This is a genomic window from Euzebya tangerina (assembly GCF_003074135.1).
GTDB classification, from domain to species: Bacteria; Actinomycetota; Nitriliruptoria; order Euzebyales; family Euzebyaceae; genus Euzebya; species Euzebya tangerina.
Window position 1 is genome coordinate 2349572 of sequence record NZ_PPDK01000001.1, and the last position, 57671, is coordinate 2407242.

Sequence of the window (57671 nt, forward strand, 5' to 3'; positions counted from 1 at the left end):
ACGGGAACCTGGCCGGTCACTGGCCGGTGGCCAACGCCGACCGGTCGATGACGTGGTTCAGGATGGACCCGAAGGATCAGCTGCGGGCGATGCGGGCCATGGACGATGCGGAACTCGAGTGGTCCGGCATCTGGCACTGCCACACCCACACCGAGCCCTTTCCCTCGCCGACCGACATCGACCAGTCGGTGCACTGGCCCGGCATCGTCGCGGTGATCGTGTCGCTGCAGGACCCCGATCCGGTCATCCGGGCCTTCGACATCGCTGACGGCGAGGTGACCGAACGAGTTCTCACTGTTGATGGGAAGGAACAGGACCGCGGCGCTGTTTAGCCTCATCAGCACCACGTCCGTCCACCGACGGCGCTGTTGATCTCGAAAGGTATTCAGTTCCATGGCCGTCTCGGTCCGCGTCCCCACCGTTCTCCGCAAGCACACCGACGGCAACGCCACGGTGGAGGGAGATGGCGCAACCATCACCGCTCTGCTGGCCGACCTCGCTGACCGCCACGCCGGTCTGACCCAGGCCATCACCGCCGAGGACGGCGGGCTGGCCGGCTTCATCAACGTCTACCTGAACGACGAGGACATCCGCTTCATGGACGGTGTGGACACTGAACTGCGTGACGGCGACGAGTTGAGCCTGCTGCCGGCCGTCGCGGGTGGCAGCTGAGGTCGGCAACGGGAGCCACGATCGTGCAGCTTGCAGCCGTGGCGTGGGTTGGCCCCCGATCGTGACCGATCATGCTTGCCAGCAGCCTCGCTGATGCGGTCGGGCGGACCCCGCTGGTCCACCTGCCGAACCTCTCTCCGCCCGGCTACGAGATCTATCTGAAGCTGGAGGGACTGAATCCCACCGGCTCGATCAAGGACCGCGTTGCGGCCTATCTGCTGGCCGCGGCCGAGAAGGCCGGACGGTTGCAGCCCGGCGCTCGGATCCTCGAGCCGACCAGCGGCAACACCGGCATCGCCCTGGCCGCGCTGTGTGCCCCGAGGGGGTACAAGCTGACCTGTGTACTGCCCGAGAACACCTCGGCCGAGCGCACGCAGTTGCTGGAGCTCTACGGTGTTGACATCGTCTACTCGCCGGCGACCGAGGGGTCCAACGGCTCCGTCCGCGTAGCCCGTGAGATGGCCGAGGGCGACCCGGACGTGTTCATGCCCTTCCAGTACGGCAACCCCGCCAACCCACGTGCCCACTACGAGACCACCGGCCCGGAGATCCTGGCCGACCTGCCCGATGTCGCTGCGGTCGTGGCCGGTCTCGGCACCGGCGGGACGGTCACCGGTGTGGGGCGTCGCCTGTGGCAGGCCAACCCGGACATCAAGATCTTCGCCGCCGAGCCCGAGTACGGGGACCTGGTCTACGGCCTGCGCAATCTGGACGAGGGCTACGTGCCCGAGGTGCTCGACCAGTCGGTGTTGTCCAGTCGCATCAAGGTGAACTCCCTGAAGGCCCTGACGGCCACACGGGAGTTGGCTGCGGCCGAGGGGATCTTCGCCGGGGTGTCCACCGGCGCCTCGCTTGCCGTCGCACAGCGCATCTGCGACCCGCGTCGACTTCCACAGGGGTCGAAGGTGGTGGCCATCTCACCGGACGGCGGGTGGAAGTACCTCTCGACCGGGGCCTACGCGCCGGGGGACACGGCTCAGATCGCTGAGAAGATCTCGGGCACCCTCTGGGCCTGAGCCTCGTGGACCGACCGTTCGAGGGGACAGGGAGGAGCAGTTGTGGAACGATCGGTTCGTAACGGCTAGTCTTGCGTCATGGCCCGCCCACGAACGTTCGACCCAGACTCGGTTCTGGACCGAGCTGCCGAGATCTTCGTGGAGCAGGGTTTCGCGGCCGTCGGCATCGAGACCCTGACCGACGAGCTGGGGCTCTCCCGGAGCTCGATCTACGGCGCCTTCGGATCCAAGCAGGGGCTGTGGCTGCAGGCGCTCGGTCGCTACCGCCACCACGCCCTCGAAGGGCTTCGAGAGGTGCTGTCTGCAGAGGGGGACGTCCTGCCCGCGGTCACGGCCCTGCTCGACGCGATTCGCGTGTCCGTCGAGGAGGGTGTGGACGCCCGTTGTCTGGTCGTGCTCGCCGCCTGCGAGCGGGGCGCGACGGATCCCGACACCGCAGCCGAGGTGTCCCAGCAGTTCGCGGCGATCGACACGCTCCTGCACGACGCGCTGGTCCGAGCCGTGAGCCGGGGCGAGCTTGCCCCGGATGTCGACGCCGGAGGGCTGGCCTCGCTGATCTCGGCAGTCATCTCCGGCGTCCGGGTGAAGGCAGCCGCCGAGGGGGCCAACCCGGTGGCCATCCGAGCCCTGCATCACATGACCGGACTGCTCGACGCCGCTCGATCCGCGCCGGCCACGGTCTGAGCTCCGAGCCGGTGGCGCGCCCTACCTATTGCTACCCAGATAACGGAACGATCGTTCCCTAACCAGAGAGGACATGACATGACCCGCACCGCACTCGTCACCGGAGGAAGTCGGGGGATCGGACGCGCCACAGCGCTCGCCCTCGCCGACGACGGACTCGACGTCGCCATCACGTACCGTTCCTCAGCCGATGCCGCGGACGCCGTCGTCGAGGAGATCGCGGGGCGCGGTCGACGCGCCATCGCCATCCAGTCGGATCAGAGCAACACCGGCCAGACTGCGGCGGCCGTGGACCGGACGGCGCAGGAGTTCGGCGGACTGGACGTCGTGGTCCTGAACGCCGGGGTCGCTGAGGGTCGACCGCTACCTGATGCCGACGACGAGCTGTACGACCACATCATGGACACCAACGTGAAGGGTGTCTTCGCCGCTGCCCGTGCGGCCAGCCACCACCTGGGGGAGGGCGGCCGGATCGTCGTGCTGGGCTCCATCAACGCCGACGTGGCCTTCGTCCCCGGCATGACGCTGTACGCGACCTCCAAGGCCGCGGTGCAGGGCATGGTCCGCGGGTTGGCGCACGACTTCGCCGCGCAGGGCACAACCGTCAACGCCGTGCAGCCCGGCCCCGTCGACACCGACATGAACCCGGCGGACGGTCCCATGGCCGAGATGCTGACGCCGATGGTCGCGCTGAAGCGCTACGGACGGGCGGAGGAGATTGCCGCCCTGGTTCGCTTCCTCGCCTCGGAGGAGTCGAGCTACATCACGGGGGCAGCTCTCACGATCGACGGCGGCGTGACGGTTTAGCGCCGCGCCGTCGTGGGCTCCCGCACCACAAGACCGAGCGCCCGCGCCTCCGCGACGAAGCGTTCCGCCTGTGGGGTGGTCGCCGTGGACCGGCACAGCAGCACCTCCTCGTGAGATGTGTTGGCGACCAGCCGGTGCGCTGGTCGGCCAGCGTGGTGGCGGGAGACCCAGCGGAGGTCCGTCACCTCGCTCACTCGGAGTGCAGCGGATGGGGAGGCGATGGTCTCCGGCGTGACGCGCAGCCCCTGGCCAGCCAGGCGGCTGCTCTGCCATGCCACGATGATCCCGGCCAGCACCAGGGCCACGTACCCCTCCGTGGCGTTGTCCGGTCTGAACACCACGGCAGTTGTCCCGGGGAGGGCCAGCGCGACGATGGCCAGCCCCAGGTTGATCGCCGTCTGGCGACGGGCCCAGCGGAACGGGACGAAGCCCTCGCGGATCAGAGCGCCTGCAGGTTCCGGATGGCGGTGGCCATCACCGCCACGCCGATGGGCAGGGCCGACTCGTCGAGATCGAAGCGCGGACTGTGCAACGGCGCCTCGATCCCGAGCTCGGCATTTCCCACGCCTAGCCGATACATGCAGATCTCGACGCCGGTATCGCCGAAGTGGAAGAAGTCCTCCGACCCCATCGACGGCTCGTCCTCGAGGATCACGTTCTCGGGGCCCAGCACCTCTGTTGCGGCGGTGGCCACGACCGCAGTCGGACGGGGGTCGTTCAGGCCCACCGGGTAGCCATTGGTGACCTCGACCGTGGCGGTGGCGCGGTGGGTCTGGGCGACGGAGTCGGTCAGCTCGGCCACGCGCTTCAGCAGGAACTGCCGGATGGACTTGTCGAGTGACCGCACGGTCAGCTCGAGCCGGACCTCGTCAGCGATCACGTTGGGGCGCGTCCCGCCGTGGATGGAGCCGAACGTCAGTACGACGGGCTTGACCGGATCGATCTCCCGGGTCAGCAGCTGCTGGGCCGCGGTGACGAGGTTCGCTGCGACCGGGATCGGGTCGATCGTCGTCTCCGGGTGGGCGGCATGGCCGCCCTGACCCTGGATCGTGATCGTGATCTCGTCCACCGACGCCGTGACCGGTCCGTGCCGGTAGGCGACCTTGCCGGCGGGGACGTGGCTGGCGCAGTGCAGCGCGAGGATCGCGTCGTGGCTCACACCCTGCAGGGCACCGGCCTGGACCATCGGCAGAGCGCCGCCGTCTCGCTCCTCAGCCGGCTGGAAGTAGAGCCGAACCGGCTTTGCCGGACGCGCGACCGTGGCCAGCAGCTCGGCCACACCCAGCTGGACGGCGACGTGTCCGTCGTGCCCGCAGGCGTGCATGACCCCGTCGTTGCGTGACCGGTAGCCCTCGCGCCCCTCCGCCTCGGTGATGGGCAGGGCGTCCATGTCAGCGCGCAGCCCCACCGCACCGTCCTGGCTGCGGCTGCCCGGGATGGTGGCGACGATGGCCGTCCGCAACACCCGGCGATGCTCGATCCCCATCGCGTCCAGGACCCCTTCGACGTAGGCGCAGGTGGCGTGCTCCTGGCCTGACAACTCCGGACCTGCGTGGATCGTGCGCCGGTGCGCGGTGACCCGCCGGGCCAGCCCCTCGGCCGCAGAGAGGATCTCGGCGGCGCTCAGCTCTGCCAGCTCTCCGGGTCCGTCCATGGAGCCATACTGCCTGCCGGTGCCCGGACGTGGGCCGGTCGTCCGAATCTCCTGCCCGACCGGGAGGCGACCCTCGCCTACTCTCGCATCATGACTGACACCTGGGAGGTCCGGCCCTCCGGTCCGCTGTCCGGCGACGTCGAGGTTGCCGGATCCAAGAACGCCGTCACCAAGCACATGGTTGCTGCGCTGCTGGCCGACACCCCCTCGACCATCAACAACGTCCCCGACGTCGGCGATGTCACCATCACCGCCAGCATCCTGCGCTCGCTCGGCGTGGGCGTGGAGCGGTCGGGCAAGGCCGTCACGATCGACCCCAGCGGACCGCTGGACCGGGAGGTGTCGGTCGAGTACACGGGTCTGAACCGGATCTCCATCCTGCTCCTGGGCCCGCTGGTGCACCGCAGCGGTGAGGCGTTCGTGCCCATGCCGGGGGGCGACAAGATCGGCCGCCGACCCATCGACTTCCACGTGGATGCACTGACGGCATTCGGTGCGACGGTCGAGGAGACCGAGAAGGGTGTCATCGCCCGGGCCAGTCGGCTTCGCGGCGCCCGAATCGACCTGCCCTACCCCTCGGTGATGGCGACCGAGGCCGTCCTCATCACCGCCTCGTTGGCGGAGGGGCGGACGGTGCTGACCGGCGCGGCCACCGAGCCCGAAGTGCTGGAGTTGGCCCTGTTCCTGCAGCGCATGGGGGCCCAGATCCAGCGGCAGCCCGGCCGACGGTTCGTCATTGACGGTGTCAGCACGATGCACGGGGCATCCACGACCCTCGCGGGGGACCGCCTGGAGGCGTTCAGCTACCTGGTGGCCGGGCTGATCTCCGGGGGGCAGGTTCGGGTGAAGGGTTGCCCACAGGCGTCGCTGACGATCGCCCTGACGACGCTCCAGTCGATGGGAGCCGACCTGCAGATCACCGACGAGTACGTCGCAGCCCGTCAGACCCTGCCGCTGCAGTCCGTGGCCATCCACACCGACACCCACCCGGGGTTCGCCACGGATTGGCAATCGCCGCTGCTGGTGCTGATGACCCAGGCCGAGGGTATGAGCGTCCTGCACGAGACGGTCTTCGAGGATCGTGTGAAGTACCCGGCAGACGTCATCGACGCCATGGGCGGGGAGATCGAGATGTTCAACACCTGCCTCGGCGGGCCGAACTGCCGGTTTGCGGACCGCAACGCCAAGCACTCCGTCGTGGTCAAGGGCATCAGCAAGCTGGTGGGGGCCGAGGTGGAGATCCCCGACGTCCGGGCCGGCTTCTCCGGTGTCATCGCAGCGTCAGTTGCCGATGGGATGTCCCGCATCTCCGGTGTTCGACACCTGGAGCGGGGCTATGACAACCCCTTCGACCGCTTGAGCGGTCTGGGGCTGGACCTGGCTCGAATGTAGGGCCACGTCGCCATGGCTGCGGTCACAGCGGCACGCTGGCCAGGACAGCGCATGAGGCCCGGTCGGTGACCACGACCACTGCCCGATCGGTCGTTGGGGAGCCCGTGACGACCAGGTGGGCGAGCGCGGCCTGGCCTTGATAGACCACGGTCTCGATCACGACGATGATGGAGGGGTCGCCGACGCCGGCAGCCCCGGCACACCGGGCGGGAGGCGTGCCGTCGGCGAATGGCGCGGAGGCCTGCAGTTGGGCGAGATGGTCACCGGCCCGCACGCGGGCCTGCTCACCCGACAGGCCCAGCTGCGCGGCCGTCTCGGGCCGACCGGTGTAGCGGGCGCGGGCAGTGTCGGGACCCGCAATCTCGGCGTCCGTGTCGATGATCGCTGGTGAGGTCGGCGCGAGGATGGGCGCGGGCGCGTCACCGCCGCTGTCTTCCGCCGGTGGCTCCACCGGTGTGCCCGGTGTAGCCGGGTCGGGCGTGTTGGGGGCGCCCGGGGCGGGGGCGACCGGATCGGGGTCGGCTGGGTCGGGGTCACCCTGGTCGGGCTGGCCCGGCGCGGGTTGAGGTGTCTGTGGGGCCTCGCCCCCGTTGACCGGAGCCGGGCCGTCCGCCGCCTCTGCCTCCTCGGTCGGAGGCGGTGCCGGGAGTGGGGCCGGGGCTGGTGGCGGGGCGTCAGCCTCGTCACGAATGCTTGGGTTCTCGCCGGACGCCGTACCCGCGCCGGCCGCCTCACCCGGCCCGGAGGAGCCGGTGGTGTCGCCGCCGTCGGAACTGGACCGGTCGGGCAGGCTGTCGTCGGCGTCTGCCTGGTCCGCCGCCTGGCTGTCGAACTCCTGGAAGTCCTGGCCACCCCGGTCGTCGAACGGGGTCTCGTCCTCGCCGGTTGGTCCTGGCCCCGCTTGCCGTGAGGGTGTAGGCGTCGCCGCAGCCCCCGCCGCCCCGCTGGCCTGGAGTGAGGTCTCGGCCTCGGCCTGCTCGCCGGCCTGCTGCCCCTCCTCGGCCGTGGGAGCCGCCGACTGGGACTGATCGAGGGGTTGGCGCAGGAAGGTGACCCCCAGCCCGGCCGTCACCGCCAGGACCAGCAGGACCGCCAGGGACCGGACCAGCCGGTCGACGCCACTCCAGCGGGACCGTCGGGACTGGTTCCCGCCGGCTCGGCCGCCGCCCGTCGACCCCCACGCCGCCACCGGTCGAGGTCGTCGCGTCCGCCCGTCCGTTGCTGCAGGTCCTGCTGAGCTCCCGCTGCTGGCGGTCTCGGAGAGGCGTGCGGTCAGCGCCTGGTCCAGCCGCCCTGCGAAGCCCTCGGCTGGCGCCGGTGCCACCGCCTCGGCCAGCGAGGACATGGTTTCGGCCAGCCGGTCAACCCGCTCAGCGACAGCGGCGTCCGTGGCCACCACTCGGTCGATGCGAGCCTCGGTGGCGTCGTCCACATCACCGGCAAGCCATGCGGCCAGCAGGTCGTCGGAGGGGGGCGGGGTTCGCCGGGGGGTTGGCTCAGTCACGTGCGGGTCGGGTCGGTGATGGTCGGTCGGGTCGGGCATTGGACGGATCAGCGGCCGCCGTTGTTCCGGAGCGGCCATCCAGACGACGCCAGGCGGTGTCCAGTGCGGCGGTCGCGCGGTGGATCCGCGACTTCACCGTGCCGACGGCGACGTTCGTCCGCTCGGCGATCTCGCGGTAGGAGAAGCCGAGGAACACGTGCATCACCAGGGCCGTCCGCTGGTCCTCCTGCAGCTCCGCGAGCGCCTCGCGGAGGTCCAGGCGCAACTCCGCATCGCGGATGGCGTCGGCAACGGGCCCACCCGGCGAGACGGGTGCCCGGTCGGAGCGGTCGAGGTGTTCGGGGTCGACCCCCGCGGACTGCGGTCGACGGGCTCGGCGGCGGTGGATGTCGTGGCAGACGTTGGTGGTCAGCCGGTACATCCAGGTGTTGAACGACGCGGTGCCGCGAAAGGAGGCGGCGTTGCGGTACAGCCGGACGAACGCCTCCTGGGTCGCGTCCTCAGCGTCGGCGTCGTTGCGGAAGAAGCGCCAGCAGATGGCATAGGTCCGCTCCCGGTGTCGGGACACAAGAGCGCTGAACGCCTGCGCGTCCCCCGCCACGAACTGCGCCAGCAGCTCCTCGTCGCCGACTTCCACGACACCTCACGCTAACGGAGGGACCCGACCGGACACGGAACGTGTCGCGTCAGAACTGGGTGATGAGGGTGATGCCGGTCGAATCGTCGGCATCGAAGTTCGCCAGGGCCGCCGGTGCCTGGTCCAGGCTGATGCTCCACACCAGCAGTCGTGGGGGAGGGGTCGGCAACATCCCGGACGTGCGGTGGGACCCCGAACTGGTCGTAGACGACAGCTCGCATCGTGGTCGCAGCCTACGCCTGCCGGTCGCCGTCCCCGACCACGCCGCCGATCAGGTTCCGACGCGCAAGGGTGTGGGCCAAGGAGCGCTCGGGCTGGCCGAGGACGGAGAGATAGGCCCGTCGTCGTCGGCTCTCCACCCGCACCAGATGGACGGCAGCCGCAGGGGAGATCACCTCGAAGTGGACGTCATCGCCCGGAGGTCTCTGGGCCAGCCGGTCCACATCGGTGGAGATGACGGTAGCGATCTTCGGATACCCGCCGGTCGTCTGGTGGTCGGCCAGCAGGACCGTCGGCTGGCCGGTCCCGTCGACCTGGATCGAGCCACGGAGGACCGGCTGGGACGGGATCGAGAGCACGCCGTCGCCCGTCAGGGCCAGCTCGCGGCCCGAGAGCGCCAGGCCCATCCGATCGCCGCGGGGGGTCACCGTCCAGGCCGACGAGGTCCAATCCGCGGTGACACCGCCCTGTCCCGGGCTCGGAGCCGCAACGTGATCGGCCTGTGGCCCCAGGACCAACCGCACGGTGCCTGCGTCGTCGTCCGGCAGGCCCGGGATCTCGCCCTCGCGGTCCCGGTCGACCTGGGCACCCACGACGTCCACGACGTCCCCCTGCTGCAGCAACTGGCCTCCGAGCGCGGACGGAGCGTGGGTGGAGACGCTGCCCAACCACTGCGTGGCCTGCACGGTCCCGAGCGGCGCGACGTAGGCCCAGCTGGCTCGCGGCCCCGGATCGGTGCGCAGCGTCTGACCACCGCGGAGGGTCAGGACCCGACCGCCGCTGTAGGTCCGTCCGTCCACGGTGACGCGGACGTCGGGCCCGGCGATGGCGACCGTCACAGCCCCCTCACCGAGCGTTCGTAGCGCCAGACCGGCGCGTGTCACCTCCAACGCCGGGTGGTCGGGCGGGTTGCCGACGGCTGCGTTCGCCGCGCCGAAGGACACCCGGTCGATGGGTCCGGATCGCGGAACGCCGAACCGCATGTGCCCCGGGCGTCCACCATCTTGGATCGATGCGGGGGGACCGTCTGAGGTCACCCGCAGCCGGACGACCGCCGATGCGGTCACACCCCATCGACCAGTGCCTGGGTGATGGTCTGCTCGTCACCATCACACACGATCTGCGCGGCCAGTCCGTTGAGGAGTGACAGCTGTGGCGGAACATGCCCGCAGTCGACGTCCAGGATCACCGGGAGATCGAGGTCCCCAAGGACGGATCGGACCGCATCGGCCTGCGTGAACCCGTCGGCGTCCGGCGCGTAGGTCCGTCCGATCAGGACGGCGCCGGCCTGGTCGAACCAGCCCGCCAGGCGGAACCGCCAGAGATGCCGGGCGATGTCGATGGCGCCGTCCTCCGATGCCTCCAGGTACACCACGAACGGCGCGTCCAACGCGCTGATGTCGCCGAATCGGGTGCCGGCCAGGATGGAGACCGTTTCGATGCACCCTCCGATGAGCGTTCCCGTGGCACGGACGGGACCAGCGTCCGGGGCCAGCAGCCGCCAGCCGCCGGGCCGGTCCAACTGGTAGACGTGGTCCTCCGGGTAGGTCGCGTAGTCCACGAAACCGGGGCCGCGAACCTGCCGAGCCGCACCCTGGTGCAGGACCGTCCCGGGGTCGGCGGAGGCGACGTCCAACCAGGTCAGCATCGGCTCGGGCACTCCATACGGGGTGTCCATCAGGTTCTGACCGTGCACGGTCACCAGGCCGGTCATCGTCGTGAGCGGCATCAGCAGCGTGTCCATGTCGGAGTACCCGATCACCCACGTCGGCTGGGCCCTGGCGATCGCCTCCAGGTCCAGATGCGGCAGCACCTCGACCCCCAACTCACCGCCCCAGGGTGGGATGATGGCCCGGACCTCCGGATCCAGGAGCATCCGCTGCAGCTCCTCGGCTCGCGCCGCCGCCGGGGCGCTGACGATGCCGTCACCGTCCATGCACGCGCCGACCTCGACGTCGTAGCCGCGGTTGCGCAGCATGTCCAGGCACACCTCCAACCGACGGCTGAGGGCAGCCGGGACGCCTGCGGATGGCGACGTCACCCCGATCCGGTCGCCGGGCTGCAGTGGAGCGGGCAGACGGATGGCCATGCCACCACCTTGGCGCCACGCTGCGGGCCTCGCTACGGTCCGCCGGCATGACCGCTGTTGCGAGCGTGCGTCCTGTTCTCACCGTCCTTCTCGCGGTTGCGCTGCTGCTCACCGCCGTCCCGCGAGTTGGGGCCCAGGACCCCGTGGAGGTGGCCCGGACCGCGGCTGCCGAGTGGCTCGTCGAGCAGTACGACGACGACGCCATCCAAGGCTTCGGGTTGCTGGCCGACCTGATCTTCGCGCTCGTCGCCACCGATGAGGCGGAGGAGACTGTTGCGTTCGCTCGAGATGAGTTGGAGCAGCTGGTCGGGGAGGGGCAGGGCGACGGGCCGCAGCCATCGGTGGGGGAGCTGGCCAAGACCGCGCTGGGAATCGCCGTTGCCGGCGGGGACCCGGATGATGTCGACGGAAACTCCCTCATCGTGCCGCTGCGCAGTCGCATCGTCGACGCCGGTCCGGACGCTGGACGCATCGGCGACGCCGGACCGTTCATCCAGGCGCTCGGGGTCTTCGCGCTGGCGGCAACACCCGAGGGGGCACCGGAGGAGACCCTCACCTGGCTGGCGGACCAGGCCTGCGCGGATGGCGGCTACGCCTTCGTGATCGGTCAGGACGATGCCGGGATCAGTCAGGGCTGTCCTGCGGGCACCGAGAGTGAGGCCGACACCACGGCGCTGGTCGCGCAGGCGCTGCTCCTCGGTCCCGACGTCTCCAGCGACGCGGACGCCGCCGTGCAGTGGTTGCTGGACGCACAAGCCACGGACGGTGGCGTGGACGGGACCGCCAACGACACCGGTCTGGCCGGGCAGACGCTGCTCGCGGCCGGGGAGGACGAGGCGGCACGAGCGGCGGCAGGGTTCATCGTGAGCCTGCAGTACGACGCCGACCAGCCGGAGGCGGGAGCGATCCGGTTCACCCCCGAGGCGGACGGGTCGCTGCTGCTCGCGACGACGCAGGGGGTCCTCGGGCTTGGTGGTCCGTCCTTCCCGGAGCTGGTCGGGGCGGATCTGGCGCCAACACCCTCACCGTCCCCGACGCCGAGTCCGGCGCCGACCCCGTCCCCCACCCCGAGCGCGGTCGACCGGGTGGCCGGCGAGACCCGCATCACCACGGCGATCGCCGCCAGCCAGGCGGAGTTCGACGACGACGAGGCGGGTGGGGTCGTCCTGGCCCGTGCCGACGCCTTCGCCGACGCCCTGGCCGGCACCCCGCTGGCTGCCGAGTTGGACGGGCCCCTGCTGATCACCGGCTCGGATGGGCTGGACGAGCAGGTCGCCGCGGAACTGCGACGCATCATGCCCGACGACGGCACCGTGACGCTGCTGGGCGGGACGGCAGCACTGTCCGAGCAGGTCGCGGCCGACATCGAGGCGCTCGCCCTGACCCCACGCCGGATTGCCGGCGACACGCGCATCACCACGGCGATCGCCGTAGCCGAGAGCCTGCCGGATACGACCACGGTGCTGCTCACGACCGGGAATGACTTCCCCGACGCGCTGACGGCGGGTACGGCCGCGGCGGTCACCGGCTCGACGGCCGTCCTGCTGACACCGGGTGATCAGCCCAGCGCAGCGGTGGACGCGTTCCTGGCAGAGGCAGCGCCGGCGGGGACCTTCGCCATCGGCGGCCCGGCCGTTGCCGCCTACCCCGATGCGGTTCCGTTGGCCGGACCCAGTCGCGAGACGACCGCCATCGCCGTCGCCCGCGAGTTCTTCGACGCCCCGGCTGCCGTCGCGTTGGCCCGCAGCGATGGCTTCGCCGACGCTCTGGCAGGCGGGGTCCTCGCGGCACGCCGCGGCGCACCGCTGCTCTTGACGCCCACCGCAGCGCTCAGCTCGGCGGACCGCGAATACGTCTGCGCCACCTCCAGCATCAGCGGCGCCGTCCTGCTCGGTGGAACCGGGGCGGTCTCCCTCGAGGTGGAACAGACTGTCGAGGATCTGCTTGCGGGGTCAGGGTGCCCGTGACCGACACCGCGGCTGGAGGCGTTGGGTCCGCGATCGCTCGTGCACAGCCTCACAGGTCGGAGCGCGCTGTCGGACGGTCAGGTTGACGCCCGACCCCCCTGGTCGGTACTGTCCCGCAGGTCCGGCCGCACTCCAGCCGGATGAGTCTCGCAATAGGGGAAGCCGGTCAGATGCCGGCGCTGACCCGCAACCGTAGGTGATACTCCGCGCCCCCCGGGGCGAGGACGTGCACGAGCCGGAATGCCTGTTCGGGACTGGCAGGAAGCTCCATCACCGTCGTGGCATACGGGCGGAGCCCCCACAACGTCCGGCACCTGTTCGACTCGGTCAGTGAGGGCCCGCTGGGCCCCTCACAGAAACCGAGACACCGTGTCAGATCCAACTCCGCCAGTCATCACGCCTGCCCGCAGGCACCAGCGGCGCTTGCGCCTCATCCTGTTCCTCGCGCTGCTGCTCAGCGCCACCCTCGTGCCCCCCGTCGCCGCCCAGCCGAGCGACGCCCCCCAGATCGCGGCTGCTGCCTGGCTGGCCGACCAGTACGACGCGGGCGAGGTGACCAGCCCCGGCGCCCTCTCCGACCTCATCTTCGCGCTGGCGGGGACCGATCAACAGGACGACACCCTCGCTGCGGCCCGCGCGGACCTCGAAGCCGCTGCAGCCGATGTCGATCCGATCAGCGACAACCCCGGGGCACTCGGCAAGGGTCTGCTCGGGATCCGGGTGGCCGGCGGTGACGGGGCCGACCTGGAGGCCGCCCTTCGAGACCTCATCACCGATGGTGGCCCTGACGACGGCCAGATCGGCACCGCCGGCGCCTTCCTGCAGGCACTCGCGGTCATGGGCCTGACGACCACCACAGACGGCGCGCCGCCGGCCACCGTGCAGTGGCTGGCCTCCCGGCGCTGCCCGGACGGCGGATTCGAGTTCGGCGCCGATGTGTGTACGACCGCCGCGGGAGGCGACGTCGATACGACGGCCCTGGTCATCCAGGCGCTGGTCGGCCAGAGCGACGTCGAGGACGCCCTGGACGGAGCCGTCGACTGGCTGCTCGACCAGCAGGCCGGCGACGGATCGTTCTCCTCCTTCGGGACACCGAACAGCAACAGCACCGGGCTGGCCGGTCAGGCACTTCGGGCCGCCGGCCGACTGGCTGCAGCAGATCGTGCCGCCGCCTTCAACGCCACCCTCCAGAAGCCGGACGGCGACGGGAACGCCGGAGCGTTGGCCTTCTCGTCGGCCGACGACGGCTCGCTGTTCCTCGCAACCGCCCAGGGGGTCCTGGCCTTCGGCGCCCCCGCCTTCCCCGCGATCACCCCGGGCATCGACCAGCGCGACCCGCGCGGCCGGGCCTGCGTCGGCGATGAGGGCGTGACCGTCATCGTGGACCTCAGCCTCTTCGACGACTCCGCGCTGGAGGGCGATGTGATGATCGGCTGCGCGGCAGGTGATCCCAGCAGCAGCATCGACGCACTCCGCGAGGCCGACTTCGAGGTCGAGATCCAGTCCTTCGACTTCGGCGACCTGGTCTGCGCCATCGAGGGCCGGCCCGAGCTGGCCTGCGACGAGCCGTTCACGGGCGACTTCTGGGCCTTCTTCACGGGCAACGACGACGGCAGCTGGGCCACCTCGATGGTCGGTGCCAGCGACCGGGACCCCGATCCCGGGGACATCGATGGCTGGCGCTACGGCGATGGTGCCGAGCCCAGCGTCCCGGCCCTCCCCGCGACCCCGACCGGGGCCGCCTGTGACGGTGATGAGGGGGTCACCGTGGTGGTCGACCTCACCCTCTTCGACGAGGGCATCGTGACCAGCTGCGCCGTGGGTGATCCCGTCAACGGGTTGGATGCCCTGCGGTTGGCCAACTTCGACATCGTCACCCAGGCCAGCGACTTCGGCGAGTTCGTGTGCGCCATCGAGGGCCGGCCCGAGCTGGCCTGCGACGAACCCTTCGCTGGCAACTACTGGGCGTACTTCGAAGGCTCACCGGACGGCTCGTTCACCGAGTACCAGGTGGGTGCCAGCGACACCGACCCGCAGCCCGGCGACATCGAGGGCTGGCGCTACGGCGACGGCGCCGCGCCCGGAGCTGGTGGTGGCACCGACACGTCCACCGACACACCTACCGACACCCTCCGGCGCCTGGCAGGCGACGACCGGATCTCCACCGCGATCGCCATCTCGCAGGACCGCTTCGCCGACGGCATGGCCGGCGCGGTGGTGCTCGGGCGGGCTGACGTCTTCGCCGATGCCTTGCCCGGCACCCCGCTGGCGGTGGCAGTCGACGGTCCGATCCTGATCACACCGACGGATACCGTTGACGAGCGCGTTCGTGACGAGATCGCCCGGGTGCTACCCGACGGCGGCACCGTCTACCTCCTCGGTGGCGAGGTGGCCATCAGTGCGGACGTGGAGGAGGCACTGGCAGATCTCGGCTACGACGTCGTCCGGGCCGGGGGCCGAGATCGGATCGAGACGGCCCTCGCCGTGGCCGAAGCCATCGGTCTGCCGACCAACCTCCTGATCACCACCGGGTACAACTTCCCCGATGCGCTGTCGGCCGGCGCCGCTGCAGCCGCCACCGGCGACGGCGCAGTGCTGCTGACCGGTGACGGCGAGCCGCACCCGGCCGTCGACGCCTACCTTGACTCGCGGACCGACACCAACACGGATCCGGGCACCGACACCGGCACCGACACCAGTTCGGACACCGCGGTGTTTTCCATCGGTGGGCCGGCGTCGGCTGCCTACCCCGCTGCCACCTCCGTGATGGGTGATACTCGCGAGGAGACGGCTGTGGCGGTGGCGGAGACCTTCTTCAATACCCCGACGGTGGTGGGCGTGGCACGTAACGACGAGTTCGCCGACGCTCTGGCGGGTGGGTATCACATCGCCACGCTGGGTGGTCCGTTGCTGCTGACCTCGGGGGAGGAGCTCTCAGCGGCGTCACAGGTGTACGTCTGCGCGACCCCGAGCACCGGCGCGGCCGTGGTGTACGGCGGCGAGGCGGCCATCGCCCCGGCGGTGGCGGGCGAACTGGCCGATGCGCTGGACGGAGGTTCCTGCAACTGAGGACGCGTGGGATCGAAACGGCCGACGGCGGCCGGGCGGCTGCCCCGAGGGCGGCGGCCCTGCGCTGGCCTGCCGGGACGCGATCCCGGAGGGTCTGCGGGGCCATCCTCGCTATTGTCCTGACGGCGGCGATCATCCCCGTCCTCGGCGTCCCGGTTGGGGCGCAGGGCAGTGCCGGCCCGTGCACGGATGCCACGGGTGTCACGGTCGTGATCGACTTCCAGGGCCTGGATCGGGACACCATCGTCAGATGTGCCCCGCAGCCGGTGGAATCCGGCTTCGACGCACTGGAGCGGGCCGGCGTCGCCACCACTCGGGTCACGCAGCAGCCGCTGGTGGTCTGCCGGTTGGAGGGGGTGCCGGCGGACGACCCGTGCGCGTCCATGCCGGCGGCAGACTTCTACTGGTCGTACTGGCATGCGGAAGGGGGAGGGGAGTGGACCTACTCCGACGACGGTGCGGCGACCCGGAGGCCGCCACCCGGCAGTGTCGAGGGCTGGTCCTTCGTCACCGATGCCGGTCGGAGCGACACCACGCCGCCTCGTGACGCCCCGCCAGCCCCCACCTCGGCTGACGAGACGAACCCCGACGGGGACGGAGGAGGGTCGGACGCCGACGCACCCCAACTGCCCACCGGCGATCCCGCGGATGACGAGCCGGCACCGCCGGCGCTCGGTGACAACACGTCGGGATCGAGCGGCTCGGACGGGACCGGCAGTACGAGCGGGGGTTCGGGGGCCCCCGGTGGGTCAGGCAGCAATTCGGGGTCCGGGTCAGCAGGGTCCGGGTCAGACGGAGGCTCGGGTTCTGCCAGCGGCGGTTCAGGGTCGGGCGGCAGCTCCGGGTCAGCCGGCCCAGGGTCCTCCGAGTCAGGACCGGAGAGCGGCGACCAGGCGGATGACCCGGGAGCGGCGGACCAGGACGACGCCACCACGCCCGACGCATCAGCGGAGGGCGCTGACGAGGAGGCGTCAGGTCCGACCAACGCACGGCCGTCGACGAGCCCGCCACCCTCGCCACGTCCCTCCGCCTTCGACGCCGCACCACCCGAAGACGCCCCGAGCCCACTCCCGTCGGACGATGTTGCGCTGCTCGACCTCTTCCCCGAGCAGGATCGACCCACCGACTTGCCGACGGTCTTCGGCGTGGCCGGCGCAGCAGGCGCAGCCGAGCTGGCAGATCAGGCGAGCACCGGCCCGCCGCCGGACACCCTTGCCGGGATCAGCCTGCTGCTGATCATGGGCAATATGGCCGGTTTGGCCGCCTATCGCCGTCGGGAGGCCCCGGCGTGACCGCCGCCGCCCTCCGGAGCCTGCACCCAGCCGCATGGTGGGTGTGGGCCATCGGGCTGGCCGTGGCCGCCACCCGGACCACGAACCCGCTCCTGCTCGGCCTCATCCTGGTCGTGGCCCTGACCGTCGTGGCCTCGCGGCAGCCAGCTGTTCCGTGGGCTGCGGGCCTGCGCCTCTACCTCGTCCTCGCCATCCTCGTCGTGGCCGTCCGTGTCATCTTCCGCATGGTGCTCGGTGGTGGTGACGGCGGGACGGTCCTGTTCGCGCTGCCCGAGATCCCTCTCCCGGAGGCCGCTCGCGGCATCCGGATCGGCGGTCCGGTCTCCGCGGAGGGTCTCGCTGCGGCCTTCTACGACGGTCTCCGGCTGGCGACCATGCTCGTCTGCGTCGGCGCCGCCAACCTCCTGGCCGACCCGCGACGGCTGCTCAAGTCCGTCCCGGGCGCCCTCTACGAGATCGGCACGGCCGTCGTCGTTGCCCTCACGATCGCTCCGCAACTGGTCGTCAGCGTCGGGCGGGTCCGTCGCGCCCAGTCGCTGCGTGGCGAGGCCGGAGGACGGCTCACGTCGATCCGACGCAGCCTGGTCCCGGTGCTGACCGACGCGCTCGACAACTCGCTGCACCTGGCTGCGGCCATGGGGTCGCGGGGGTACGGACGGACTGCCGGCTGGTCCGCTTCTGCGCGACGCCGGGCCGGTGGCCTGCTCCTCGGCGGGCTGATGGGGATCTGCATCGGCCTGTACGGTCTGCTGGATGCCTCGGCCCCTCGGGCGTTGGCGTGGCCCGCGCTGCTGAGCGGTGCGGCCGTGGCGATCGTCGGCCTGGTGCTGTCCGGTCATCGGACACGACGAAGCCGGTACCGGGCGGAGGTCTGGGGTGCCGCCGATGTGGCGACCGTCATGGCAGGCGTCGTGGCAGCGCTGGGTGTGACGGTCGCCGGCTCGAACTCCCCGACCGTGCTCCACCCCTCGACGTTCCCGCTGGTCTGGCCCTCGGTGTCGTTGCTGGCGACCGGGACCGTGCTCCTTGCTGCGCTGCCGGCCGTCATCACCCCCCGGCCGTCGTCACCGGGTGCACCGGAGACGCTGGAGGAGCCGTCGACCCTGCGGTCCACACCCTCGGTCCACACCCCGGTGGTGCGCGGCCGATGATCCACTTCGATGACGTCTCGGTCACGTTCGACGGTGAGGAGTGGCCGACCCTCTCACGAGTCACGCTGACGGTCGCCGAGGGTGATCTCTGCCTCGTCGTCGGTCCCACCGGCTCGGGCAAGAGCACGCTGCTCGGCGCCGCAGCCGGACTGGTGCCGCACTTCACCGGTGGCCACCTCTCCGGGACGGTGCTGATCGGTGGTCGTGACACACGCGACCATCCGCCCCACGCGCTGGCCGATCTCGTCGGCGTCGTGGGTCAGAATCCGGCGGCGGGCTTCGTCACCGGGACCGTGGAGGAGGAGTTGGCCTTCACCATGGAGCAGCTGGGGGTGGCCCCGTCCGTGATGCGGCAGCGGGTGGAGGAGACCCTCGACCTGCTCGGGTTGGCCGACCTCCGCGGGCGCCGGCTGGACCACCTCTCCGGCGGGCAGCAGCAGCGCGTGGCGATCGGCGCCGTCCTGACCGCCCACCCGCGGGTGCTCGTCCTGGACGAGCCGACGTCGGCGCTCGACCCAACCGCAGCCGAGGAGGTCCTGGGCATGGTGAGCCGGCTGGTGTCCGACCTGGGCGTCACCGCCCTGGTGGCTGAGCACCGGCTGGAGCGGATCGTCCAGTTCGCCGATCAGGTCGCGGAGCTGGACGGCGCCCCTGACCCCGGTCGGCCTGGCACCGCCGCGGGCAGGCAGGTGTCCCGGGTCCGCTGCGGGGCCACCGCGGATGTCCTGGTCGACGCCGCCGTCGCCCCGCCCATCGTGGAGCTCGGGCGGGTCGCGGGCTGGCACCCAGTCCCGCTGACCATTCGCGATGCCCGCCGCCGTGCTGGGTCGTTGCGCGATCGTCTCGCTGGTCTGGAGCGCCCGGACGACCGTGCAGGGCCCGGTGGCGCGTCGCCCCGCGTCCAGGACGCCCGATCGGATCGTCAGCCCGTGCTCCGCGCCTCCGGGGTCACGGTCCGCTACGGCGACGCCGTGGCCGTCGGTGGCGTGTCGGTGTCAGTTGCGCCCGCGAGCATCACCGGCCTCATGGGTCGCAACGGTGCCGGCAAGACCTCGCTGCTGTGGGCGCTGCATGGAGCAGGACCTCGGCAGGCGGGCACGGTCGAGATCGCCGGTGTCGACCCACGGACCGCCGGCGCGGCCGAGCGTCGGGGACTGATCGCACTCGTCCCACAGCAACCTGGCGACCTGCTGTACGAGGACACCGTGGCGGCAGCCTGCGCCTCCGCGGACGACAGGGCAGGTGCTACAGCAGGGTCGTGCCGGGCGTTGCTCGACCGGCTGGTGCCCGGTGTGCCCGCCGAGGCCCACCCGCGGGATCTGTCGGAGGGGCAACGGCTGGCTGTGGCGCTGGCGATCCAGCTGCTCGGCGACCCCGCGGTCGTCGCGCTCGATGAGCCCACCCGGGGCCTGGACTACGCGGCCAAGCGACAGCTGGCGGCGATCGTTCGCGGGCTGACAGCGAGGGGTGTGACCGTCCTGGTCAGCACGCACGATGTCGAGTTCGTCGCCTCCCTCTGCGACCGCGTCATCGTGATGGCGGATGGTGAGGTGATCGCGGACGGGCCGACCGCAGCGGTGGTCACGGCCTCCCCGGCGTTCGCCCCACAGGTCACGAAGGTCCTGGCCCCCCAACCCTGGTTGACGGTTGAGGAGGTGCGAGACGCACTGGCTCGGTCACAACCGACGGGCGCACCAACCCTCCCCACCGGGACTCCAACCCTCGCCACCGACACCACCAGCCCCGCCGGCGGCAGCCCGGATGGGACGGCCTCACCGGACCGGGCTCCGCGATCCCGACCTACGCCGAGCCCCTGGCCCGCACCCACCGCCGGGGTCCGCCGATGAGCACTCCAACCCACCAGTCGTCGGTTGGCGGTCGGGCCATGGTCGTGCGCATCTCCGGCCGTGGCGCCCTCATCCTGGCCCTTGCCAGCGGGGTCGGACTGGCGATGTTCACCTGGCCGCTGCTGCTGCAACCGGCCGCCGACTTCGCCCACGCCACCGACGCCCCCTTCATCTTCGTCGGGATCCTCCCGATCGTCCTGGCCATCGTCCTGGCCGAGATGGCTGACGGCGGAATGGACACCAAGGCCCTCGCGATGCTCGGGGTCCTGGCTGCTGTCGGAGCCGTCCTGCGACCACTCGGTGCCGGTCTCGCCGGGATCGAGTTGGTCTTCTTCCTCCTCATCCTGGCCGGGCGCGTGCTCGGCCCCGGATTCGGCTTCGTCCTGGGGTGTGTGACGCTCTTCACCTCAGCGCTGCTCACCGCAGGGGTCGGTCCCTGGCTGCCGTTCCAGATGCTCGCCGCCGGATGGGTCGGCATGGGCGCCGGGCTGCTGCCGCTCCCGCGCCTCCGCGGCCGTGCCGAGACCGCTCTGCTGGCGCTCTACGGTGCCCTGAGCGGCTACGCCTTCGGCTTCCTCATGAACTTGGCGTTCTGGCCCTTCACGCTGGGGGCGGACACCTCGCTGTCCTACCTCCCCGGTGGCGCGGTGATCGACAACCTGTCCCGCTTCGTCCTCTACACGCTCAGCACGTCGGCGGCTGGGTGGGACACCGGCCGAGCCATCACGAACGCCGTCGCCATCCTGCTGCTCGGTCCCGCCGTGCTGGCCGCCCTCCGCCGCGCCTCCCGCCGCGCCGCCTTCGACGCACCGGTCACGTTCACCGCCAAAGCGCGAGACACCTAGACTTCGACGCCATGGCCGATCCGCGCCCCATCGGGGTATTCGACTCCGGCGTGGGCGGGCTCACGGTCGCCCGGGCGCTGATGGACCTGCTCCCCGACGAGCAGATCGTCTACCTCGGCGACACCGCCCGAGGCCCCTACGGCCCGTTGCCACAGCCAACCGTCCGCGACTACACCCGACAGGACGTCGACTGGCTGATCACCCGCGACGTGAAGATGGTGGTCGCCGCCTGCAACACCGCGACGGCCGCCGCCCTCGAGGTCGACCCGCTGCGATTCGACCGCCCCGTCGTGGGCGTGATCGAGCCGGCCGTCGAGACCGCCATCCGCGCCACCCGCTCGCGTCGCGTCGGGGTGATCGGGACGGAGGGAACCATCACGTCGCGGTCCTACGACCGGGCCGTCGCCCGCATCGGCGGTGAGGCAACCAAGCTGTTCAGTCAGGCCTGTCCACGCTTCGTGACCCTGGTGGAGGAGGGCCGGACGACGGATCCCGAGGTGCTGGAGGTCGCTCGGGCCTACCTCGCCCCCCTGGTGGCCGCGCAGGTGGACACGCTGATCCTCGGCTGCACCCACTACCCGCTGCTGACCGGCGTGATCAGCTACGTCATGGGCCCAGACGTCGTGCTCGTCTCCTCGGCCGAGACCTGTGCACGATCGGTCTTCGCGCAACTGATCGATCATCGTCTGCTGGCACACCACGCCGGATCGACGCCGGGCACGGTGGACCACCGCTTCGCCTCGACCGGAGACCCCGCGACCTTCGCACGGCTGGCGCGTCGCTTCCTGGGCCCCCGACTGTCGGACTCAGAGGTGCTCGCGGCCAGCGACGTCGCCACGTCCTCGTGAAGGTCACCGTCATCGGCAGCGCGGGCACCCACGCGACCGCCCAGCGCGTCTGCAGCAGCTACCTGCTGACCCACGAGGGCACCAACCTGGTCCTCGACCTGGGCCCTGGAGCCCTCCACAACCTGTCCAAGGTGATCGATGTCGCCGAGCTGGACGGGATCATCATCAGCCACCTGCACCCCGACCACTACCTGGATCTCTACGGCCTGTCCTACGCGTTGCGCTTCCACCCCGATCAGGCCCGCCGCGACCAGCCCCGAGCGATCCCCGTCTATGGACCCGCCGACCTGGTCCAGACCGTCGGCGCGATCCTGCCCGAGGACTCGGAGGAGCGCTTCGCCGAGGTGCTCAGCCTCACCGAGGTCGGCGACGGTGACCGGCTGCGCGTCGGGCCGTTCGAGGTCCGGTTGATGGCGATGAACCACTCCGCCCCCTGCCTCGGATCACGGGTCGAGGCCAACCGCAAGACGGTGGCCTACACCGGCGACACCGCGCCCACGCCCGCAACGACACCACTGGCCCGGGACGCCGACCTCCTCATCTGCGACTGTTCCTGGCTCGAGTCCCAGCGTCCCCTGCCGGCCGACACCCACAACACCGGTCGGGAGGCGGGGGAGGCCGCTGCCGAAGCCGGTGTCACCAGGCTGCTGATCACCCACGTCTCGCCGACCAACGATCCGGCCGCTGTCGCCGCCGAGGCTGCAATGGCGTTCGACGGTGAGATCATCGTGGCGACCGACCTCATGGAGATCACCCTGTGACCACCCCCGACGTGACCACGTCCCCCACACCCGACCGCCACGACGGCCGCGCCGACGACGACCACCGGCCCTTGGAGATCCGCACCAACGTGCAGTCCTACGCCGAGGGCTCGGCGCAGATCCACATGGGCGACACCCACGTGTTGTGCTCGGCCAGCGTGACCGACGACGTACCCCGATGGCTGCGGGACTCCGGCTCGGGCTGGATCACCGGTGAGTACTCGATGCTGCCCCGCGCCACGCGGGAGCGGACCGGACGCGAAGCCGCTCGGGGCAAGCAGAAGGGCCGCACCGTGGAGATCCAACGGCTGATCGGCCGCTCGCTGCGCGCCGCGGTCGACCTCGACACCCTCGGCGCGGTCTCGATCACCATCGACTGCGACGTGCTGCAGGCGGACGGCGGCACCCGGACGGCCTCGATCACCGGTGGCTGGGTGGCGCTGGCCATCGGCCTCCACGCCGCCGCCGAGCGGGGCATGATCGCACGGGTCCCCGAGCTGACGCAGGTCGCCGCCATCAGCGTGGGCATCGTCGACGGGGCCGCCGTCCTGGACCTCGACTATGTGGAGGACTCGGGCGCCGAGACCGACATGAACGTCGTGATGACCGGCGACGGACGGCTGATCGAGGTGCAGGGGACCGCGGAGGGTGAGCCCTTCGACCGCGCGGAGCTGACCGCCATGCTGGACCTGGCGGCTACCGGCTGTGACCGCCTGTTCGCCGCGCAGCGCGAGGCTGTGACGGCCGCGACGTCCTCGTCCGCATGAGCGGGCCGCTCCGGCTGGTCCTCGCAACCCACAACCAGGGCAAGGTCGCAGAGCTGCGCGACATCCTGGCCGACCCGACCTTGGACCTGCCTGTCGTTGACCTGCTGAGCGCCGACGACGTTGGTCTCCCCGATGTCGAGGAGACCGGTGACACCTTCCAGGCCAACGCACTGCTCAAGGCCCGGGCGGGTGTGGCTGCCAGCGGTCTGCCCTGTGTGGCGGACGACTCCGGGCTCGAGGTCGATGCGCTCGACGGTGCCCCTGGCATCTACAGCGCCCGGTACGCCGCTCGTGAAGACCCTGCCCGTCTCGCTGATGACACGACGACCGACACGGCCAACCTCGAGCTGGTGCTGGACCGGCTGTCCGGCGTCCCCACCGGGCAGCGGACCGGCCGGTTTGTGTGCGCGGCCGCCGTGGCCTGGCCCGATGGGACCGAGGACGTGGTGCGAGCGACCATGGAGGGCACGCTGTTGGATCACACCCGCGGGGACGGCGGCTTCGGGTACGACCCCATCTTCCTCCCCGACGGCCACGCTATCACCTCCGCGGAGATGACACCGGAGCAGAAGCACGCCATCAGCCACCGCGGCAAGGCGTTCCGGCAACTGGCGACCCGAATCGCCGCCAACCCGCATCTAGAGTTCTCGACGACACCCGCTGAGGAGACACGTTGAGCGACCACCCCGACCTGGCGGCACGAGCCGCGGAACTCCTACCCGACCCGTTGCTGCTGCAACTGCTCTCCGACGACGGCGTCCCGGCCACCGTCGACGGCTTCCCCGCCCCCACCTCCGAGGCGATGCTGCAGCTGTACCGGACCATGAAGCTGGTTCGAGCCGTCGACCGGCAGTCCATCCTGTTGACGCGGCAGGGTCAGTTGGCCGTCTACCCCTCCAGCCACGGCCAGGAGGCGGCGCAGGTCGGCGCGGTCCTGGCGCTGCGGGAGCAGGACTGGCTGTTCCCCTCCTATCGGGAGACCGTCGCCATCATCGCCCGCGGCGTCCCGCCGCTCGAGTCCATGCCGCTGTTCAAGGGCACCTGGCATGCCGGCTGGGATCCCCACGCCTACCGTGTCATGCCGCACTGCACGCCGATCGCCACCCAGTGCGTCCACGCCGTCGGGTTGGCCCACGCCGCCACACTGGCCGGGGACGACGTGGTCTCGATGACGTTCTGCGGCGACGGCGGGACCAGCGAGGGGGACTTCCACGAGGCGCTCAACTTCGCCGCCGTCTACCGGGCGCCGACCGTGTTCGTCGTCCAGAACAATGGCTGGGCGATCAGTGTCCCCTCGGAGTCCCAGACGAAGGCGCCGACGTTGGCCCACAAGGCTGTGGGATACGGCATGCCGGGTGTCCGCGTCGACGGCAACGATGTTTTGGCGGTGCACGCCGCGGCAACCCAAGCCGTCGCCCGGGCGAGTCGGGGCGACGGACCCACGTTGATCGAGGCGATGACGTACCGCGTGGAGGCCCACACCACGGCCGATGACGATCTGCGCTATCGCTCCGAGGAGGAGGTCGAGGCGTGGCGACGGCGGGATCCGATCGCCCGGATGGAGGCGTTCCTCGCCGCCGCCGGTATCGCCGACGAGACGCTCTTCGCCGACGCCGACGACGCCGCCAGGGCGGCGGCCGCAGAGTTCCGGGGCGGCATGTTCGATGCGCCACACGGAGATCCGCTGGAGATGTTCGCCCACGTCTACGTCGACCCACCCAGCGAGATGATCGCCCAGCGGGACCGGCTGTCCCGCGAGCTGGCCGCCTCCTGACGGGAGGGGAAGGCATCAGATCGGCGCGCGACGTGCCGATACTGAGGACGCCATGCCGCAGGAACACGCCAACATCGAGTTCGCCGAACAGCTCGGCGTTCATCTGCGCGCGCAATTCCCGCTGCTGCTGGTCGACACGGTCGAGGAGCAGCGGCTGGTCGACAAGGTCGCCGCGGCCACCGAGCCGCTCAGCATGCGCTGCCTCACCTGGGACAGCGTCTCCGGGTTCTCCTCGGTCCACGACAGCCGGTCCATGGCCCCCGCCACCGATCCCCTGGACGTCCTCGAGCGCCTCCGGGGCATGAGCAGCAACTCCGTGGTCGTCCTCAAGGACTTCCACACCCAGTGGGAGAACCCACAGGTCCTGCGGGCGACCCGGAACTATGCGCAGCGTCGCGGAGAGGCCGGGCCGACCGTCATCGTCGTGGGTGCCGGGGCCACCCCGCCGCCCGAACTGGCCGACAGCGCCGTGATCCTGGAGTTCCCCCCGCCCAGCCGAGTCGAACTGCAGGCCGTGTTGCGCGAGGTCCTGGAGGGACGGTGGGTCCGTCGCGAGTTGGACGACGGCGGAATGGACCGGCTGATCGAGTCCGGTCGCGGTCTGACGCTCGAGCAGGCCCGCCGTGTGTTCACCAAGGCCGTGGTGGCCGACGGGGTGCTGGACCACGGCGACATCCGGCTGGTGCTGGAGGAGAAGAAGGCGATCATCGCCACCTCCGGGGCCCTGGAGTACCTGGAGCCCGATGAGGCGGCTGAGGACGTCGGCGGTCTGGACGCACTGAAGGAGTGGCTGCGCCTGCGCGAACGCGGCTTCTCCTCCTCCGCCCGGGAGTTCGGCCTCCCGGCTCCGAAGGGCATCGCGCTGGTCGGCCTGCCGGGCACCGGCAAGTCCCTGACGGCGAAGACGATCGGGTCGCTCTGGGGCGTGCCGTTACTCCGCCTTGACATCGGCGCGATCTACTCCTCCTTCATGGGAGAATCCGAGAAGCGTGCCCGGCACGCACTGAAGCTGGCCGAGACCATCGCCCCGTGTGTGGTGTGGATCGATGAGCTGGACAAGGCCATCAGCACGGGGAGCAACGACAACGGCACCTCCACCCGGGTGGTCGGGACGCTGCTGACGTGGATGAGCGAGAAGACCGCCCCGTGCTTCGTCGTCGCCACCGCCAATGACATCTCCAAGCTGCCCCCCGAACTCCTTCGGCGCGGCCGGTTCGACGAGGTCTTCTTCCTGGATCTGCCCACCGAGTCCGAGCGGCGCGAGATCCTGGCCGTCCACATCCGCGCGAGCGGCCGCAACCCCGACAGCTTCGACCTCGAGACCGTTGCTCGGCACACGGACGGCTTGGTGGGCGCCGAGCTGGCTCAAGCCGTGCACGATGCCCTCATCGTCGCCTTCGACCACAACCGCGAGTTGACGACGGATGACCTGCTGGCCTGCGGGGCCCAGGTGGTACCCCTGGCGGTGTCCCAGCGGGAACGGGTCGCATCGCTCCGCGCCTGGCTGGCCGAGGGGCGTGCGAAGCCGGCGTCGCGAGAGGCCGCTGCGTCACCGGTGCCACCCCAGAGGGTGACCGGTGCATGGTGAGGCGGCGCACGGCACTGATGAGCGGTTCTTCGAGCGCTCGGGTGTCGTCGCCACAGCCCTGATCGTCGCGCTTCTGATCGCCCTGGCCAGCACGGCCGCGGCAGCCAACCAGGCGGGCCCGGGCGACCCGCTGTACGGCGCCAAGGCGACCGTCCAGGATCTCCGGCTGGCGCTGACCCTGGACCCGACGGACCGGATCCCCCGCGCCATGGACTACGCCGCGGCACGGGTGGAGGAGGCTCGAGCCGCGGTCGTGGCCGAGGAACCCGAACTGACCCGCGCGGCGCTGACCAGCGCCACAGGGCACGTCCGGACCGCGGTGGACACCGCCGTGGAGTTGGAGGATCAGGAGCTGGCGGACCTCCTCCTCGATCGACTGCTCGAACTCGAGGAGCAGGTCGCCACCCTGATCCGCCAGATCGAAGGGCCGTTGCCGGCCGCCGTAGCCCTCGCTGACCTCGTCGAACGGTCCCAGCTTGCCGTGGCGGAGATCGCCGGCCGTGAGTTGCCCGTCGACCCGACCGCAACCCCGACGCCCATCGACCGGGCGACACCGCTGCCGACCCCGAGGCCGACGCCGACCCCACGGCCCACGCCGACCAGCCCAACCGAGCCGGCGACACCGCAGCCGCCCGACGGTGGCACCTCCACCGGACCCACCCCACCACCCGACCCGGGCCCGGACGAGGTCGCTCCTGCGGCACCGGCGCTGCCGGGCGTTGACCCGGCCCAGGCGCCGAGGCCTGGCGCGGTGGCACCGCCGCACCAGCCCCCACCCGACGGTGCCCCCGACCCATCCACGCAGAACCCCCTCGAGCCGACGCAACCGGCTCCAGCCGGCCCGCCGGTCGACGACGCACCCACCATCGACATCCTTCCTGCTGATCAGCCGCAGTCCGTGGTCGCACCAGATTCCCGATAGCCTGATTAGACTCTCCGTGGCGGAGCATCGAGGAGGCTCCGGCCCGCGAGTCGGAGGTGGCAGTGCAACAGCGCGAGACGAGAGACGCCGCAGCGGAACTCAGCGATGTCGACCTTGCCTTCCAGGGCTGGCATCGGCTGCTCCGCTTCCTGCTGGTCCTCGACGCGGTGGCGCTGGGCCTGTTCGCCTTCTTCCGGGAGGTCGACACCATCGAGCTCCTCGGGTTCGTCGCCGTGCCGCTGGCCCTGGTCGGGGCCGCAAGCCTCGTGGGCAGCGACCGGTTCCGCTCGGCGCTGGTCGCGATCGGCTTCAGCTGGTGTTCATGGCTGATCGTGGTCTGGTCCGGCGGTGCCATCGAAGCCCACTTCCACGGCCTCGTGGTGATCGGCCTGGTGGCCCTCTACCAGGACGGCCCTCCCGTGGTGCTCGTCGCCGTCGGGCAGATCCTGCTGCACGGCCTCGGTCTGGTCGACCCGCCCTTGGTCTACAACCACCAGGCCGCGATCGACGCGCCGGCGGTGTGGGGCTTCATCCACGTCATCGCCATCCTCGGAGCTGTCTCCGTGCCCGTCTTCGTCTGGCGTGGCAGCCGCGACCGTGCCCAGGCCTATGCGAGCCGCGCCTCCAGCAAGGCCTTCGCCGTCGCCGACGCCCGCCGACGCAAGGAGTTGGCCCAGGTCTACGCCACCGTCGCCCGGCGCAGCCAGAGCCTGCTGGAACGACAGATCGGCGTGATCGAGGAGCTGCAGCAACACGAGCAGGACCCCGACTCTCTCCAGCGCCTGTTCACGCTGGACCACCTGGCCACCCGCATGAACCGAGAGGCCACGTCGATGTTGGTCCTCGCCGGCGGGGAGCCAAGCCGTCGCGTGACCGGCAATCCGCCGCTGTCGGAGGTGGTACGGGCTGCCGTCGGCGAGATCGAGTCCTACACGCGCGTGGACGTCCGATTGGAGGACGATCGTTCGGTCACCGGGCCCGTCGTCGCGGCGCTGGTCCATCTCCTGAGCGAGCTGGTCGAGAACGCCACGATGTACAGCGCTCCGAGCACGCGCGTCGACGTGATCGGCGGCTCCACGACCGACGGCGGGTACGAGCTCCTCGTCAGGGACCGCGGGATCGGCCTGGACGAGCAGAAGCTGGAGCAGTACAACACCCTGCTGTCGGAGGGGTCGAACACCGCCACCGTCGACACGCAGCGGCTGGGCTTCGAGGTGGTCGGGCGGCTGGCCGACCGCTACGACATCACGGTCACGCTGGACCACAACATCAGCCAGCGCGGGGTCAACGCCACCATCGGCATCCCGGCCGCCCTCCTGCTTCGTGCTGAGGTGTCGGCTGGTCAAGCCAGCTCCACCGCACTGGGCGCGCCACCGGCGCAGCTGACTTCCAGCACACCTCGCTGGGCACAGGCCACCGCACGAGCCGGGCAGGGGGACGGCGTGGCCACCCCGAGCCGCACCGCGGCGGAACCGGAGACACCGGCGCCTGCGGCCACCACCGCGCCCACGCCGGTTGCGCCGGCACCCGCAGCCCAGTCCGGGCAGCCCAGCTGGTCCTACGGGGGCCACCTCAAGCCACAGGAGCCAACACCAGAACCGGTGGCCAAGCGCGGGTTCGGCCGCGGATCCCGCTCGCAGGTCACCGGGCTGTCGGTGGCCGAGACCGACGACGCAGCCGGATCGCTGGACGCGCCGGTGTCGTGGGCCGTGTCCCAGGAACCCGGCCAGGTGCCGACCGAGCCGCCGATCACCCCCGACGGCGGAGCTCCGCCTCCCGACGGGGACACCCCGCAGCGCGACGCCGATGTCGCGGCGGAGGAGCCCGAGGCCGCACGGGTCGGTGGGCTTCCGAAGCGCTCGCCGGGGGCCTCTCTGCCGACACAGCTGCAGACGCCGACCTCCGGCATGCCGGCACGAAGCAGTTCATCCGCTCCGGTATCCCGCGAGGAGTCCCGGTCGCTACTCTCCAGTTACCAATCTCGGCTCCAGGCAGGTCGAAAAGCCGCCGAAGATCAGATCTCCGACGAAAACGACAGCTCGTGAACCTCAACCACCTCTCCGATGACGCCCGCAACCTCAACTGGTTGGTGGGCAACTTCACGTCGAAGGTGCCGGGGGTGGCCAACACCCTGGTGTTGAGCGCGGACGGCCTCCCGTTGGCCATCAGCGACAACCTGGATCGCGAGGCGGCCGATCAGCTGTCCGCCATCGCCAGTGGACTGTCGAGCCTGACCCACGGTGCGGCGCGCTGCCTCGCCGCTGGGGCCGTCAAGCAGTCGATCGTCGAGATGGAGGCCGGGTTCCTGTTCGTGCAGACGATCTCGGACGGCTCCATCCTGTCCGTCCTGACGACGACGGATGCCGACCTCGGTCTGATCGGGTACGAGATGGCGTTGCTCGTCTCCCGCGTGGGCGACGTCCTCACGCCGGCGCTGCGAGTCGAACTGCAGGCTGCGCTGCCCACATGACCGCGCCAGAGAAGCCCGACGCGCGATCGCCGGCGTCCAAGGCTGCCAAGAGCTACTCACGTCTGACACGCCCCTACGCACTCACGGGTGGGCGCACGGAGCCCACCGACACCAGTCTGGCCATCGAGGCACTGGTGGAGAACACCGACTCGGGGCTGCGGGCCCGCGACTCGCTGACGTTCGAGAAGCGAGACATCATCGACCTGACGACCGAGACGCTCAGCGTCGCCGAGGTCGCCGCCCACCTGCAAGTGCCGCTCGGCGTGGCCCGGGTGCTGGTCGGCGACCTGGTCGAAGACGGGTACGTCGTCATCCACAAGCCGGCCGCGCCCACACGAACGGGCGGTCAGGATCCGAAACTGCTGCAGAAGGTGCTTGATGGTCTCCGCTCGCTCTGAACGCGGACACGGTGTCGGGACCCGCATCGCGCCGACCCCGACCAAGATCGTGATCGCCGGCGGCTTCGCGGTCGGCAAGACGACGTTCGTCGGAGCCGTCTCCGAGATCGACCCCCTACGGACCGAGGCCGTGATGACGGTCGCGTCGGTGCCGACGGATGATCTCAGCCACGTCGCCAACAAGACCTCGACGACGGTGGCGATGGACTTCGGCCGCATCAGCCTGTCCGACGAGCTGATCCTCTACCTCTTCGGAACCCCGGGCCAGGGCCGCTTCTGGTTCATGTGGGACGACGTCTGTCACGGCGCCATCGGCGCGGTGGTGCTGGTCGACACCCGTCGCCTGGAGGACTCCTTCGGGCCGATCGACTACTTCGAGAACCGGGGCATCCCCTTCATCGTGGCCGTCAACGCCTTCGAGGGGGTGCTACGCCACGATCTCGAGGACGTCCGCGAGGCGCTGGGGCTTGACCGCAGCGTCGCAGTCGTGCGGACCGACGCCCGGCTCAAGGACAGCTGCACCCAAGCACTGATCGACCTCGTCGAATTGGCCTTGCAGCGAGCCAAGAAGGCCGGTGTGCGCTGACCCTGGCCTGATGGCCCGGCGGGGGTCAGGTCAGTCGAACAGCACCCAGGCCGCCAGGGCGCCCATGACGACACCCGCACGGCTGTGGGAGGACCGGGCCAGCGCTGTGAGCGCGTCATCCCAGCCGAGGAGCGCCATCAGCAGCGACGCCGCCACCACGTCGGAGTTGTCGTCGTTCAGCGTCCGGGTGACGAGCTCCTCGGCGGGGGCGACCAGCAGACCGGCTTCGTAGCGGGCTCGTGGGGCGTCGGCGCCTGGGATGGACGTGCGGTTCGGGGTTGACATCGGGGTCTCCGTTTGAGTTGCTGCCGCCGGAACTCGATCAGTTCGGGTCTCGGCTTGTGGCGTCTCCAACCGTGAGCCTGCCCCCAATCAGCCAGCCAACGCCCGGTTTGGTCAACTCTTTGCCTCTACGCTGCCGATCATGGACGCACGGATCATCAGGGGGGCAACCCTGCCTGGCAACGCGGCGTACGAGGCCGTCCCGGCCGACGTGGTGATCGAGGACGAGAGGGTCGTCCACGTGGCCCCAGCAGGGGCGGCGGACGCCGGAGGCCGAACTGTGACGGAGGCGACCGGTCTGCTGCTCCTGCCCGGCCTGGTCGACATCCAGGTCCACTTCCGCGAGCCGGGCACCCCCGAGGCCGAGGACGTCGCCAGCGGAGCGGCCGCAGCCGCCTCGGGAGGCATGACGGCCGTCGTGATGATGCCGAACACCACGCCGCCGCTCGACAACGTCGACATCGTCCGAGCGGTGCTGCGCAGCGGCGACTCCGCGCCCGTCGAGGTGCACACCTCCGCCTGCATCACCCGTGGTCGTGCCGGCGAGGAACTCGTGGATGTCGATGCACTGCACGCCGCGGGTGTTCGGGTCTTCACCGACGACGGGAACTCGGTGATGAACGCCAGGCTCATGCGCCAGGCACTGCGGGCAACAACACGGCTGCCCGGGATGGTCGTCAGCCAGCACTGCGAGGACGAGTCCCTGGTCGCCGGCGGGGCGGTCAACGAGGGGCCGGTCGCCGAACGGTTCCAGGTCGGTGGACGACCTGCCGTCGCAGAGGAGATCATCGTGGCGCGGGACATCGCCCTGGCCGCCGACACCGGCGGCCGCTACCACGTCCTGCACCTGTCCGCGGCCGGTTCGCTCGAGCAGGTCCGGCGTGCGAAGGCCGCTGGGCTGGCCGTGACCTGTGAGGTCACACCGCAACACCTGGTCCTGACAGAGACAGCGGTGGAGCGCCTGGGGACCCACGGCAAGATGAACCCGCCCCTGCGGACCGACGCTGATGTCGAGAGCCTTCGGATGGGGCTCGTCGACGGCACCGTGGATGCCGTGGCCACGGACCACGCCCCCCACGCGCCGGATCGCAAGGCCGCGCCGCTGGCCGATGCCCCACCGGGGATGCTGGGCGTGGAGACGGCCGCGTCTGTGGTGTGGACGCACCTGGTGCACCCGGGGATCATCAGTGCGGCCCGCGCGGTGGAGGTGCTGTCGAGCCGACCGGCCGCGATCGTCGGGCTGGCGGACCACGGTGGGCCCATCACGGCTGGGATGACGGCGAACCTCTGCCTGTTCGATCCGGCCCACAGATGGACTGTCGCGCCGGAGGACATGGCCAGCCGGTCGCGCAACGATCCCTTCGCGGGGGAGGAGCTGACCGGGCGGGCGGTGCTCACCCTCCTGCGCGGCACGCCGACGCTCGACCGTCTCTAGGGATTCCAGCACCTCTCAGGGCAGTGGCCGTTTAGGGTTGCGCGCATGCCGATCATCGAACCCCGCGAACTTGCCAGTCGACTGCCGGCGTCCCTCCGGATGGGCACGGCGACGTCCTCCTACCAGATCGAGGGGGCCACCGACGTCGATGGTCGTGGCGTGGCCAACTGGGACACCTTCTGCGCCAAGCCGGGCACGATCGATGATGGGTCGAGCGGCGCCGGTGCCTGCGACCACTACCACCGGTATCCGGCGGACGTCGCGCTGATGGCCGAGATGGGCCTGGACGTCTATCGCTTCTCGGTGGCCTGGCCGCGGGTCGTTCCGCAGGGCAAGGGGGCCGTGGAGCAGCGTGGCCTGGCCTTCTACGACCGCCTGGTGGACGAGCTGCTGTCGGCAGGCATCGAGCCGGTCCCCACCCTGTACCACTGGGATCTGCCCCAGGCGCTGGAGGACACCGGTGGGTGGACCAACCGGGACACCGCCGGTCGGTTCGCCGACTATGCCGGCATCGTGGTGGACCGGCTGGGTGACCGGGTCACACGGTGGGCGACCCTCAACGAGCCGTGGTGCTCCTCCCACCTGGGCTATCACAGCGGGACACACGCTCCGGGGGAGCGGGATGCGGGCAAGGCCATGGCGGCTGCCTACAACCTGCTGCGCGCGCACCACCTGGGGGACCAGGCGATCCGGGCGGCCCACAGCGACGCCGAGGTCGGTGTGGTCCTCAACGTCACCACGGTGCGGGGTGATGACGAGGAGGCCGTGCGGGCGCTCGATGCCATTCGGAACCGCTGGTGGCTGGATGGCTGCATCAACGGGACGGTGCCCGAGGACGCGCTGGCCGCCTGGTCTCTGGTCGCCGAGCCGGACGTCCGCGCGGGTGACCTCTCCGGCGCTCGCCCGGACTGGCTCGGGATCAACTACTACTTCCCCGACTACGTCACCACCGATCCGTCGGCCGAACCGCTTCCCGACGCCTGTGTCGAGCCGGCGCGCACCCAGCCATACGACGGGCCCACAACAGCGATGGGCTGGCGGATGGAGCCGGAGGCGTTCCGGGATCTGCTCCAGCGCGTGCACCGCGAGTGGGGGCCCATCCCGATCGCCATCACCGAGAACGGTGCCGCGTTCGACGACGACCCGCCGGTCGACGGTCGGGTTGCGGACCCGCGCCGCACGACCTATCTCAGCGAGCACCTGGCCGCCCTGGCGGAGGCGATCAACAGTGGCGTGAACGTGACGGACTACATGGCATGGTCCTTCATGGACAACTTCGAGTGGTCCTTCGGGTATGAGAAGCGCTTCGGGATCGTCTACGTGGACTACGAGACCCAGGAGCGCACCATGAAGGACAGCGCCCACTGGTACGCCGAACTCGTGGATGCGCTGCAGAGTCGGCGCTCCTAACCCCAGCGGCGCGGCATGGTCGCGTCCGCTGGCCGCCGAAGTGGTCCGTCCCCAGGGAGTAGCGTCAGCCCATGACCACCGCAGCACGGAGCACGCTCGCCGACCTGCACCGCCAGGGCACGTTCATCCTGGCCAACGCCCACGACGCCGGCTCAGCGCGACTGCTGCAGGCGCTGGGCTTCGACGCCGTCGCCACCACCAGTGCCGGCTACGCCGGGACCCTCGGGCGGCAGGACATGGCCATCCGTCGAGAGGAGCTCCTGGAACACGTCGCGGTCGTCACGACGGCCGTGGACATCCCGGTGTCGGTTGACGCCGAGCGCGGGTTCGGCGACACCCCCTCGGCGGTGGCAGAGACGGTCGACGCCCTGGCGGAGGCCGGTGCAGCAGGCTGTTCGATCGAGGACTACAACCCGGACTCCGGTGCCATCCAGTCGGTCGAGGAGTCCGTCGAGCGCCTCGAGGCCGCCGTCGGGTCTGCGACGGCACACGGCATGGTGATCACGGCGCGGGCCGACAACCACTTCCACAGGGTGGATGACCTGGATGACACCATCCACCGACTGCAGGCCTACGCCGCGACGGGAGCCCACTGCGTCTACGCGCCGGGCTTGCGGGACATCGAACAGATCACGCGCGTGGTCACCGAGGTCGACGCGCCGGTGAACGTCCTGCTGTACCCGCGCGGCCCATCGGTGTCAGAGCTGGCTGCGGTCGGCGTACGCCGCGTCTCGGTGGGGAGCTTCCTGTTCCACGCGGCCACCAAGGCCTTCGTCGACGCAGCGCGCGTGCTCGCCACCGACGGGATCCTGGACGCGGAGGCGGTCCGCTCGGACCGGGACCTGCTCCGGGCCGCGTGGCCAGCCGGGGCCTGACCACCGATCTCTCAGGGCGGCCTGGCTACTGTGGCGGCGATGACGCAGACCGACTCACCCGCCCAGTCCGAACCCGTCCGCCAGTTCCGCTTCCGGCTTCCGCCCGGTGGGTGCGACATCATCCTGGTTCGCCACGGCGAGTCCCAGCCGGCCGTTCCCGGCGTGGCCTTCCCGACGGTCAACGGGCAGGCCGATCCACCACTGGCTGACGAGGGCCACCGCGAGGCCCGGGCGATGGCCGATCGGTTGCGGCACGAGGACGTCAGCGCGATCTACACCAGCAGCCTGACCCGAACCAAGCAGACGGCGGCACCCCTGGCCGAGTACCTGGGGATCACGCCGGTCGAGGAGCCCGACCTGCGCGAGGTCTACCTGGGGGAGTGGGACGGCGGTGAGTACCGGATTCGGATGCGCAGCGGGGATCCGCTGGTGGCCGACATCGTCGCCCAGCAGGACTGGGCACCGATTCCCGGGGCGGAGTCGATGGCCGATCTCTGCGCCCGGGTGAAGCCGGCGCTGGAGCGCATCGCCGCCCGGCACGCCGATCAGCGTGTGGTGGTCGTCGCCCACGGCGGCGTGATCGGAGCGGCGCTGCACCTGGCGACCCGCGCCGACCAGTTCGCGTTCGTCGTCTCGGCCAACGCCTCGATCTCACACCTGGTGATCACCGAGGATCGGTGGATCCTGCGCCGGTTCAACGACACCGGTCACCTGGCAACCGATCTGGACAAGCCGGTTCAGCCCATGACCTGATCGGGGACCAGGAAGTCCAGCAGCTGCTCCACCGCGCCGATCAGGGGGGTCTCGAGATCCGCGAGGGAGGAGACCCCTCCAAGGGCCCGTCGCCACACGTCACGGTGATCCCGGACACCCAGCGCCGCGGCCACGCCTTCCTTCCAGGGGCGACCCCTCGGGACGTCCGGCCAGGCGGGCAGGCCGAGCACCCGTGGGCGGACACCGGCCCACACGTCGACGTACGGGTGGCCGGCGATCAGGACGTGGTCCTGGGCAGCCTCGGCGGCAATGCGAGTCTCCTTGGAGCCCGGGACGAGGTGGTCCAGCAGGACCCCAAGTCGTCGTGTCGGCGACGGCTGGAACGCGCGGATGGCAGCCGGCAGGTCGTCGGCGCCGTGCAACGGCTCGACCACGATGGCGAGCTCACGCAGCTCCTCGCCCCAGACCTTCTCCAGCAGTTGGGCATCGTGTTTGCCCTCGACCCAGATCCGACTGGCGCGGGCCACCTTCGCGGTCTGGGTCGCGGCCACCCGCGCGCCGCTGGCGGAGGTCAGTGTGGCCGGTCGGGAGATGCCGACGCCGCCCTTGGTCAGCCGGATCGGCTTGCCGCCCTGCGCGAACCGGTCAGCTTCGAAGGGAAAGGCTCGCCGCCCCCCGTCGTCATCGGCTTCGAGGATCACGACCCCTGACTCGTACTCGACGACCGTTCCCTCGAAGCGGCTGACCCGGTCGGTCAGGCGGAGCCCGAGCCGGAGGGTCACGTGTCGTGGTGGCGGCTGCTTCTTGGCGGGCACGGCCAAGACGTCGGCCGCGTAGCGGGGACGGCGGTTCATGGGCGGATGACCGTACGACAGTGGCCCGCGGATTCGCTGCAACGGGGACGGGGACTGTGACTGTCAAGAAAGTCTTGACGCGTCCTGGATGTCAACCTACGGTTGACGCATGACCATTCCGCCATACCGCCTCGACGACCTGATCGCCGCCGTGACCGCTGACGGCCGTGCAGCCGACCCGCTCGGTGACGTCAGGCGCGCCGTCCAGACAGCCGAGCAGCTGGGGGAGTTGGCGGATCACCTGGTGGGCCACTTCGTCGACGAGGCCCGGCGCGCCGGCGCGTCGTGGGCCGACATCGGGGCCAACATGGGGGTCACCCGTCAGGCGGCTCAGCAGCGCTTCGTGCCCCCCAACGCCGATGAGCCACGGCCGGTCGAGCCGTCGGCCTTCGACCGCTGGAGCGAGGCGGCACGCGATGCTGCGGCCGCCGCCATCGAGCGGGCGCGCCAGGCCCAGCGCGACAGCGTGGGCGGGGAGGACCTCTTCCTCGGTCTGCTGGACCAGCTCGACTCGATGGCCGAGCAGGCCTTCGAGGCCTTCGAGGTACCACTCGAGCAGGTCCGGGAGGCCGCACTCAAGGCCTTCGGACCGCCCGCCTCACCTCTGGCGAAGCAGGGCGGCGACCGGCCAGAGACAACCTCGACCGAGGATGGCTCTGTCGACAGCCCAGACGGGTCGGACGACGCCCGGGGGACCGATCAAACCGTCGACACCGTCGCCACCGACGAGGTCGACGAAGCCCACGAGACCGAGCAGACCGACGGTGACGATCAGGCGGACGACGCTGACCAGGCCGCTGCGACGGCCGGCCGGGACGAGGGGAGTGCCGGCTTCGACCGCGGCTCGACTCGCGACGAGGTGTGGGAGGCCTTCGAGCGAGCGGGTCGCCATCGCGGCCCGCGGCGCACGGACGAGCTGCCACCGTTCCCGTTCGGTCGGGACGCCTCCCGCTTCATCCAGATGGCCCTGCGCGAGGCCCTCCGGACCGGCAGCGGCTCGGTCGGCCCGGAGCACATGCTCCGTGGACTCCTCCGCGACGACACCTCACCGGCGTGGGCTCTCCTCCGCAGCCTCGGCATCACACGGGAGCAGGCGGAGGAGTGGCTCCGAGACCAGCGATCCTGACAGCGGCTCAGCCGGCGGTGCGCATCGTCCCCCACCTGGCCATGGCGACGCAGTACACCGCGTAGCAGAAGAAGCCAGCGCCGATCAGAGTCAGCAACGGGAGCCCGGCCCCAGAGCCGGCGAGTGTCTGGATCGCCTTGTCCACGCCGCCGGCCTCCGAGGAGTCGGACTGCAGGGCGGCTTGACCGAAGAGGACGCCGACGGTGCCGAAGACGAGCCCGCGGGTGACGTGACCGGCGACGCCGGCCCACCTGGTCACCGACTTCTGAGTCCCGGTCGGCTGCCGGAGCTGGTCCATGAAGTCGCGGGTCCAGGCGTCCTTCAACTGGCTGATCGCAACCCCGAACATCACCAGGGCGATGATCGCGACCAGGAACCGGCCGCCAGGCAGCTCGAGGAGCCGTCCCGTCAACTGCTGGCTCGAGCCGCTACCGCCGCCCCCGCCGCCCGATCCGGTGATCTCCGAGATCGCATAGAACGTCAGCCCGCCGTAGATCACGAATCGGACGACGTAGCTGATGCGCATCACAACGCCCTTCATGCCGTCCTCGCCACTCGGATTGATGAAGGCGTGGAGCAGCCTCAGGAGCGCGTACCCGGCGAGGCCGACAGCCAGCAGGCTGAGCAGCACGGTGCCGTAGGACTGCTCTGACAGCTGAGCGATGGCGCCCTGGGAGCTGGCGTCACCCTCAGCGCCACCAGCGAACCCGACCGAGGCGGCGATGGCGCCGATCACGGCGTACAGCACACCCTTGGCGAGGAAGCCGATCGAGCCGAAGCGTTCGACCCACTCACTGCTGAGGAAGGAGTAGGCGGCTGCACGAGTTTGGTCTGAGGCTGTCACGTGTGCCCCCTTCCCCGATGTGTCACCCGTGACGCACACCGAAGTGGACTCCGCCGCGCGGCGTAGGCTGGCGGCGATGCTCGAGAACCTCTCACCGCTGCCGCCTGACCCGATCCTCGGCACCACGGTTGCGTGCCGCAACGATCCGAACCCCAGCAAGGTCGATCTGGGTGTCGGCGTGTACAAGGACGCTAGTGGCAACACGCCGGTCTTCGAGGCCGTCGCCGAGGCCGAGCGTCGGGTGCTGGCGGACCAGACCACGAAGGTCTATGTGTCCCCGCCCGGGGATGAGCGGTTCATCGGCGGCATCACCCGCCACCTCTTCGGAGCCGACCATCAGGTGGTGACCGATGGTCGAGTGGGCGCCGTCCAGGCGCCCGGTGGGTCGGGGGCACTCCGTGTCGGGGCCGGGCTCCTGCTCCGCGCGCAGGCCCACACCGAGCTGTGGGTCTCGACGCCCACGTGGGGCAACCACGTCCCACTCCTCGGAGCGGCCGGGCTGGACATGCAGCACTACCCCTACTACGACAAGGGGGCGCACGAGATCCAGTTCGACGAGATGGTCCAGACGCTCAAGGAGCGCGGCCCCGGCGACGTGGTCCTGCTGCACGGCTGCTGCCACAACCCGTGCGGCGCCGACCTGACCCACGAGCAGTGGGACGTGGTCGGCGATCTGGCCGACGAGCGCGGCTTCACCCCCTACGTCGACCTGGCCTACCACGGCCTCGGCGAGGGCATGGACGCCGACGCCTACGGGGTCCGGATGCTGGCGGACCGGCTCCCCGAGATGCTGGTCAGCTACAGCGCCAGCAAGAACTTCGGGCTCTATCGGGAGCGGACGGGGCTTGCGTTCACGGTCAACGCCACCGCCGAGGGCGCGAAGACGGACACGTCCCAGATGGCCAACATCGCCCGTGAGCTGTACTCGATGCCTCCTGCACACGGCGCCTCGATCGTGGGGGAGATCCTGGCCGACGAGGAGCTGACGACGCTGTGGCAGGACGAGGTCGCGACGATGCGTGAACGCATCAACGGTCTTCGTGCGCTGCTGTCGGACGAGCTGCGTGAGGCGACGCAAACCACTGAGTTCGACTACATCGCAGGCGAGCGCGGGATGTTCAGCTTCCTCGGCCTCTCACCGGAGCAGGTCACGCAACTGCAGGCCGAGCACAGCGTCTACCCGATCCCCTCGAGCCGCATCAACATCGCCGGGGTGACGGAGGAGAACGTCGACTACGTGGCACGCTCGATCGCCGCTGTCGTCTGACCGGCGTCCACGCGAAGAAAGCCTGATTCGGCAACGCAACTTTCGGGGCGACTGCGAGTCCAATGCCTGAGAACCGACACGAGGGGCTTGCACAATGCTGAACGGATTGAAGGGGGCCATCACCGGCGCGATCGGTGCGGGCTTGGTGATCGCGCTGGTCGCGGTCGGCGTCGTCGACTTCTCGCTGCCCGACGCGTGGTCGCCGGACGCCATCGCGAGGAACCTGGCTGATGATCTGGTCGACGTCGAGGAAGCTCTCGAGGTCAAGGAGCCGGCGACCATCGTGACCGTAGAGCCGATCGCCCTCGACTGCCGCGCCCGGGTCCAGGCGACCGTGCCGGTCGAGGGCATCCGCGAGGTCGAGGTCGCGGGCGTCGTGATCCGCACCGACACGGTGACCGTCGACGCCGAGGGCGACGTCGACACCTGTGTGGACGCAGACCAGGTCGAGATCCGTCAGTTCGCCGATGGTGGCTGGTTGGTCGACATCCCCGGGGAGGCAATCCAGTTCGTCCGACCGCGGGTCGACATGGTCGCGAGCGCGGAGAACGTCGAGTACGACAAGGGCTTCGTCGGAGAGCTGACCGACCTACTGCCCGGGGTTGCCGATGGCGACTCGATGATCCCGGCAGCCTACGCCTTCGCCCAGCAGGTGATCGGCGGTGACGCGTGCATGCGAGAGGCGTTCGACGTCACCAGTCAGGCGCTCGAGCAGGCCTACGTCGATCAGGTCGTGGCACAGGGGCTCGATCCCGAGCAGGTGGAGGTAACCATCGGTGACCCTGATTTCGACCAGAACAGATTGCCCGACGAGACAGGTGACATAGACTTTGTCGTGCGCAACCAATCGGTACGATGCATGCTTGCACCTGGAGCACATGACGGGGCTCAGCCCAGCTGGGACGAGTCGGCTCCGTAAACGGGATGACGGGTTCTGATGTCGAGGTACGCACCTCCGACACAGCCGTCAACGACACAACTTCACAGCCCGGCGGTCAGCCGATCCCCCTCACCTTGGCTGGCCGCCGATCGATCTGGCCACCTGCGGCCTTACCCCTCAAGAGGTCGCAGGTGGCCAGCTTCCTTTTCAGGCCTCGCCGGTCATGCCCTGGATCCGGCCACGGAGATCCTCCAGTGCTCGGACGTCCTGCGACGCCGTCGAGTGGGTCTGGCGGACCGCCAGGTCGGCCGCAGCGGCCTCGATCGCGGCAACTGACACCTCGATCTCAGCGATCGCCGGCTCACGAGAACCGACGGGAAGGGTTGCGGCCTTGATGAGCCGCTGGTCGGTCTGGCGGACGTGCTCCTCCAGTTCGACCCGAAGTTCCAGGCCGGCCACATCCTCATCGAGGGAGGCGGACACGGTCCGCAATGTCTTCGAGACATCAACCAGACGGCGGTGCAGCTTCGCCTCAGGAGTGTGTGCTCCGGCCCACTCCTTCGGTGCGCCGTGGTCCATCCCGAGGTCGAGTTGGACGGCCTTGGCCTGGCGTTCCTGCCCCTTCTTGGCCAGCGCCACGACGAACGCGATGCCGACCCCGACCACAGCGACGACACCGAGCAGTGAGAGGATCAACAGGGCGCTCATGGGGGCTCCTACCCGCTTCGGGCGACGGCGATGATGATGACGATGAGGATCGCGATGGCCACAGCGGCCGCGATCTTGACCTTCGAGTATGGCCGCTCGCCCACGACCTCACCGGTGGTGCCGTTGATCATCACCTGGTAGGTGGCGCCACCGTAGATGACGGTGAGCAGCCAGATGGGCAGCAGGACGTGCTTGAAGGTCATCGCTCCCCACCGGGTGTCCTTGTGATGGATCCGCTGGTGGTCTCCGCCGATGTCTCGTCGGACCTGTTGGGTGATGACCTGGTCCATCTGCCGCTGCGCATCCTCCAGGCAGTGGTCCACGGTGTGGTCGTAGGTCCTGCTGAGATGGCCGGCCAGGAACTCGGGGCTGAAGGGCCTGACCTGCTCCATCGGCCACGGCTCCAACCGGTTCACATAGCGCGTGTTGAGTCCGGTGTTGGCGAGGACCGCGACGTCGTCGAATGACGTCTGGATCCGCCCAGCCGCCGGTCGCCAACGCGTCCGGGTCTCGGTCCGGCGATTCTGGCCCGAGCCCACGGTCACGGTGTAGTTGTCGCCCCGTTGCCCTCGGTAGGTCGTCTCGGTCTCGGCGTCGTAGGTGAAGTAGGCCGTGTAGACGGACTGAAACGACCCCGCGCGGCTGTACTCCTTGAACTCCGTGGGGGCGAACCACCGACTGGACACCCAGTCCTTCAGCTGCCCCTCCGCCGTCCTCTGGTCGACCGTGAACGGCAGGACCGCATCAACCGGCAGGCGCTCGGGGGCGTCGTGGACGTCGTCGCGTTGGATCGGTGTAGCGCAGTACGGGCACCGTTGCGCGGTCCAGGTACCCGTGAAGGTCGTGTGTCCACCACAGTTCTGGCAGACGATCTCCTTCTCGCCCTGCACGAGGGACTGATGGCCGGCCTGGCGCTGCTGTTGTGCGGCCAAGGCCGCCCGTAGGTCGTTCTCGACGACCTGTCCGGTGACCTCCGCCAGCTCGGCGGTCGTCCCGCAACTCGGGCAGCGCAGGCGCTGCTCGCCGATGTGGAACTCGAGCTCCCCACCACACACCTGGCACGGGTAGGTCCGGGTGTCCTCGGTCCGGTGGCGCATCGCGTGGCCGACGGGCGGTGGGCTGGGATCAGGAGCGGATGGGGGTGCAGTTGCGGAGGGTTGTTCAGGCGGCGGAGGTGGCGGGCCTCCGAACTCCTCGTTCACCACTGCAGCTAGCCGGCTGGCGTGTCGCTGGCGTCAGCAGCCGGAGCGGGCGGGGGTGCCGCACCGCCCGCCGGCGGCAGCGGTGGCGGGGCGTTGAACAGGCCAGCCAGCGCCGGGACCTGGCCGGCAGGGGTCCACCCTGACATGCCGTTCGCCCAGACCAGGGTGTCGGCCGATACCTGGCCCTGGCCGACCGCCTGCTGGAGCTGGGGGATGCCGTAGGGCCCCAGCTGCTGTCCGTTGACTGCCACGTGGAAGGACTGCGCCCCTGGCAGCGGCGGCGGAGCACCAGCCCCGCCCGTCTGCTGGCCGAAGGCGTTGGCCATCTGACCGGCCATGGCCATGCCCAGGCCGATTCCCATCGCATCGCCGGCAGCGCCACCCCCCGGGTTGGAGGCCGCCGCGATCATGGCGTCTGATGCGCGAACCTGCTGGAAGCGGTCCAGGTCGCCGACGTTGCGGGCGTAGCCACCCTCCTCCACACCGCGTGCGACCCCGCGGGTCATGGCCTGTGTGATCTCCTCAGGCAGGGAGATCCGCATGGTGATGTCGGGGATCGACAGTCCGAACTCGTCGTCGACCTTCTCCTGGACGTGCTCCCGGAGCTGGCCGGCCAGCTCGACCTGCTTGCCCTGCAGGTCGATCGCGCCGACACCGGTGTCGAGGACCATCTCGCTGAACGCCGTGGAGATCACCTGGCGGAGGAGCTCGGCGATCTCGTTGGCCTCCACCTCGGAGTCGGTGCCGATGACCTCCCGCAGGAAGATGTCGACCTCCTCGATCTTGACCATGCACAGGCCGTTGGCGCGGACCTGCACCATGCCGAAGTCGGGGTCCCGGATGGTGATGGGCGCAGGCGTACCCCACCGCAGGTCGGTGATCGGCCGGGTGTTGATGAAGTACACCTCGGACCGGAAGGGACTGCGGAAGCCGTGCTCCCATCCCTGGAGGGTGGAGAGGATCGGCAGGTTCTCCGTCCTCAGCTCGTAGTTGCCCGGCATGAACTGATCGGCCAGCTGCCCCCGATAGACGAACACGGCCCGCTGCCCCTCTCGGACGATCAGCTGGGCGCCGTTCTTGATCTCGTTGTTGTAGCGCGGAAAGCGCCAGGCCAGTGTCGTCCGGGAATCATCGATCCACTCGATGATGTCAACCAGTTCACCCTTGAGCTTGGCCATGAGGCCCATGTCGGTCAATCCCTCTGTGTCGATGAGCAGCTGTCGTCATCAATTCTCACATACGGGACCAACCCGTGTCGGCAGATCTTGGCCGGCGGCGAAGGGCTACTCGCCGAACTCCTCGACCAGCTCCTCGGGTTCGATCAACCCGGCAGCCGCCGCCAACGCGCCTGACAGGGTGACGGCCTTGTCGTAGATCGCGGTGAAGTAGTGCATCGCGATGGTCTCGTGGCCTGGCAGGGGAGGAGGGCCGAGTGAGTGCGGAACCACGGCCGGCTCGGTGCTGATCCGGACTTCCGAGGTGGGCTGAGGCAGCTTCGCAGGATCGCCGAAGAAGCCAACCTGCTTCTTCGAGTTCTGGCGACCGCCGGACTTCTGGCCGGATCGTCCCTTGTTGGACTGGCCCTTGTTGGACTGGCCCTTGTTGGACTGATTCTTGTTGCTTCCCTTGCGTCGTCTCCTCGCGGCGCTCATGCAGACACCAGCTCCCTCGAGGTCTCCTCATCCGAGTCGTCGGTCAGAAGCGCGTCCTGGTCGATGCCGAGGGCCTTCTGCAACTGGTCGGCGTCCAGGTCGCCCACGGAAGACGACTTCGGCAGCGCCAGGTCGGCGATCTGCCGCTTGCCGGCGACGACCTCCTCAACCCGCTCGTCGACCGTGCCAGGGCACACCAGCCGGTGGGCCACCACGGTCTTGGTCTGACCGATCCGCCAGGCCCGGTCGCGCGCCTGGTCCTCGACGGCCGGGTTCCACCAGCGGTCGTACAGGACCACGTGGCTGGCCGCGGTGAGGTTGAGGCCGGTCCCGCCGGCCTTGAGGCTGAGGACCAGTGCGCCCTTGCCGGTTCCGTTCTGGAACCGCTCGATCATCTTGTCGCGAGCACCACGCGCCAACCCACCGTGGTAGCAGTCGATCTGCTGGCCCGTCCGCTCGGTCAGGTACGCCGCCATCTTCTCGCCCCACTGCGCGAAGTGGGTGAAGATCAGCACCCGCTCGTCAGCGTCGAAGACGTTGTCGACGATCTCGTTCAGGCGGGCCAGCTTGCCCGACCGACCGTCCAGCGGGCCGTCGTCGCCGTCCCGGTAGGCGGCCGGGTGGTTGCAGATCTGCTTCAGCGCGGTGATCGCGGCCAGCACCGCGCCCTTCTTCTTGGGTCGGTCCAGCCCGTCGTCCGCGGTCTCCTGCATCAGGTTGTCGAGGACCGCCTGGTACAGCCCGATCTGCTCGGGGGTCATCGCACACCGGTCCAGCGTGTCGATCCGGTCCGGGAGTTCGGCGGCGATGCTCGGCTCGGCCTTGGTGCGGCGATACACCATCACGCCGTTGAGGGTGCGGAGGGCCTCCTCGGCCGATGACCGACCGTCGGAGGTGTTGGAGAGCTGCGCGATGAACGTCGACCGCTCACCGATCAGGCCCGGGTTGGTGAAGTCGAGGAGGGCCCACAGGTCGCCGAGTCCGTTCTCGATCGGCGTGCCGGTCAGGATGATCCGGCTGTGGGCATCGAGCCGGCGGAGCTGCTGCGCGGTCTCGCTGGCCGGGTTCTTGATGGCCTGCCCCTCGTCCAGGACGACCATGTCCCAGGCGAACTCCTCCAGCATGTCGATGTCCCGCATCCCGGTGCCGTAGGTGGTGATCAGCACGTCGGTGGTCTCGAGCTGCGAGCGCAGCTCGCGGATGCCGGCGCGGTTCGGTCCGTGGTGGACCCGCACCGTCAGGCCGGGCGTGAAGGACTGCGCCTCCGAGGCCCAGTTGCCCACCACGGCCGGCGGCGCGATCACCAGGGAGGGTGCGCCTCCCTCGTGCCGCGGCCGCTTGGTGGTCGCCAGGTGGGCGAGCAGCGTCGGCGTCTTTCCCAGACCCATGTCGAGGGCGAGGATTCCGCCCAGACCGGCGTCGTGCAGGAAGGCGAGCCAGGCCAGCGCGTCGGCCTGGTAGCTGCGCAGTTCGCCCTCGAACCCGTCGGGGCTCGACGGCGGGTGCTCGGGGATGTCCTGGGCGCTGCGCAGCAGATCGGCCGCCCAGCTGTCGCCCTCGACGGCGACCCCGCCGTGCAGGACCGTCCCCTCCAACCCCATGGCGTGGCGCAGCATCTCGGCACCCGACATCTGGGTCTTGTCGGCCCGCTCAGCAAGCGCCTCGGCAGCTGCCTCCAGATCGGCCTTGTCCAACTCGACCCAACGACCACGGGATTGGACCAGCGGGCGGGCCTCCTGCGACAGCCGCATGATGTCGGCGGCCGTGAGCTCGACATCGCCGAAGACCGCCGACCACTGCACGTAGGTCAGCTGCTGGGCCCCGACGGCGGTCTCGCTCGACTCGGTCGCAGTCAGCTTCAGGCCCGGGCGAGGCTTCTTCCGGGACAGCGGTGGGACTCGGACGTCGAACCCGGCGGCGCTCAGCACCGTGCCGGCTTCGGTCATCAGCTCCCACGCCTCGTCCTGGCTGAGGATCACCTCGCCGCGGCGTTCGGCCTTGCCACGCAACAAGGGCTCGTAGATCCCCTCCAGGCGGTCGAGTTCGGCCTTGATCTGCTCGCGTCGGTTCTGCGATGCGTTGGACATCGCGGCGTCGACGGGCTCGAGCTTGCCACCCGAGGAGCTGATGACGGTCCGGACGTACCAGGCATCGCTGTCGTCGGGCTCGTCCAACTCGATGATCAGCGTCGCCTTCGACGTCCCGGTGACCCCTCTGGCCCAGGTGGCCATACCCTTGGACAGCTCATTGCCTCGTTGGGTCGGCGCGTCGAAGATCCGACCGTTCATCAATGCCAGGATGGTCTCGGCGACCTCCGTGGCCGACCGCGGCTTGGGTGGCGGCGCGGGCACCTCCACGCGTTCGGCCGCGTCGGTGCAGATCGCGTCGACGACGCCACCCAGCACGTCCTCGGTGAACTGACGCCGGTCGTTGCTCTTGGACAGGCCCATGACGGCGCCAGGCATGGACTTCGACAGAGTCTGGAACTCCTCGGAGTTGATCAGTGCCGGCACCCAGTGGACCTGATAGTCACTGCGGCCGCCGCCTCCACGACCGCCATTGCTTGAGGAGTCCTTCCGCAACTGGGGGACCATCCGACCCTGTGCGCACAGCCGGACGGCCAGGCCAGCGGCCAACGCCATCCAGGTGAGCGAGGCACCGACACGCTCGTCGTCATGGGTGCTCCGCATGGAGACCAGCCACCCCAGGCAGTCCTTCATCGTTGCGACGAAGGCTGCAGCGTGCGTTCCGTCGGGCAGCGGCATCCCCGGGTGGGCGGACCACGGGACCGTGCCGGCCCCGATGTCGTCCAGTCGGCTGCGCAGCTCGTCCTCGTCGGCCGTGTCGGCGTCGTTGCCGCCGGCCCACACCACCACATCCCCCTGCTCCCAGGTCAGCTGGAGGCCGGTGACGCCAGAGGGCTCCGACTCGTCCTCGTCCTCCTCGTCTTCCTCGTCGTCCTGCTCCGGGGCCGGCTCCTCGGGTTGCCCGATGAGTTCGGCCAACGCCGACTGGAGGTCCTGGAGGTGGGACTCGAAGTCATGCAGCGCCAGGCCCCGCTCGGGACCGTGGACGTCGGATCGGATCCGCTCGAGCACCGTCTCGGTCTCGGAGATGAGATGACGCAACGCATAGACCCACTCCCGCTCGTTCTCGGCCAGGAGGCGGTCGTCGTGGTCAGTCGTCAGTCCGTCGATGTGCGCCAGTGCCAGTCGTCGGTAGTCCGAGCGAACCAGCGCACTTCCCGGCTGGTTGATCAAGGTGGTGATCGTGGCTTCCTTCGGGTCCGCCGCGGGGACGGGTGGGGAGAGCAGACATGCTGTCGCTGATGCCCGGCGGCGCAGCTGCTTCCGCGTGGCAGTAGCGAGTGTGGTGCACCCGCTGAGCGAGAGGTCCCGGCAACCACGCACCGCCCCTTGCGGCTAGCGCGGCAAGCCAGACCTTCCCAGATACTACATCTCCTCCAGCCTCGCGTCGATCTCGAACGAGCCTGCGGTCGCAAATCCGATCTGCCGAAGCCCGCGGCGCGTGTGAGGTTGGGAACGGTGACTGATACCGATCCTCGTGGCGTCCGGTTGCTCCCAGCCATCGGGATCGCGCTGCCGGTGGCCGTGGTCGTGGCCGTCGGTCTCGTGCTGCTCGACAGCTACAGCCGCGAGCAGGCCACCCTGGCGATCGCCCAGGACGTCGAGGAGGAGTTGGGTGTCCCCGTCCAGGTCGAGCTGGGTGGCTTCGGAACGGGGCTGGCCAGCCTGGCTGGCCGCATCGGTGGCGTGGAACTGACAGCCGTCGAGGTCCCCCTGGTCGACGTGGAGCCACCGGGCCTGCACATCACCCGCCTCGACACCACGATCGTGGACCTCCAGGTGAGCGACCGCGTCCCGACGTCGGGCAGCGGGACCTTCCGCGCCGCCTTCGACACCGAGGAGGTGCAGCGTGCGGCCGGCGAGGGGATCGGCCAGGCCATCGGCCTCGAGGACGGCGCAGTGGTCGTCGACCTGGCCGTTGCCGAAGTCCGGTTGGACGTGGCCATCGAGCAGGGAGACCTGCGCTTCGTGCCGCCCGAGGAGTTGGGGATCATCGACCGGTTGATCGGCGACGACCTGCTCGTTCCGTTGGACGTCCCCGAGGGCGTGGTGGTCCAGGAGGCCGCGGTCGAGCAGGACATGTTGGTCATCACAGGCACACTCGATCCCGTCGAGCTGGCGGCACAGGCGGCGGCCGACTGAGCGCCGCCTCCCGAGGTCCGCCTACTCGGGCGTGTCTGGTCCGGTGACCAGCCGGTGGATCCAGTCCAGCTTGTCGACGACTTTGGGGGACAGGACGAAGGGGTAGAGCGGCGCCTGGCCCATCGAGACGTTGACGGCGTTCATGGCGTAGGTGAACGGGAGCCAGCGGGCGATCAGCGCGTCGATGCTCCCCTGATCAGCGTCGTTGGCGGCGCTCCGATCTGGATGACCACGGTGTGTGGCCTCGTCGACGTGCAGGCCGAAGGCGTCCGCCGTCTGCAGTGCACCACGGATGTGGAAGTAGTGCGCCATGGTCTCGGCGAAGTCCTCCCACGGATGCGCGGTGGCGTAGATGCTGACGTACTGCTGCGACCAGTTGGCCGGATGGGGGCTGCCATAGTGCTCGTCCAGTGCCGCTTGATAGTCCTGGCGCTCGTCGCCGAACACCCGACGGCAGGACGTGATGTGCTCGGTGCCCGAGACCATCGTCATCCACAGGTAGTGCCCGATCTCGTGTCGGAAGTGGCCCAACATCGTCCGGTACGGCTCACCCATCCGCTCCCGCATCCGAACCCGCCGGACATCGTCGGTCTCGAGGACGTCCAGCGTGATCACACCCTCCGCATGGCCGATGGTCACCGCCTCGTGGGCACTGGACTTCATCTCGAACGAGACCCCGCTGATGTCCAGGCCGAGATCGTTCATCTGCACCACCAACCGTCGTTTGTCCTTCTCGGCCTCGGCCCAGGCGGCCTGACCCTCGGCATCACCGTCGGGCGGGTGGACGGTGGTGAGGCGGCAGGACAGGCACAGGGCAGAGCCGTCCCGAACGAGCCAGTTGCAGCCGATTCGCGTGTGATGGCGACAGCGGACGTCACCCGCCTCGACGCCGACCATGGTCATGGACGCGGGGTCGAATGCCAGGCCCGTGCCGCAGCGCAGGCAGAGGTCGTTGTCGACGTAGACGAGCTGCGCGCAGTTGGGGCAGGAGAAACTTCGCATGTGGCACCGCCTTACCTGGTCAGAGGGACACCTACACCACGCCGAGCGACCTGTCGATGGCATGCACGGGGGCCAACCGGGCAGGAGTCAATGAGCGGTGGGTCCCCTACGATCCCACACCAATGCATGCTCGTCGCGTACCTTCGCGTGCGCGTAGAGGCCGGCGCAGTCGCCGGATAGCCACTTCCCGAGGTCTGTTGAAGTTGTCACTCGTCTCGTCCACACACGCCCGCGCCGGACTGTCCGCCGCGGCTGTCGTCCTGCTCCTCGTCCTGGGTCTCCCGTTCGCTGGCTCGGCTGACGCCGGTGCGGATGGTGACCAGTACGCCTTCGATGCCGGGCGAGCCGACTGGTTGGCCGGTGACGATGGCTTCACTGCGACTGAACCCGATGTGGCCACCCCCGACGTCGCTGCGGCTCCCGAGGAGCCCGAGGGGGAGGGGATCTTCTTCCCCGTCCAACTGCCCGTCAACTTCTCCGACACCTGGGGGGCGCCGCGTGGCGGGGGCCGCTCGCACGAGGGTGTGGACATCCTCGGTGAGCAGATGCTCGAGGTCTACGCTGCCGAGGGCGGCGAGATCATGCGGGCCTACGGCGAGGACTGCGCCGACGGCGCCTACTGCGGGTCCTACGCACTGGCGATCGCCGGCGATGACGGGCGCGGCTACTTCTACGTCCACATGAACAACGACACGCCGGGCCGCCCGAACGGGTGCGACGGCCACGGCGGTGTCGAGAACGCATTCAGCCCGCGCCTGGTCGAGGAGTTGGACGCTCGCGGGACGCTCGAAGGCGTCCGGGTCGAGCGGGCGGAGCACATCGGCTACAACGGCTCATCCGGCAACGCGGGGTGCGGCGTCGACCACATCCACTTCGAGATCTGGATGGACCACGACTACGGGCGGTCCGGCGGGAAGATCAACCCGTACAGCGCCACCCAGGCGGCCTACGACGCGGGCGAGTACTTCACCGAGCCCCAGGTCGAGGCCACCCCGTCCGTCGGTCGTGTCGCCGGTCCGGACCGGTACTCCACCGGTGCCGCGCTGTCTGCGGCGGCCTTCGAGTCGGCCGACACCGTCGTGCTGGCCCGCGGCGATGAGTACACCGACGCCCTGGTCGCGGCACCGCTCGCGGCGGCATCGAACGCACCGGTCCTGCTGGTGCCGCCGGAAGGCCGGGCCACCTCCGCCGTGATCGCCGAGATCAACCGGTTGGGACCCACCTCCGCGACCGTCGTGGGCAACCTCGAGGGCTCGGTGATCACCTCGATCGTGCAGGAGACCGATCTCTCCTTGACCTCCATCTCACGCATCACCGGTGGGAACCGGTATGCCCTGTCGGCCGCCGTGGCCCGCGAGGTGGTCGCCGCCGGCGGGTCGACCGATCGGGTCTTGGTGGCCGCCGGTGGGGCGCCCGAGGGCCGTTCGGCGTGGCCGGATGCGCTCATGGCCAGCCTGCTGGGCTCCCACGAGCTCTCACCGGTCCTGCTGACCGACCCGGACTCGCTCTCGCCCGAGACGGCTGACGTGCTGGCAGAGTTCACGCCGAGTGAGGTGAGCGTCGTGGGTGGGACCGCCGCCGTGAGCTCAGCGGTGTCTGACCAGATCACTGGCGGTGGCGCGTCGGTCGCCCGGCTGGCGGGTCCATCCCGGCTGGAGACCGCGGTCGCGGTGATGGGTGAGGTCGACGCCGACCTCTCGACCTTCTACATCGCGACGGCCAGCAACTTCCCGGACGCCCTGGCGGCCGGCCCGGCCTTGGCCCGGATGGACGCGGGGATGCTGCTGATGGGCACGTCCAATGGGAGCGGCCCGGTCCTTGAGTGGATCGGCGACAACGCTGGCTTGATCGACGAGGTCATGGCCATCGGCGGGACCGCCGCCCTGTCGGATCGCAGCGCGAACGCGGCGGTCGGTGCGGCGGAGTAGATCGCGTCCAAGCCCTTCAACGGAACGAGCAGTTGTCTCCAGGTTCCGGGCGTGCGCCTGAGTGCGCGAGCTGGGTCAGATACCGCTGTTGAGTTGGACGAGGTTGCCGCAGGTGTCGTCGAGCACGGCAGTCCAGATGCCGCCGGCCTGCACCGGTTCCTGCGTGAACCTGACGCCGGCGTCGACGAGTCGTTGGTGTTCGGCGGGGACGTCGTCGCAGGCGAGGGAGAGGCCGGGGATGCCGTCGTCGAGGAGTGCGGCGGCGTAGGCCTTCGCGGCGGGGTGGTCGTCGGGCTCGAGCAGCAACTCGGCGCCGTCCGCCCCAGGTCCGGAGACCGTCAGCCATCGGTGCGCGCCGAGGGGCACATCTGATCGCTTCGTGAGTCCGAGGACCTCGGTGTAGAAGGCCAGGGCCTTGGCCTGGTCATCGACGTGGACTGTGGCGAGGGTGACGTTGAGCATGATCGTGGAGTCCTTCGCAGGCGCGGGTGGTGCTCCTACGATGACACGAGCCGAGCAGGTGGTGGCGATGGTGGTCTCGCTCTCGATCACGTCCCGTGACGACCGGTGGAGGAGAGAGCCGGCTACGACAGCTCTGGAGGGGCACCCCGTTCTACTCTTGACAGTTCTTGCCAAGAACGGAGTATCTGGCGTGTCCTCCACGCCCACCGAGACATCCCGTCATGGATTGTCGACCCCGACGTTCGGCCCACCTTGGAGGATGAGCCCGACTGACGCTGAACGAGTCCGCTCTGCCACGGTCGGCGAGCGAGTACACTCCTCTTTCGCCATACAGCGAGGTCAGATCGGGTGCGCGAGGGGAGACTTGAACTCCCACACCCGTGAGGGCACCAGGACCTAAACCTGGCGTGTCTGCCGATTCCACCACTCGCGCGCAGCGGCCACTGTAGTCGTTGCCTGGACGGGCACGTGTTCGTCGTCGCCCGATGGGGTTAGGCTGTGGATGGTCAGAGAATTGTGAACCCTTGGCCCCTGTTGTGCGTCTACTGATGTGAGAGCGGCTTCCCCATCCGCCGACCGCTCACTCCGAGAGATCTTCCCCCACCATCATGAAACGTCTCCTTCTCGTCACAGCTGCCATTCTCATGGCTGCCGTCGGGCTTGCGTCCGCCGCTGTCTTCACCGGGTCGCTCCCGTCTGAGGAGCCGACCACCGGCCCCACGGTGATCGCTGAACCCGACGTTCTGGTCACGACCGAGCCGCCGGCCGAGCCGACCACCCAGCCGGTGGCCTCGGATGCCAGGACGCCGACACCCACGCCGGAACAGACGCCGAGCCCCGAGGCAACCCAGACCTCCGACGACCAAGTGGCTGCGGTCCAGCAGCAACTGGCCGACCTCGGATACTACGTGGGTGCCATCGACGGGGCTGCCGGCCCCGCCACCGCCAGCGCCGTGCAAGCCTTCCAGAAGGTCCAAGGCCTGACCGCCGACGGGGTGATCGGCCCGAACACGATCGCGGCTCTCGAGAGTCCTCGGGTTCCCTCCCTCCGCGGCGGGCCGGGCAACCGCGTCGAGGTGGACCTGGATCGCCAGGTCATGTACCTCGTCCAGAACGGCGACCTGGCTCGGATCTTCCCGATCTCCTCCGGCTCCGGCGAGACCTATACCCAGCCCGGGGGCGGGACTGCACGGTCGGTCACCCCGGTCGGATCGTTCACGGTCGAGCGGAACATCCGCGGCGTCCGGAACGCTCCACTCGGGACCCTGTACGACCCGATGTACTTCCACGGTGGCTGGGCGATCCACGGATCGAACTCCGTCCCGAGCTACCCGGCCAGCCACGGCTGTGTCCGCGTGACACGCGCCGACGCCCAGTGGCTGTTCGACCGCATTCCGGTTGGCACCGCGGTCGAGATCTACGGCAACACCAACGCCTTCAGCCCGGCGCTCGGCGAGACGGCCGGGACGAACACACCGGCCGGGGACACGCCGGAGACGACGCCGGCAGACGGGATCCAGACCGAAGAGCCCGTCCCCGAGCCGAGCCAGGCAACCGAGCCGACCGAGTCATCTGCCCCCGAGCCCGTGACGCCGGCCCCGGTCGCTCCCGAACCCTCGCCCGTCACTCCTCCGGCCCGCGAGCCGACCACACCGCCCGCACCCGAGCCGCCGGCTCCGACCACTCCGTCCGCGTCTCCGTCCACACCACCGGAGCCGTCCACACCGGGCACACCGACGGAGGAGTCGGCTTCTGATGTCCCGGCACCGCAGGTCGAGCCAGCGCCGGCCGAGGGTGGGGCCGACGTGCAGGGCCCGGACACGGCCACCGTCCCTGGGCCGGACTAGTCCGAGAAGAGCGAGGGCTGCTCCGCGGCGTCGATGTCGTGCGTCGACGGTGTGATGGCGGGGTGCCCGGGACCGACGATGTCCTCGTCGTTCGCCTCGTCGACCGGCTCGAGGAGTGACGGGTCGTTGTTGGCCACCGAGTTGGCCCGCGTGGAGACGCGAAACCGCTCCACGGCCGCGTCGGGGGAGGGGCGCAGCAGCCGCTTGAGGTCGGCCTCGTCTGCCTGCGGGTCCAACCACAGGTCGAAGTCCGCCTCCTCGATCACCACGGGCATCCGATCGTGGATGGGGGCGAGGACCTGGTTGGCGTCGGTCGTCAGGATCGCGCAGGTCAGCAGGCGGTCGGTGTCTGGCTCATCCTTGGGTCGCCATGAGGCCCAGATGCCGGCGAAGACCATCGGACGGCCGTCGGTCCGCCGGACGAACCAGGGCAGTTTCTTGCCGCTGGCCTTCTGCCACTCGTAGAACCCGTCGGCGGGCAGCAGGCAGCGCCGGCGCTCGAAGGACTGGGCGAAGGCGGACTTCTCCTCGATGGTCTCGGACCTGGCGTTGATCATCCGCGCGCCGATCTTGGCGTCCTTGGCCCAGAACGGGACCAAGCCCCAGCGGAAGCTGGTGAGGACACGGTGTCCCTCGTGGAGGACGATGGCGGGAACGGAGTCGGTCGGAGCGACGTTGTAGTTGGGCGCGCCGTCCCAGTGACTCCGGCTGTCCTTGGCCCGCGGGTCGCGCTCGTCGACCACGAACATCTTCAACAGGCCGTCGGCGTCTTCCGTGGCCACGTAGCGTCCGCACATGGGCTTGAGGGTAGGGGCTCAGATCGTTGCTAGCCGACGCCCGGAGATGTCACAGGTGGATGGTGCAATGGGGGCATGGACGGGATGAAGACCTGCACGGGATGTGGGCAGGCGCTGCCGGTCGATGTGTTCGGCTGGAAGGACAGGGCAGCGGGGCGACGGAAGGCGCGTTGTCCCGACTGTCTGTCGGCGTACCAAGCGGCCTGGTATGAGCGAAACGCGGAGGCGCACAAGGGGCGGAACCGAGCCGCCCGGCGACGGCGGTATGCGGCGAACATGGCAGAAGCCATACGTGGCAAGCGCGCGCCGTGCGCCGACTGTGGCGATCGTTTCGAGCCTGAGCAGATGGACTTCGACCATGTGCGAGGGACCAAGCACTTCAACGTGAGTGATGGTCTGTGGCACATGAGCCCGGATCGGTTCCGGCGAGAGATCTCCAAGTGCGATGTCGTCTGCGCCGTGTGCCATCGGATCCGGACCACGCGACGGGCGCGGCCATGAAGCGCTGCACGGTCTGCCAGGAGGAATTGCCTCTTACGGCGTTCCACCGTCACGCCGGTCGGAAGGACGGACGCCAGACGATCTGCAAGGAGTGCAAAAAGGCCTACAACCGCGACTACTACGGGAGGAATGCCGATCGACATCGGTCCATGCGGAAGGCTCACCGTGATCGCATGCGGCAACGGGTGGTGGCCATCATCAAGGACGCAAAGAACCGCCCCTGCATGGACTGTGGCGTCCGCTACCCACCACAGGCGATGGATGTGGACCATGTTCGCGGTGTCAAGCTCGGTGGTGCCGACGTCATGCGCAACCAAGGCGTGCCGTTCGTCGAGCGCGAACTGGTCAAGTGCGACATCGTCTGCGCGAACTGCCATCGGCTGCGCACTCGATACAGACGCCTCCGCGAACGACTGCTGCGGCAGGAAGGGTGGGTCCCGTCGGGCTCGAACCGACGACCGGCTGATTAAGAGTCAGCTGCTCTACCAACTGAGCTAGAGACCCGGAGGTGTGTGATTGTAGCGACGTGCCGGTCAACATCACCGGCGCGCCATTAGGGTGATCGACGGGATTCGAACCCGCGGCCTCCGCGACCACAACGCGGCGCTCTAAACCAACTGAGCTACGACCACCATGGTGTCCACCCAAGGGTGGCGGGTGAGAAATGGTACAGCCGCCGCCGCAACTTGACACCGGGTGGCCGGGCGTCCACGTGGCACAGTAGGAGCCCTGCCTCAGTAGCTCAGTGGATCAGAGCAGCGGGCTTCTATCCCGTGGGTCGAGGGTTCGAATCCTTCCTGGGGCGCCCGGCTCAGACCGACCCGACCGGTGTCCGCCGTGGGTCCTGTTCCTCGACATCGACGGCTGCCGCCTCGACGCGGTCTCGGCCGCCCTGCTTGGCCCGGTACAGCGCGGCGTCCGCCGCCTGGAAGAGCTGCTCACCGGTGGCGAGATCCTCCGAGTGCGTGGCAACACCGATGCTGACCGTGAAGGGGATCGGTCCGCTGCCGTCGCCGAGCTGCCGACGAAGCTTCTCGGCCACCTCCCGCGCCTGCCGAGCGCCGGTCTCGGGGAGCAGGACCACGAACTCCTCACCGCCGAAGCGCGCGGGAAGGTCGGTATCGCGGACGTTGGCCTGCAAGACCCGGCCCACGTGGGACAGCACCTGGTCCCCTACGGCGTGGCCGTGGGTGTCGTTGACCGCCTTGAACTTGTCGATGTCGAGCACGAGCAGGCTGAACGTGGAGCCGTACCGCCGGGCCGCAGCCACGCGGTCCGCCATCGCCCCGTCGAACACCCGGCGGTTGGCCAGTCCGGTCAGGCCGTCGACCGTTGCCAGCCGCGTGATCTCCGCCTGCAGGCGCGCCCGATGGATGGCCGCCCCGACCGTTGCCGCGTAGCGCTCGGTCAACCGGACCGTCTCACCTGGGATCGACTGGGTTGCCGTCCCGCCCCTCACGAAGACCGCAACCCCGAGACGATCGCCACCGGACTCGAGCCCCACGATGACGACGTTGCTGTCGTCAGCCTCCAGCGCGCCGCTCAACTCCGGGTGTGTGGCATGGACATCAGCCACCAGCGCGGCGACACGCCGAACGGTTGGCGCGACGTCAGGATCGAGGACCACCGCGACCCGGCGGTACCCCAGGGCAGCAACCCGGTCCTGCAAGCCCGAGGTGATCACGTCGATGTCGTCCTCGTCCTGCAGGACCTCGGCCAGCTGCGCCAGGCCGTCCACCTGTCGTCGGCTTCGGTCTCGCTGGTTCTGTGCCTGCCGGCTGAACAGCGACGTCGCCAGGGCGACGAGGAGCAGCCCGGCGATCGCGACTGAAAGATCACCGAGCTCCGAGGTGCTGATGGGTGCCCCGAACACGCCAGCAACCCGCAGCGAGGTGAAGACGAAGGCCAGGACGCCGTGGAGGAAGGCCACGCTGAGACCGATGCGGTGGGGGAGCAGCATCATGACCGAGAGCACGTGCACGAACGAGAGGAAGCCGAAGGGCCCGAGGGGGTCCTGACCGCTGGCCGTGACCGCACGGACCAGCACCACGTCAGCCGCCAGCAACCACATCCCAGCCCCCACGGCGGATTGGCGGGAGCGCCGACGGTGCCACTCCAAGGCGGTCGTGAGGATCAGGTAGAGCGCTGCAGGGACCCGCAGGTACTCACCCGCAACCGGCCCGATGACCGAGGCGACGATCGCGGCGCTTGCGAGCGCGACGCGGGTGAGCTGCAGCCAGGTGAAGCGCGACGAGGCCAGAGCGGTGAGGACGGCGCTCACGAGAAGTACCGGAGGTCGTCATCGAGTCGATCCAGCAGTTCCCGATCGACCGGAGCCAACCGGAACGTGACCAGCAGGGCGATGACAAGACAGCCACCGAACAGCAGGGGGATGCGGAACGCGGAGGCCGTTCGGAGCAGCGCGCCCAGGGGCCCGAGATCGAGTGGGGCCTCAAGCCGTTCCACGGCCGTGGCCAGAAGGGTCTGCGGCACCCGGTTCCAGGAGTCTGCTCCTACGATCACCGCCCCGGTGCCGGGCGGGAATGCGGGCTGTTCCACGTGGACAGTCGGCAGCAGCGCGGTGACCACTAGGGTGACCGCGGCGGCGATGAGGGCCAGTCGAATGGCGGCAGCACGTGACAAACTCCTGGTTCCATCGGCTCGCCGCTACGGCGCCTTGAGCTCCGTCCCGTCGCT

Annotated in this window: 53 protein-coding genes and 4 tRNA genes (1 of these 57 cut by a window edge); 34 read left to right on the forward strand and 23 right to left on the reverse strand. The window is 69.7% G+C overall.

What is annotated here, in order from left to right; translation table 11 throughout:
• The 5 genes from C1746_RS10840 to C1746_RS10860 all read left to right on the forward strand — a co-directional run.
• Positions 1–332, forward strand: the 3' portion of a protein-coding gene (locus C1746_RS10840) for a M67 family metallopeptidase (RefSeq protein ID WP_116714605.1). The gene continues 106 nt to the left of window position 1, outside the view; the window shows 332 of its 438 coding nt (coding positions 107–438); its start codon lies off the left edge, out of view; the stop codon is at positions 330–332.
• A 61-nt stretch (positions 333–393) separates the two neighbouring features.
• Positions 394–672, forward strand: a complete 279-nt coding sequence (locus C1746_RS10845; protein ID WP_116714606.1) for a ubiquitin-like small modifier protein 1 — start codon at positions 394–396, stop codon at positions 670–672.
• Between the two features lie 71 nt (positions 673–743).
• Positions 744–1688, forward strand: coding sequence for a PLP-dependent cysteine synthase family protein (locus C1746_RS10850; protein WP_116714607.1), 945 nt, complete (start codon positions 744–746; stop codon positions 1686–1688).
• Positions 1689–1766: 78 nt separating this feature from the next.
• Positions 1767–2372: a TetR/AcrR family transcriptional regulator gene (locus C1746_RS10855; protein ID WP_116714608.1), complete on the forward strand. Its 606-nt coding sequence runs from the start codon at positions 1767–1769 to the stop codon at positions 2370–2372.
• Positions 2373–2450: 78 nt separating this feature from the next.
• Positions 2451–3179: an SDR family NAD(P)-dependent oxidoreductase gene (locus tag C1746_RS10860; protein ID WP_116714609.1), complete on the forward strand. Its 729-nt coding sequence runs from the start codon at positions 2451–2453 to the stop codon at positions 3177–3179.
• Here C1746_RS10860 and C1746_RS10865 read toward each other — a convergent pair.
• Both C1746_RS10865 and C1746_RS10870 read right to left on the reverse strand, forming a co-directional pair.
• The gene (locus tag C1746_RS10865; RefSeq protein WP_116714610.1) at positions 3176–3520 is read right to left on the reverse strand and encodes a hypothetical protein; all 345 of its coding nucleotides are present in this window, start codon (positions 3518–3520) and stop codon (positions 3176–3178) included. The two genes, C1746_RS10860 and C1746_RS10865, sit on opposite strands and share 4 nt — an antisense overlap.
• Positions 3521–3618: 98 nt before the next feature.
• A complete protein-coding gene (locus C1746_RS10870) occupies positions 3619–4833 on the reverse strand; it encodes a M20 metallopeptidase family protein (protein ID WP_116714611.1) in 1215 nt (404 codons plus the stop codon).
• Positions 4834–4923: 90 nt separating this feature from the next.
• Here C1746_RS10870 and murA point away from each other — a divergent pair, with 90 nt between their 5' ends.
• Positions 4924–6225, forward strand: a complete 1302-nt coding sequence (gene murA, locus C1746_RS10875; RefSeq protein ID WP_116715672.1) for a UDP-N-acetylglucosamine 1-carboxyvinyltransferase — start codon at positions 4924–4926, stop codon at positions 6223–6225.
• 22 nt (positions 6226–6247) lie between these two features.
• Here the strand turns inward: murA and C1746_RS10880 are convergent, their stop codons facing one another.
• The 5 genes from C1746_RS10880 to C1746_RS10895 form a co-directional block, all read right to left on the reverse strand.
• Positions 6248–7729, reverse strand: coding sequence for a hypothetical protein (locus tag C1746_RS10880; RefSeq protein WP_162867630.1), 1482 nt, complete (start codon positions 7727–7729; stop codon positions 6248–6250).
• A complete protein-coding gene (locus tag C1746_RS10885) occupies positions 7722–8366 on the reverse strand; it encodes an RNA polymerase sigma factor (RefSeq protein ID WP_116714613.1) in 645 nt (214 codons plus the stop codon). The genes C1746_RS10880 and C1746_RS10885 overlap by 8 nt, the downstream gene beginning before the upstream one ends.
• 49 nt (positions 8367–8415) lie before the next feature.
• A complete protein-coding gene (locus tag C1746_RS22970) occupies positions 8416–8538 on the reverse strand; it encodes a hypothetical protein (RefSeq protein WP_276309967.1) in 123 nt (40 codons plus the stop codon).
• A gap of 61 nt (positions 8539–8599) precedes the next feature.
• Positions 8600–9568 carry a 5-oxoprolinase subunit C family protein gene (locus C1746_RS10890; protein WP_162867631.1) on the reverse strand — a complete coding sequence of 323 codons (969 nt, stop codon included), beginning with the start codon at positions 9566–9568 and terminating at the stop codon, positions 8600–8602.
• Between the two features lie 80 nt (positions 9569–9648).
• On the reverse strand, positions 9649–10674 hold the full coding sequence (locus C1746_RS10895; protein ID WP_116714615.1) for a S66 family peptidase: 1026 nt from the start codon (positions 10672–10674) through the stop codon (positions 9649–9651).
• Positions 10675–10721: 47 nt separating this feature from the next.
• Here C1746_RS10895 and C1746_RS10900 point away from each other — a divergent pair, with 47 nt between their 5' ends.
• From C1746_RS10900 to C1746_RS10980, 17 genes are all read left to right on the forward strand, one after another.
• Positions 10722–12641, forward strand: a complete 1920-nt coding sequence (locus C1746_RS10900; protein WP_116714616.1) for a cell wall-binding repeat-containing protein — start codon at positions 10722–10724, stop codon at positions 12639–12641.
• A 423-nt stretch (positions 12642–13064) separates the two neighbouring features.
• Positions 13065–15710, forward strand: coding sequence for a cell wall-binding repeat-containing protein (locus C1746_RS10905; RefSeq protein WP_116714617.1), 2646 nt, complete (start codon positions 13065–13067; stop codon positions 15708–15710).
• A 209-nt stretch (positions 15711–15919) separates the two neighbouring features.
• The gene (locus tag C1746_RS10910) at positions 15920–17002 is read left to right on the forward strand and encodes a hypothetical protein (protein ID WP_116714618.1); all 1083 of its coding nucleotides are present in this window, start codon (positions 15920–15922) and stop codon (positions 17000–17002) included.
• Positions 16999–18153 (forward strand): energy-coupling factor transporter transmembrane component T family protein, encoded by a 1155-nt coding sequence (locus C1746_RS10915; protein ID WP_116714619.1) that lies wholly within the window; start codon positions 16999–17001, stop codon positions 18151–18153. Before C1746_RS10910 ends, C1746_RS10915 begins: the two co-directional genes overlap by 4 nt.
• Positions 18150–20000: an ABC transporter ATP-binding protein gene (locus tag C1746_RS10920; protein WP_116714620.1), complete on the forward strand. Its 1851-nt coding sequence runs from the start codon at positions 18150–18152 to the stop codon at positions 19998–20000. Before C1746_RS10915 ends, C1746_RS10920 begins: the two co-directional genes overlap by 4 nt.
• A complete protein-coding gene (locus tag C1746_RS10925; protein WP_240598887.1) occupies positions 19997–20845 on the forward strand; it encodes an ECF transporter S component in 849 nt (282 codons plus the stop codon). Before C1746_RS10920 ends, C1746_RS10925 begins: the two co-directional genes overlap by 4 nt.
• An 11-nt stretch (positions 20846–20856) precedes the next feature.
• On the forward strand, positions 20857–21693 hold the full coding sequence (gene murI, locus C1746_RS10930) for a glutamate racemase (protein WP_116714622.1): 837 nt from the start codon (positions 20857–20859) through the stop codon (positions 21691–21693).
• A complete protein-coding gene (locus tag C1746_RS10935; RefSeq protein WP_162867632.1) occupies positions 21690–22454 on the forward strand; it encodes an MBL fold metallo-hydrolase in 765 nt (254 codons plus the stop codon). Before murI ends, C1746_RS10935 begins: the two co-directional genes overlap by 4 nt.
• Positions 22451–23221 carry a ribonuclease PH gene (gene rph / locus C1746_RS10940; RefSeq protein WP_116714624.1) on the forward strand — a complete coding sequence of 257 codons (771 nt, stop codon included), beginning with the start codon at positions 22451–22453 and terminating at the stop codon, positions 23219–23221. Before C1746_RS10935 ends, rph begins: the two co-directional genes overlap by 4 nt.
• Positions 23218–23898 carry an RdgB/HAM1 family non-canonical purine NTP pyrophosphatase gene (gene rdgB, locus C1746_RS10945; protein ID WP_116714625.1) on the forward strand — a complete coding sequence of 227 codons (681 nt, stop codon included), beginning with the start codon at positions 23218–23220 and terminating at the stop codon, positions 23896–23898. The genes rph and rdgB overlap by 4 nt, the downstream gene beginning before the upstream one ends.
• Positions 23895–24995, forward strand: a complete 1101-nt coding sequence (gene pdhA, locus C1746_RS10950) for a pyruvate dehydrogenase (acetyl-transferring) E1 component subunit alpha (protein ID WP_116714626.1) — start codon at positions 23895–23897, stop codon at positions 24993–24995. The genes rdgB and pdhA overlap by 4 nt, the downstream gene beginning before the upstream one ends.
• Before the next feature lie 52 nt (positions 24996–25047).
• Positions 25048–26583 carry an AAA family ATPase gene (locus C1746_RS10955; protein WP_116714627.1) on the forward strand — a complete coding sequence of 512 codons (1536 nt, stop codon included), beginning with the start codon at positions 25048–25050 and terminating at the stop codon, positions 26581–26583.
• Positions 26573–27505, forward strand: coding sequence for a DUF5667 domain-containing protein (locus C1746_RS22500; protein ID WP_205711809.1), 933 nt, complete (start codon positions 26573–26575; stop codon positions 27503–27505). Before C1746_RS10955 ends, C1746_RS22500 begins: the two co-directional genes overlap by 11 nt.
• Before the next feature lie 62 nt (positions 27506–27567).
• A complete protein-coding gene (locus C1746_RS10965) occupies positions 27568–29550 on the forward strand; it encodes an ATP-binding protein (RefSeq protein ID WP_116714628.1) in 1983 nt (660 codons plus the stop codon).
• Entirely contained in the window at positions 29547–29975 is a 429-nt protein-coding gene (locus C1746_RS10970; RefSeq protein WP_116714629.1) for a roadblock/LC7 domain-containing protein, read from the forward strand. The genes C1746_RS10965 and C1746_RS10970 overlap by 4 nt, the downstream gene beginning before the upstream one ends.
• A complete protein-coding gene (locus C1746_RS10975) occupies positions 29972–30373 on the forward strand; it encodes a DUF742 domain-containing protein (RefSeq protein WP_116714630.1) in 402 nt (133 codons plus the stop codon). Before C1746_RS10970 ends, C1746_RS10975 begins: the two co-directional genes overlap by 4 nt.
• Positions 30354–30959 carry a GTP-binding protein gene (locus C1746_RS10980; protein ID WP_116714631.1) on the forward strand — a complete coding sequence of 202 codons (606 nt, stop codon included), beginning with the start codon at positions 30354–30356 and terminating at the stop codon, positions 30957–30959. Before C1746_RS10975 ends, C1746_RS10980 begins: the two co-directional genes overlap by 20 nt.
• Positions 30960–30989: 30 nt before the next feature.
• On the opposite strand, the gene C1746_RS10985 is transcribed toward C1746_RS10980, so the two are convergent.
• The gene (locus tag C1746_RS10985) at positions 30990–31244 is read right to left on the reverse strand and encodes a hypothetical protein (protein ID WP_116714632.1); all 255 of its coding nucleotides are present in this window, start codon (positions 31242–31244) and stop codon (positions 30990–30992) included.
• 139 nt (positions 31245–31383) lie between these two features.
• Between C1746_RS10985 and C1746_RS10990 the strand changes: the two genes are divergently transcribed.
• From C1746_RS10990 to C1746_RS11005, 4 genes are all read left to right on the forward strand, one after another.
• On the forward strand, positions 31384–32676 hold the full coding sequence (locus C1746_RS10990) for a dihydroorotase (protein WP_116714633.1): 1293 nt from the start codon (positions 31384–31386) through the stop codon (positions 32674–32676).
• A gap of 45 nt (positions 32677–32721) precedes the next feature.
• The gene (locus C1746_RS10995) at positions 32722–34086 is read left to right on the forward strand and encodes a GH1 family beta-glucosidase (RefSeq protein ID WP_116714634.1); all 1365 of its coding nucleotides are present in this window, start codon (positions 32722–32724) and stop codon (positions 34084–34086) included.
• A 71-nt stretch (positions 34087–34157) separates the two neighbouring features.
• Positions 34158–34961, forward strand: a complete 804-nt coding sequence (locus C1746_RS11000) for an isocitrate lyase/PEP mutase family protein (RefSeq protein ID WP_116714635.1) — start codon at positions 34158–34160, stop codon at positions 34959–34961.
• Between the two features lie 39 nt (positions 34962–35000).
• Entirely contained in the window at positions 35001–35714 is a 714-nt protein-coding gene (locus C1746_RS11005) for a histidine phosphatase family protein (RefSeq protein ID WP_116714636.1), read from the forward strand.
• Here the strand turns inward: C1746_RS11005 and C1746_RS11010 are convergent.
• Positions 35699–36529, reverse strand: coding sequence for a DUF3097 family protein (locus tag C1746_RS11010; RefSeq protein ID WP_116714637.1), 831 nt, complete (start codon positions 36527–36529; stop codon positions 35699–35701). The genes C1746_RS11005 and C1746_RS11010 overlap by 16 nt on opposite strands.
• A gap of 109 nt (positions 36530–36638) precedes the next feature.
• Between C1746_RS11010 and C1746_RS11015 the strand changes: the two genes are divergently transcribed.
• Complete coding sequence (locus tag C1746_RS11015; protein ID WP_116714638.1) at positions 36639–37655, forward strand: Clp protease N-terminal domain-containing protein; 1017 nt, start codon at positions 36639–36641, stop codon at positions 37653–37655.
• 7 nt (positions 37656–37662) lie between these two features.
• Here C1746_RS11015 and C1746_RS22035 read toward each other — a convergent pair whose 3' ends face one another.
• On the reverse strand, positions 37663–38499 hold the full coding sequence (locus C1746_RS22035) for a DUF1206 domain-containing protein (protein WP_162867633.1): 837 nt from the start codon (positions 38497–38499) through the stop codon (positions 37663–37665).
• Between the two features lie 28 nt (positions 38500–38527).
• On the opposite strand from C1746_RS22035, the gene C1746_RS11030 reads away from it, so the two are divergent.
• A complete protein-coding gene (locus tag C1746_RS11030; protein WP_205711810.1) occupies positions 38528–39766 on the forward strand; it encodes an amino acid aminotransferase in 1239 nt (412 codons plus the stop codon).
• A 94-nt stretch (positions 39767–39860) separates the two neighbouring features.
• A complete protein-coding gene (locus C1746_RS11035) occupies positions 39861–40685 on the forward strand; it encodes a hypothetical protein (protein WP_116714640.1) in 825 nt (274 codons plus the stop codon).
• 168 nt (positions 40686–40853) lie between these two features.
• On the opposite strand, the gene C1746_RS11040 is transcribed toward C1746_RS11035, so the two are convergent.
• The 5 genes from C1746_RS11040 to C1746_RS11060 all read right to left on the reverse strand — a co-directional run bounded on the left by C1746_RS11040 (position 40854) and on the right by C1746_RS11060 (position 47468).
• Positions 40854–41354, reverse strand: coding sequence for a hypothetical protein (locus C1746_RS11040; RefSeq protein WP_116714641.1), 501 nt, complete (start codon positions 41352–41354; stop codon positions 40854–40856).
• Positions 41355–41362: 8 nt separating this feature from the next.
• Positions 41363–42451, reverse strand: a complete 1089-nt coding sequence (locus C1746_RS11045; RefSeq protein ID WP_205711811.1) for a TFIIB-type zinc ribbon-containing protein — start codon at positions 42449–42451, stop codon at positions 41363–41365.
• Between the two features lie 113 nt (positions 42452–42564).
• Positions 42565–43743 (reverse strand): SPFH domain-containing protein, encoded by a 1179-nt coding sequence (locus C1746_RS11050; RefSeq protein WP_116714642.1) that lies wholly within the window; start codon positions 43741–43743, stop codon positions 42565–42567.
• A gap of 96 nt (positions 43744–43839) precedes the next feature.
• Entirely contained in the window at positions 43840–44208 is a 369-nt protein-coding gene (locus tag C1746_RS11055; protein ID WP_116714643.1) for a hypothetical protein, read from the reverse strand.
• On the reverse strand, positions 44205–47468 hold the full coding sequence (locus C1746_RS11060; RefSeq protein WP_116714644.1) for a DEAD/DEAH box helicase: 3264 nt from the start codon (positions 47466–47468) through the stop codon (positions 44205–44207). Before C1746_RS11060 ends, C1746_RS11055 begins: the two co-directional genes overlap by 4 nt.
• Before the next feature lie 285 nt (positions 47469–47753).
• Between C1746_RS11060 and C1746_RS11065 the strand changes: the two genes are divergently transcribed.
• Positions 47754–48437: a hypothetical protein gene (locus C1746_RS11065; RefSeq protein WP_162867634.1), complete on the forward strand. Its 684-nt coding sequence runs from the start codon at positions 47754–47756 to the stop codon at positions 48435–48437.
• Between the two features lie 21 nt (positions 48438–48458).
• Here the strand turns inward: C1746_RS11065 and C1746_RS11070 are convergent, their stop codons facing one another.
• Positions 48459–49439: a zinc-binding metallopeptidase family protein gene (locus C1746_RS11070; protein ID WP_116714646.1), complete on the reverse strand. Its 981-nt coding sequence runs from the start codon at positions 49437–49439 to the stop codon at positions 48459–48461.
• A gap of 203 nt (positions 49440–49642) precedes the next feature.
• On the opposite strand from C1746_RS11070, the gene C1746_RS11075 reads away from it, so the two are divergent.
• Positions 49643–51367, forward strand: a complete 1725-nt coding sequence (locus C1746_RS11075; RefSeq protein WP_162867635.1) for a cell wall-binding repeat-containing protein — start codon at positions 49643–49645, stop codon at positions 51365–51367.
• Between the two features lie 75 nt (positions 51368–51442).
• Here the strand turns inward: C1746_RS11075 and C1746_RS11080 are convergent, their stop codons facing one another.
• Positions 51443–51829: a VOC family protein gene (locus tag C1746_RS11080; RefSeq protein WP_116715675.1), complete on the reverse strand. Its 387-nt coding sequence runs from the start codon at positions 51827–51829 to the stop codon at positions 51443–51445.
• A 349-nt stretch (positions 51830–52178) separates the two neighbouring features.
• A tRNA-Leu gene (locus C1746_RS11085) sits at positions 52179–52262 on the reverse strand.
• Positions 52263–52437: 175 nt separating this feature from the next.
• Between C1746_RS11085 and C1746_RS22975 the strand changes: the two genes are divergently transcribed.
• Positions 52438–53676, forward strand: coding sequence for a L,D-transpeptidase family protein (locus C1746_RS22975; protein ID WP_205711812.1), 1239 nt, complete (start codon positions 52438–52440; stop codon positions 53674–53676).
• Here C1746_RS22975 and C1746_RS11095 read toward each other — a convergent pair.
• From C1746_RS11095 to C1746_RS11105, 3 genes are all read right to left on the reverse strand, one after another.
• Positions 53673–54473 carry an SOS response-associated peptidase gene (locus C1746_RS11095; protein ID WP_116714648.1) on the reverse strand — a complete coding sequence of 267 codons (801 nt, stop codon included), beginning with the start codon at positions 54471–54473 and terminating at the stop codon, positions 53673–53675. The genes C1746_RS22975 and C1746_RS11095 overlap by 4 nt on opposite strands.
• Before the next feature lie 932 nt (positions 54474–55405).
• Positions 55406–55478 (reverse strand) — tRNA-Lys (locus C1746_RS11100).
• Positions 55479–55531: 53 nt separating this feature from the next.
• Positions 55532–55606, reverse strand: a tRNA-His gene (locus C1746_RS11105).
• A 99-nt stretch (positions 55607–55705) separates the two neighbouring features.
• Between C1746_RS11105 and C1746_RS11110 the strand changes: the two genes are divergently transcribed.
• Positions 55706–55779: transfer RNA gene (locus C1746_RS11110), tRNA-Arg, on the forward strand.
• A 6-nt stretch (positions 55780–55785) separates the two neighbouring features.
• Here C1746_RS11110 and C1746_RS11115 read toward each other — a convergent pair.
• Positions 55786–57255 (reverse strand): GGDEF domain-containing protein, encoded by a 1470-nt coding sequence (locus C1746_RS11115; RefSeq protein WP_116714649.1) that lies wholly within the window; start codon positions 57253–57255, stop codon positions 55786–55788.
• Positions 57252–57617, reverse strand: coding sequence for a hypothetical protein (locus C1746_RS11120; RefSeq protein WP_162867636.1), 366 nt, complete (start codon positions 57615–57617; stop codon positions 57252–57254). Before C1746_RS11120 ends, C1746_RS11115 begins: the two co-directional genes overlap by 4 nt.
• Positions 57618–57671: the final 54 nt, after the last annotated feature.

Coding starts and splice junctions, on each gene's coding strand:
- C1746_RS10845 (WP_116714606.1), top strand. CDS start 394: ATGGCCGTCTCGGTCCGCGTCCCCACCGTTCTCCGCAAGCACACCGAC.
- C1746_RS10850 (WP_116714607.1), top strand. CDS start 744: ATGCTTGCCAGCAGCCTCGCTGATGCGGTCGGGCGGACCCCGCTGGTC.
- C1746_RS10855 (WP_116714608.1), top strand. CDS start 1,767: ATGGCCCGCCCACGAACGTTCGACCCAGACTCGGTTCTGGACCGAGCT.
- C1746_RS10860 (WP_116714609.1), top strand. CDS start 2,451: ATGACCCGCACCGCACTCGTCACCGGAGGAAGTCGGGGGATCGGACGC.
- C1746_RS10870 (WP_116714611.1), bottom strand. CDS start 4,833: ATGGACGGACCCGGAGAGCTGGCAGAGCTGAGCGCCGCCGAGATCCTC.
- murA (WP_116715672.1), top strand. CDS start 4,924: ATGACTGACACCTGGGAGGTCCGGCCCTCCGGTCCGCTGTCCGGCGAC.
- C1746_RS22970 (WP_276309967.1), bottom strand. CDS start 8,538: ATGTTGCCGACCCCTCCCCCACGACTGCTGGTGTGGAGCATCAGCCTG.
- C1746_RS10890 (WP_162867631.1), bottom strand. CDS start 9,568: ATGCGGTTCGGCGTTCCGCGATCCGGACCCATCGACCGGGTGTCCTTC.
- C1746_RS10895 (WP_116714615.1), bottom strand. CDS start 10,674: ATGGCCATCCGTCTGCCCGCTCCACTGCAGCCCGGCGACCGGATCGGG.
- C1746_RS10900 (WP_116714616.1), top strand. CDS start 10,722: ATGACCGCTGTTGCGAGCGTGCGTCCTGTTCTCACCGTCCTTCTCGCG.
- C1746_RS10920 (WP_116714620.1), top strand. CDS start 18,150: ATGATCCACTTCGATGACGTCTCGGTCACGTTCGACGGTGAGGAGTGG.
- C1746_RS10925 (WP_240598887.1), top strand. CDS start 19,997: ATGAGCACTCCAACCCACCAGTCGTCGGTTGGCGGTCGGGCCATGGTC.
- murI (WP_116714622.1), top strand. CDS start 20,857: ATGGCCGATCCGCGCCCCATCGGGGTATTCGACTCCGGCGTGGGCGGG.
- rdgB (WP_116714625.1), top strand. CDS start 23,218: ATGAGCGGGCCGCTCCGGCTGGTCCTCGCAACCCACAACCAGGGCAAG.
- C1746_RS10955 (WP_116714627.1), top strand. CDS start 25,048: ATGCCGCAGGAACACGCCAACATCGAGTTCGCCGAACAGCTCGGCGTT.
- C1746_RS10975 (WP_116714630.1), top strand. CDS start 29,972: ATGACCGCGCCAGAGAAGCCCGACGCGCGATCGCCGGCGTCCAAGGCT.
- C1746_RS10980 (WP_116714631.1), top strand. CDS start 30,354: ATGGTCTCCGCTCGCTCTGAACGCGGACACGGTGTCGGGACCCGCATC.
- C1746_RS10985 (WP_116714632.1), bottom strand. CDS start 31,244: ATGTCAACCCCGAACCGCACGTCCATCCCAGGCGCCGACGCCCCACGA.
- C1746_RS10990 (WP_116714633.1), top strand. CDS start 31,384: ATGGACGCACGGATCATCAGGGGGGCAACCCTGCCTGGCAACGCGGCG.
- C1746_RS10995 (WP_116714634.1), top strand. CDS start 32,722: ATGCCGATCATCGAACCCCGCGAACTTGCCAGTCGACTGCCGGCGTCC.
- C1746_RS11000 (WP_116714635.1), top strand. CDS start 34,158: ATGACCACCGCAGCACGGAGCACGCTCGCCGACCTGCACCGCCAGGGC.
- C1746_RS11005 (WP_116714636.1), top strand. CDS start 35,001: ATGACGCAGACCGACTCACCCGCCCAGTCCGAACCCGTCCGCCAGTTC.
- C1746_RS11010 (WP_116714637.1), bottom strand. CDS start 36,529: ATGAACCGCCGTCCCCGCTACGCGGCCGACGTCTTGGCCGTGCCCGCC.
- C1746_RS11015 (WP_116714638.1), top strand. CDS start 36,639: ATGACCATTCCGCCATACCGCCTCGACGACCTGATCGCCGCCGTGACC.
- C1746_RS11035 (WP_116714640.1), top strand. CDS start 39,861: ATGCTGAACGGATTGAAGGGGGCCATCACCGGCGCGATCGGTGCGGGC.
- C1746_RS11040 (WP_116714641.1), bottom strand. CDS start 41,354: ATGAGCGCCCTGTTGATCCTCTCACTGCTCGGTGTCGTCGCTGTGGTC.
- C1746_RS11045 (WP_205711811.1), bottom strand. CDS start 42,451: ATGCGCCACCGGACCGAGGACACCCGGACCTACCCGTGCCAGGTGTGT.
- C1746_RS11050 (WP_116714642.1), bottom strand. CDS start 43,743: ATGGGCCTCATGGCCAAGCTCAAGGGTGAACTGGTTGACATCATCGAG.
- C1746_RS11055 (WP_116714643.1), bottom strand. CDS start 44,208: ATGAGCGCCGCGAGGAGACGACGCAAGGGAAGCAACAAGAATCAGTCC.
- C1746_RS11070 (WP_116714646.1), bottom strand. CDS start 49,439: ATGCGAAGTTTCTCCTGCCCCAACTGCGCGCAGCTCGTCTACGTCGAC.
- C1746_RS11080 (WP_116715675.1), bottom strand. CDS start 51,829: ATGCTCAACGTCACCCTCGCCACAGTCCACGTCGATGACCAGGCCAAG.
- C1746_RS22975 (WP_205711812.1), top strand. CDS start 52,438: ATGAAACGTCTCCTTCTCGTCACAGCTGCCATTCTCATGGCTGCCGTC.
- C1746_RS11095 (WP_116714648.1), bottom strand. CDS start 54,473: ATGTGCGGACGCTACGTGGCCACGGAAGACGCCGACGGCCTGTTGAAG.